Origin of the sequence: Labrenzia sp. OB1 (assembly GCF_001624695.1) — a bacterium.
Taxonomy (GTDB): Bacteria; Pseudomonadota; Alphaproteobacteria; order Rhizobiales; family Stappiaceae; genus Roseibium.
Genome location: NZ_JSEP01000029.1, coordinates 1 through 46,019, shown reverse-complemented (window position 1 = coordinate 46,019; position 46,019 = coordinate 1). Strand labels below are relative to the sequence as shown.

Genomic DNA, 46,019 nt, shown 5'->3' with positions numbered 1-46,019 from the left:
GGGAAACCTACCGGTCGGCATGATCTAAAAGTTCGCTTTCCGTGGAACCAACGGTTCCGCGGAGTAGAATGCAAGAGCAATCCAAGTGATGATGATCAAGCTAGCCGCTGCTGGAACACCCCGTGGTATTGCCAGGGCACCATAGCCCGATAAGTTGATAGGGATCCGGCGCGCGGACTTCATCAGGGCCAGCGGACAAGCGTGCCGCGAAAACAGGCCGGACAAATGACCGCTCGCAACAAGATCTGAATCACAAAAAGAAAACTCTTGCAAAACAGGGGCTGTCCACAAATGGCAATACCGGTTGACGTCGTGCAGATCGTCTTCGGCAAAACGCAGGCCGTGTTTTTCAGCGATCTCACGCCAGGCGCTCTGCATTTCCTGCTGCAAATTGGCACAAAGCTCCGGCGTCAGGTTATTCAGTGAGTGGACATTTTTGCTCACGTCAAGTCTCTCAGGTTCTGCTTCGCTTTATAGACGGTGCCGCGAGAGATACCCAACTCGCGGGCTATGTCTGTCGGAGACACGCCGCTTGCCAGTTTCTCCCGAATTTCGGCCATGTTAATCTTGGGAGGCCGCCCTCGGTACACACCACGCTGCTTCGCAGCTGCAATCCCTTCGGCCTGACGCTCGCGGCGCAAGTTGGTTTCGGATTAATGCAACAACGCCTGTATGGACCTCCGGTGGGCGTCAAGCTTTTGGTTGACTCAAACGGCACAGACACAAGTAGTAAAAGTCCCATAAAATACTGCCGAACGAACTAATGAGGTAAATTCTATGGTGACACTTGAACGTATGAATTATCAAAAAGACATTTCTATATTTTTAGACGCAGCAAAATCTCAATACGTAGATGACTTGATGATTTCTCTTCATATCAAGAAGGTAGACGCGGATATGAAGACAGATAATGATTTATCTGAATTGCGGAAGTTGGCACCAGATACCTCCGGGCACCATTTTTTTTTTCAAAACACACTATCACCGACACACATATAGGTGCCTTATGGTTTACGGTTGAAGCAGAAACACGTTCTGCTTGGTTGCAATACATACTGATATACCCTCAGTTTAGAGGCTGCGGCTTTGGGACTGCTACGCTACACCGATTGGAGGTAGTAGCGTCTGATTTAGGCTGCGACCAAATTAATCTCAACGTCTATGCTCATAATCCCATCGCCCAGTCTCTATATCGCAAACTTGGCTATCAATGTTCCGCCCATCTCATGAGGCGTCCATTGAGATGTTCCCCGGAAATCGAACACTAACGCAAGCCCCCTCAGTCAGGGTAGTTGCCGCTTGGTCTTGAAAATGTTTGATGGACTGAGTTGGGCGGAGAACGGTAACGAACGTGGCTTATTCACCCGAGCGGAAGGCATCTGTTATGTCGAAGATGCTTCCGCCACACAACGTGGCTTTGCGGCAGCTGTCGCGTGAAGAGGGGATCTCTGAGGGCACGCTTTCCCGCTGGCGATCAGAGGCCCGGGCTCAGGGCAAGCTTCTTCCTGATGGTCAGTCAGGGCCGGATGGCTGGACGTCATGCGACAAGTTCGCAGCGGTTGTCGAAACGGCAGCGCTGAATGAAGCTGAGGTATCAGCGTACTGTCGCGAGCGCGGGCTTTACCCCGAGCAGATCCCCCGTTGGCGCGAAGCCTGTGAGCGGGCGAATGACTGGGACCGAACGACGAGCCGCCAGATTGCCAAGGCGGTGTTTTTCAAGGTAGTTGCCGCTTGGAATTTTGTCATGCTGCTCGATTTTCGGTCGGTTCCCCAGGGCTGCGTCCGCCAGCATTATGTGGAAGCGGGTCGTCGGCCCCCTGGCCTTGGTGCTTATCGTCGGAGCGGTCAGGGTTCAGCCAAACTGAGTCGACGGTGTCCCAGTTGCGTGGCGCGCCGGACCACCGGCACCGGTTTGGGTTTTGAGCCTTGGCGTCTTGATACACCTGGCGTCGTGCAGCGAGGATCTGGGCATCCTGCCCACGGTGCCGTTGGTCGGGCGTGACAAACCGGATCGCACTGTGGCGATGCTCGGTGCGACGTTCACCCGAGTTTGATGCCAACACAGAGTTAGTTTTTATGTGATTGCATTTTCATGCAGCCTTGTCCATTTCGCTGCCTTGCATCCAATGACAAACAACTTGGCAATACCGTCCCTAGTTCATGCGGGGCGCTTGTAGCCCTAAGATGCGCATAAAGAATTTTGAGGTGAGCCAGTATGATCCCTGACTATCAGTCGCTTATGCGTCCGGTGTTAGAGTGCGCCCGAAACGAACCACGAAAAATTTCTGACGTGGTCGAAGAGATTTCGGACCGCCTCGCATTGAACGAAGAAGAGCGCCAGCAAATGCTGCCGAGCGGAAAGCAAACGACGATTGCAAACCGTGTTCATTGGGCGCGCTCGTATATGAAACAGGCGGGCTTGGTGCGAAACATCCGGCGCGGCTGGTACGAATTAACGGAACGAGGAAAGTCAATATTAGACGATCCGAATATTTCACTGGACTCCAAATATCTGGAACAATTTGACGAGTTTCAGGAGTTCAAATCGCGCGGAAAAGAAAACGGCGAAGAAACAGCCACACAGGTGGAAACCGAAACACCCGACAATACACCCGACGAAAATTTGCAAGCAGCACACAAGAAATTGGAAGCCGCCCTTGCCGCCAACCTGCTCGACTATGTGCGGTTGGCAACGCCAATGTTTTTCGAGAACCTGATTGTGGACCTGCTTATCGCGATGGGATACGGCGGTACGTCGGAGGACGCAGGACGCGCGCTCGGGCAATCGGGCGACAACGGCGTAGACGGTGTCATTGACCAAGATCCACTTGGCGTTGACCAAATCTATCTTCAAGCGAAGCGTTACGGTCCCACGAACAGCGTTGGGCCTGGAGACATTCGCGACTTCTACGGCCTTTGAGCATCAAGAAGGCAACGAAGGGCATCTTCGTGACCACGTCGCACTTCACGAGTGCAGCGGAACAGACAGCCAAGGATTTAGGGTCGCGGATCGTACTTATCGACGGCCCGCAGCTCGCTAAGCTAATGATCAAGTACAATATCGGGTGCCGCGACAAGGACGTGCTGCACATCAAACAAATTGACGAGGGTTACTTCGACGAGGCGGCGGACTGACAGATTAATGATAGCGAAGAGCCACTAACCTGACTCCGCGGTGAGGCGGACCTGTAATCAGGTACTGCTTTCAACGCACCTGATCCTATCTGCCAATCGCGTCATGAGGTCCATGCGCTCATGAAAAATTGCCACGACCAAGGCGGGTGCACGTTCACGCGGCAGGCAAAAAACGTAGTGATGCTCGCATCGTGCCATCCGCAGCGCGGGATACAATCCACTCATGTCCCTGAAATAGCCTTCGCCGGCGGCAAGGCTGGCAATACCCTTCTCCAGATCGGCGATATAGTGGCGAACCTGTGCAGCGCCCCACTGCTTGCGGGTGTAGCGGATGACGTCGCGCAGGTCGGCTTCCGCCTCCGTTGTGAGGATGTAGGTCGTCAATTACGGTGTCCGGCGAGCTCTTCATCCAGAATTTCACCGATGGTTTTGGTGGACACGTTGCCCCCAAGACCATCGTTGATGCGACTTCCCAGCAGAGTTTTCAGCTCTTGCCATGCCTGATCAGCATCGCTGGGGAACAGGCGTTCAAGGGCGTATTGCTTGATCGTCTTGCCTTCCAGGGCAGCCAGCGCCTTCAGGCTTTTGTGCTGCTGGTCCGTTATGTCGATTGTCAGACGGCTCATGGGCATCTCCAGAGAATTACACAAACCCACATTAGCACATTTACAGAAATGAAGCTATCGTTGTTCCTGTCCGTCAAAGGACCGTTAGCCGGTCATACCGGACAATGTCCGGCAACCTGCTTGAACGACGGATTTTCGGACAATAAGATTGGCGGACGGAATGACGGACAAGGACAGTGGAAATGGCTCTGATCGGTTACGCGCGGATATCAACGGCGGGACAGGATACAGCCTTGCAGACCGACGCGCTGCTAAAAGCGGGTTGCACGCGCGTATTCGAGGACATTGCCTCCGGGGCCAAGGCCGATCGGCCAGGTTTGGACGACGCACTCTCTTATCTGCGCGAGGGCGACGTGCTGGCAGTCTGGCGGCTGGATCGGCTTGGCCGCTCGATGAAACACCTGATCGAGACGGTAAGCGCACTGGAATCGCGCGGCGTCGGATTCCAGTCACTCACCGAAAACATCGATACCACAACGCCGGGCGGACGACTCATCTTCCATGTTTTTGGTGCACTGGGCCAGTTCGAGCGCGACCTGATCCGCGAGCGCACCAGGGCCGGGTTGACTGCCGCCGCAGCTCGCGGACGAAAAGGTGGACGCAAACCGGTCGTCACCGCTGACAAGCTACAGCGTGCAAAGGAATACCTCGCCAACGGCCTGAACGTCCGCGAAGCTGCCACTCGGCTCAAGGTCAGCAAGACAGCGCTGTATGCCGCACTGCAAGACGGGAGCCGACAGGAATGAAACCGTAAGGCCCGTAGCGCATCCATCACTGCTGCGGTGCACCCTTCGAAGCGGCTATTGCCTGCAGTTGCATAATCTTTGGGGCAGTGGGTTCACAGGTATTGCCAAGTTGTTTGACCCCGGCGTTTCGGTTATCGAGACGACATGAGATTGCCGAGCACTTTCCCCCGTCTGAAGGGGTTTCGTTTTCCGCGTGGAGGGTAATCATCCCATTTTTGGCGGGTTTTAAAACTGGACTTCAGGCCGCTGTTTTCAGTTTCATTGCGGGTGTGATGCCGCCGATGGCCATGTTGGGCCGCTCGTTGTTGTATGTCCATAGCCAGCGCGTGGCGTGGTCCTGTGCCTCCTCGATCGTTTCGAATATGTATTGTCCGAGCCATTCATGGCGGACGGTTCGGTTGTAGCGCTCGACATAGGCGTTCTGTTGCGGTTTGCCGGGCTGGATGTATTCCAAGCCGATCCCACGTCTTGAAGCCCATATTTGCAGGGCGGCACTGACGTTTTCCGGACCATTGTCCACCCGGATGTTCAAAGGCTGCCCGCGCCATTCGATGATCCGCTCCAGAGTGCGGATAACCCGAAGGGCCGGAATGGAAATGGCCACTTCAATGCCCAGGCCCTCACGGTTGAAGTCGTCCAGAACGTTCAAGGTCCTGAAGCTGCGTCCGTCGGCCAACTGATCCGACATGAAATCCATAGACCAGGTCATATTGGGGCCATCGGGAACTGCCAGAGGCTCCGGCTTTTCCCGAGCCAGGCGCTTTTTCGGCTTGATGCGCAGGTTCAGTTCAAGCGCCCGGTAAATCCGCCGGACGCGCTTGTGGTTCCATGCGAAGCCTTTGACATTGCGCAGATAAAGGAAACACAGGCCGAAGCCCCAGGTTCGGTGCGTCGTGGTCAGCCGGACAAGCCAGTCCGCGATCTCGGCATTCTCGTCGCCCAGTTTGCGTTCATAGCGATAGCAGCTTTCGCTGATCTGGAACGTGCGACAGGCAAGCGCAATACTCACGCCACGCAGGCGGACTGTTTCCTTGGCCATCTCCTTGCGCTGAGACGGCCTCAAGGCTTTTTTCCAAGCGCATCCTTCAGCAGTTCGTTCTGCATCGCCATTTCGGCATACATCTTTTTCAGGCGCCGGTTCTCATCAGCCATGGCCTTCATTTCCGCCATCAACGACGCATCCATGCCGCCGTATTTCGAGCGCCAATTGTAGTACGTCGCGTTGCTGATCCCGTGTTCCCGGCAAAGATCGGCAACCGGCACACCGCTCTCACCCTGCTTCAAAATCGCCAGGATCTGGCTTTCCGTAAATCTTGATTTCTTCATGTCGTTCTCCAAGCGCATCAAAGGCCGGAGAAGTCCAATTTTCAACCCAGTGGTTTTCGGGGATGATTACCNCTGCATCGCCATTTCGGCATACATCTTTTTCAGGCGCCGGTTCTCATCAGCCATGGCCTTCATTTCCGCCATCAACGACGCATCCATGCCGCCGTATTTCGAGCGCCAATTGTAGTACGTCGCGTTGCTGATCCCGTGTTCCCGGCAAAGATCGGCAACCGGCACACCGCTCTCACCCTGCTTCAAAATCGCCAGGATCTGGCTTTCCGTAAATCTTGATTTCTTCATGTCGTTCTCCAAGCGCATCAAAGGCCGGAGAAGTCCAATTTTCAACCCAGTGGTTTTCGGGGATGATTACCGGGGCAAGACCTGCGAGACTGGCGATCTGTTTGCGTCCAAGCGTTCCGATTTCCGGGCATTCTATCAGGATCGAGGCGGCCGTGGTTGCTCCAATTCCCGGAATGGACTTCAGAATGTCGATCGCGCGTCCCCGATCCTGGTCGAGTCGCGTTGCGATCTCGCCTTCAATGGCTTTCAGCTGCTTTTCGATCTGAGCGAGACGGGCCTTGGTTTGGCGGCGCGTGATCGCGAGGGTTTGGGTCTGAAGCCGGTTCTTGAGACGGGTGCGGTCCTTGACGAGCGCCGTGCGCTCAATCTGCAACTCCTTGAGTTCATGATGCTCCTTGCGGGCGACCGGATCCGGTTCCATGGCGAGCGCCGCGCCCATTGCCGCCAGCATGGCCGCATCCACCTTGTCAGTCTTGGCCCGCTGTCCGCATGCTTGAGCAAAGCGGCGCGCCTGCAACGGGTTGACTTTGACGAGCGGAAGACGGTCTGCACACGCCTGCTCGAACGCACCATGATAGACACCCGTCGCTTCATAAACGACAAGCTCGGGCAGGCTATTACCAATCCAGGCTTTGAGAGCGGCAAATCCTTGCCGATTATTGGGAAAGCGGGTGGTTTTGCCCGTCCGCGGCCAGGCCACGTCCAAATGGGCTTTTGAGATATCGATCCCAATGCTATCCTTCGTCATCTTCGCTGTCCTATGCTTGTCGTGCAGAGCCTCAAAGCTGCTGCGTATCCGTTCAGGCCCAAGGCGAAAACGGCACCGGATCACACTCTAGCGCGGTCCTAAATGACCAAGCCCTTCACGATCCCGCTGCCGCCAGTGCTGGCCATGTGGTGTGGCCTGCACTGGCTCATTCTGAGCTCATGAGCCGCGAAAATCATAAGACAAGCATTTCCCACTTACTCCGGTTCATATCCGGCCGCAGCGAAGTAGTTTCTCGCCTCTGCGGGCGTGTATGCATCTATCGCAGACGCGGTTGCCGCCCATAGATGCTCGACGGTTCTGGCGGCGGCTTTTTTCAGGAGGGCCTTGATCTTCGAGAAAGCCATCTCGATCGGATTGAAGTCGGGGCTGTACGGCGGCAGGAAGAACAACCGCGCGCCTGTGACTTCGATAGCGTGGCGGATCGCGACGGGTTTGTGGGCAGGCAGGTTGTCCATGACAACGATGTCCCCCGGCGTCAACGTCGGAGCCAGGACCTGCTCGACATAAGCCAGGAATGCAGTGCCATTCATAGCGCCTCCCAGCGTCATGGGCGCTGTGATCCCCGACAACCGCAAAGCGCCAACGAATGTCGTCGTCTTCCAGTGTCCATGCGGAACCGGTGCGCGACAACGTTCACCGCGCGGCGAACGCCCGCGAATTCGAGCCATCTTGGTGGAGACGCCGGTCTCGTCGATGAACACCAGACGCTCTGGGTCGAGATCGGGCTGGGCCTCGAACCAACTCTCCCGCCGGAGTTTCACATCGGCGCGTTCCTGTTCGCTGGCGTGCGCAGTCTTTTTTTGAACGTGATGGCGTTGCGGGCCAGGAAGCGATCAACAGAACTGGTTGATGTTCTCAGACCGAATATCTCGTGCAGATGGTCCACGATTTCCGCGAGAGTGATATCGGGCCTCGCCTCCACCAGCTCAAGAATCTCATCGCGAAATGCCTCGAGCGGACTGCGCGGCGAACGAGGTCCCATCTTCTCGGGTTCGATGCGGCCGGTTCGTCGATACCGTTCCACCCAGCGGATTGCCGTTGCTTCCCCAACTCCAAACCGCTCTGCCGCCGCCCGACGGGACATTCCACTTTCAACGGCACCAATCAAACGCTTGGTATAAGCTATCCGTCGTGCGCCAGGCGAAGCTTCTCGGCTTCAGCCGTAGCAGTGTCTACTATTCGCCGCGTCCAGTATCCGATGGCGATCTGGCTCTGATGCGCCGGATCGACGAACTGCATCTCGACTATCCCTTTGCCGGAAGTCGAATGTTGCAAGGGCTCTTGAATGGAGAAGGGCTGGAGACTGGGCGGCTGCACGTCGCCACGCTGATGAAGAAGATGGGCATCGAAGCGATCTATCGCCGCCCGAACACCTCGAAACCAGCGCCAGGGCACAAAATCTATCCCTACCTCCTGCGCAAGCTTTCGCTCACCCGGCCCAACCAGGTGTGGGCAATGGACATAACCTACGTTCCGATGGCTCGCGGTTTTGTCTATCTCTGTGCCGTTGTGGACTGGTTCAGCCGGAGGGTTCGTAACCACCCGATTGCCACCGCCTGCCTGACTTGAACCGATTATTGTAAGAGACGTGCATAACGACGTCGTTTGCGACGTGTCTTATGCGGGGTTGTCGATGCGTGGTGAAATTCTTGGAGTTGAGCGGCGAAGGCGGTGGCGAGATGAGGACAAGCTCGGGATCGTGATGTCGGTCGGGGTTGATGGCGCGACGGTGACCCAGGTTGCGCAGCGCCACGATGTGAGCCGACAGCAGATCTATACTTGGCGGCGTGAGCTGAAGAAGAAAGGATTGTGGTCGCCGGACGACGGCGCNGTAACCACCCGATTGCCACCGCCTGCCTGACTTGAACCGATTATTGTAAGAGACGTGCATAACGACGTCGTTTGCGACGTGTCTTATGCGGGGTTGTCGATGCGTGGTGAAATTCTTGGAGTTGAGCGGCGAAGGCGGTGGCGAGATGAGGACAAGCTCGGGATCGTGATGTCGGTCGGGGTTGATGGCGCGACGGTGACCCAGGTTGCGCAGCGCCACGATGTGAGCCGACAGCAGATCTATACTTGGCGGCGTGAGCTGAAGAAGAAAGGATTGTGGTCGCCGGACGACGGCGCGCTGTTCTTTCCGGTGGAGCTTTCATCCGCGCAGGGAATTTCGGACGTTCGTCCGGCTATCCGTGAGGAGTCGGTCAATTCGGATCCGGTTCCGGTTGAATTGCGCCTGAGCAACGGGCGTTGCCTGCGTTTCGACGGCCGCCTGGATGGGGCCACGCTGACGCAGCTGATCCGGGCGGTGGAAGCGGCATGATCGGCCCGGGGACTGGCGTTCGGGTCTATCTCGCCTGCGGCGCCACTGATATGCGCAAGGGCATCGGAGGTCTGGCGGCGCTTGCGCAAGATGTGCTTCGTCAGAAGCCAACGAGTGGAGTAGTGTTTGCATTCCGTGGCCGACGGGGTGATCGGCTGAAACTTTTATACTGGGACGGCCAGGGCTTCTGTCTTTATTACAAGGTCTTGGAGCGGGGCCGCTTCCCCTGGCCTTCGGTTGCCGACGGCACGGCTCGTCTGACTTCGGCGCAGCTGGCGATGCTATGGGAAGGCATCGATTGGCGCAGGCCGGATTGGGGTTCACCGCCGGCTCGGGTAGGTTGAATTATCTAACTGATTTTCTTTGTTTTTTTGGCATATTCATTGGATCTGTGGTAAGTCAGGTTCATGTCTGCCGATGCCGCAAATCTTCCTGATGATCCAGCCATCCTGAAGGCGAAAATCGCCGCTTTGCAGGCGGAAAACGCGAAGATGTCGGCAACGCTTCGGGTCCATGACCAGTTGGTTCAAGCCCTGCGGCTTCGGATTGCCAAACTCCAGAAACAGGCCTTCGGCAAGTCCTCGGAAAAGATCGAGCGTGAGATCGAACAGCTGGAACTGGCGCTGGAAGATCTGCTGGTTGCGGTCACAGAGAGCGCCGGCACACCGGTCGACGAAGGTCAGAAAGAGGACGAGCCCGCAGCTGCTGTCAACGGCGCGCGCGTGCACAAGCGGCGGCGGCATCCGGGTGTGTCGGCTGCGACCCCGCGCGAGCGCCGGGAACTGGACCCCGGCACATGCTGCCCCGATTGCGGCGGCGATCTGCGTGTCGTGGGCGAGGACGTCAGCGAAATCCTTGACATGATCGCGGCGCAGCTGAAGGTCATCCAGATCGCCCGGCTCAAGAAATCCTGCCGCCGATGCGAGAAGATGGTGCAATCTCCTGCACCGAGCCGGCCGATCCCGGGCTCAATGGCAGGCGCGGGCCTGTTGGCTTACGTCCTGGTCTCCAAGTTTGATGACCACCTTCCGCTGTATCGCCTCAACGAGATCTTTGGCCGAATGGGCGCCGACATCCCCGACAGCACGTTGGTGGATTGGTGCGGCCGCGCCATGCGGGTGCTTCAGCCTTTGATCGACCGGATCGAGGCCGAGGTCATGGGCAGTGATCTGCTGCATGCCGATGACACTCCGATCCGGGTTCTGGATCGATCCTTGCGGGACAAAGGATCTGGTGGGGGCCTTGGCAAGGGCGTGAAGAAGGGCCGGATCTGGACGTACGTTCGCGACCAGCGTCCATGGTCCGGTGCCGCGCCACCCGGAGCGATCTATTACTTCGCCCCGGACTGGAAGGAGGGGCACGTCCAGCACCATCTCAGGCACGCAAGCGGCATCTTGCAGGCCGATGGTTACAAGGGCTTTGCGAAGCTCTATGAGCCCGGGCTCGACGGAGCCTGCCGGTTCCGCGAGGCTGCATGCTGGGCCCATCTGCGCCGGGACTTCCACGATGTCTGGAGCTCAACCAAATCCGAGATCGCCCGCGAGGCGCTCGACCGGATCGGCGCGCTCTATGACATCGAGCGCGAGATCTCGGGCCAGCCTGCCGACGTCCGCCGCGCGGCGCGCCAGGCGCGGGCCAGGCCGAAGGTCGATGACTTCAAGGTCTGGGCCGAGCGGCAACTGACACGCTTGCCCGGCAAGAGCGAACTTGCCAAGGCGTTCCGCTATGGCCTCAGCCGCTGGCCGTCCTTCTGCCTGTTCCTTGAAGATGGCCGCGTGGCGATGGACAACAATGCCGCTGAACGCGCCCTGCGTCCGATTGGAATCGGCCGGAAGAATTGGTTATTCGCCGGCGCAGACACCGGTGCCGAGACACTCGCGCGCGCCATGACGGTCATCGAAACCGTCAAGATGAACGGGCTCGATCCGCAGGCCTATCTGACCGATGTTCTCGACCGCATCCACGATCACAAGATCAATCGTCTCGACGAGTTGCTTCCCTGGAACTGGAAACCCATGCAGGTCTCCTGCGCACAGGCTGCCTGATGGCCGCCGTCACTCATGTCACCACACTCGCCTGTGTCGCGCAGTTGCAAGGTGAAGACCTCGAGCTCCTGGAGGCCATCGTCGAAAACGATGACAACCTGACCTATGGCAGCATCGTCAGCGTCCAAACAGGTCAGGACGACTATATTACAGCGCTCACCGACGACGGCATCCACGAATTGAAAGACATGCTCGCCGAAGCCAGAAGCTCAACCGAAAACTGGAACGGCTTCCTCGATGACTTCGTCTCAGATCCCCACGTCATTGCCCGCGTCAAGGCCCAATCGCCGCGGTAACAATCGGCCGGTTACGCTCATGTCACCACACTCGCCTGTGTCGCGCAGTTGCAAGGTGAAGACCTCGAGCTCCTGGAGGCCATCGTCGAAAACGATGACAACCTGACCTATGGCAGCATCGTCAGCGTCCAAACAGGTCAGGACGACTATATTACAGCGCTCACCGACGACGGCATCCACGAATTGAAAGACATGCTCGCCGAAGCCAGAAGCTCAACCGAAAACTGGAACGGCTTCCTCGATGACTTCGTCTCAGATCCCCACGTCATTGCCCGCGTCAAGGCCCAATCGCCGCGGTAACAATCGGCCGGTTACCAATAGGGTCTTGTTTGTTGCGGTTGGTATGAGGCCGTCGGCGCGGGAGCTGCGGGTCCGTTGCGAGTTTATCGGAATTGACGGAAGGCTTGCCGCGCTCGCGCTGATGTCTGGATACCAGATCGGCGCGCAGCGGTACTGCGCTTGTCGGGTATGACGCGCTGGCGCGCGGTCTTTCATCTTTCTCCGTCATACCAGACAAGTGCAGCTTGCTGCATGCAGATCTGGTATCCAGACATATTTCGCGCGTCAGCGCGGCCCTATTCCGGACCAGCGCGCAGCTCTGCTGCGCTTGTCCGGAATGACTGCCGGGGGAAATTCTGTCTTTCCTGAGCCAAGGGTAGGAAGTGGGACTTTACCGGAGCAAAAGCCCTTTTGCCACGCGTCCCGGCAAAAGGTATCCATCACGGCGACAAGGGCTAGGACAGCGGCCGTATCCGCCGGATCTTGGAAGCGCGTGGTTCTCTTCCGAACATCCCGCCTCGCAAGATACTGAAACGAAAATGTTTCCCGCCATACCTATACAAGGCTTAAACCGTCATCAAGCGGATGTTTGTCAGGCTCAAGGAATTTCGGAGGATCGCAACGAGTTATGACCGCAATGCCAGAGACTTTTTGTCGTCTCTCTATCTCGTCGCAACCCTTTGGCTACTGGTTATGAGTCTGAAGCCTAGTGTATGTTCTTGTTAATCTGTGCTTGTCCAAATTTAAGATTTTCGGCAAACTTTACTATTTCCTGTGTGTCTTCAAAATTGACAATTGGAATTTGAAGTTGCCGAAGCTCTTTAGTCACATATCTATAAGTTTTTTTCAGTTCTCGTGAAGCTATTTCAACAGGTCCTTCGACCGGCACTAATATGTTTGATTCTTTAAGAGTACTTGTGTCTAAAAGCGCACGAATCCTCGCATTCCAACGTTGCCCATGATCAAACATTCTCGCTGGGCTATCCTGATCAAAGGCAAGAGGTTTGATGATGTACAACTCCCCTAAATTTTTATATACAAGTGGCAAGTCAATAGGAAAAAGAGGAGTGTTTACTCTTTGCTTCGTGAATTCCGGCATTTGGTTTTGCAGCAGAATGGTCCGAATGTTTTTCTCCATCCACTGTTCACGGTATTCTTTCGTAACAAAATCCCGCCCTACGTATTTCTCATAAAGTATTTCGCATAGATGTTGTAAGCTGTTTTTTACTCTAACACTTCTCACTTCGCTGAAGTTAAAAATAGTCTCTCTTGGTCTTGTGAAATGCGTCAACGCAGAGTGGAAGCCAATTTCGTCAAGATCATAGAGGGTGCTGTGAAGACGGTTTAGCTCCTTTTCGAAGCTTGATAGTGTTTCTTTCAAAACATTTGCCTCAAGTTCGCGAAAGAAGTTCTTCACGCGAGCGAAATTCTTCGGCGCAATCTTGAATGAGAACTCTCTGCTGGAAGGAGCCCAAGCAACAACGCCCACATTAGCAAATTCGCCTGTTTCTGGGAAAGGGCGAAAACGGAGTATGGCGTACTGTCCTACACTGCCCATGTTATTTGCTCCCAGAATTGATCATCATCATAGCGTCTTAGACTTTTTTCAACAAAACGTAAAAATGCGGACTCACTCTGCAGCCATTCATTCGGGAGTTGATCTATTTTTTGATCTAGATGAGCAAACGCGCTTTTCATCTGTGGTTCGAAAATGCTTCTCAGCAATACATCTTGAGGGTCGCTGTACCAAGATTTCCGGCAAATGTGCAGTTTTTTTTGTGATTCTATATCGAATTTATTATCAAATGCTAAGTTGTGATCAATTACCATTAAATCTTTCGTTGTTGTTTTGAAGAATAGGTTCGGATTTCCTCCAAATTCGGTGCCTGTTCTATCTTCGTTCATAATCCATGAGTCAAAGAGAAATATTTTTCTTAGTATTTCTATGTCAAAATAATCGAGATCGGATATTTTAACTTCAGTTATGCTGTTGATTGATTTTGAGGCAAAGGCAAATCCATCTCCTAGGTCAGAGGCTGCTTGCCTATCGTATTTGGTCAGGTTGCTATCGATCTCGACAAAGCAAAAATCTGGAATAGGTAGACCAAACTCTCTTCCTATTCCGGCACATATAGCTTCTGAAATACAGCCTTTTATTGTCGCCTTGCGGCCTTTGACATAATACTGTTCGCCGTCAGATAATGTGCACAAATAAGGCTGTGTCATACCTGCATCTGATTTTTTGATTATTTCATCAAGTGTCAGATAAGGTATGTGGTTCATTAAAGTGCTGATCCTGGAATGTTCCTTGTAGACTAACACTACGCAACAACAGTTGCATTGTCCAACTCATCGAACTTTCACTGCCCCGGCCGCCCGCTCTTCTTAGGCCGTCCTCTTTGCCGCTTTTCCTCTGTCGGGTCCTCATAGGAGCCCGCGCCGATCTTGCCGCGCACCACTGGTTTGACCGGGTCTTCGCCGCGTCCGAGTGGGACTTCGGTGCGGCCGACGGTCATTTCGTCCAGAGAATTCTTGCGCACTTTTGCGGACGGAGTCGGGAGCGGTGCGGCGGTGTTGTTTTTTGCGGCGCGGGCCCGGTCGGCGGCGGTCTGTTTTTTCTTGCCGCTGGCGCCTTCCTTGGTGCCGCCGGCGCCGAATTTTCGCTCGCCCCGGAACCCGCCGGACTTGTCGTCGACGGTGGACTGGCGGGCCATGGCGTCGTCGGCGACGGCCAGTTCTGTCTGCTGCAGGCGTTTGATCTCGTCGCGCAGGCGGGCGGCGGTCTCGAAGTCGAGGTCGGCGGCGGCGTCGCGCATCTTCTTTTCCAGGTCCTCGATATGGGACTTGAGATTGTGGCCGACGAGATTGCCGTCCTCGGCAAAGCCGGCATCGACGGTGACATGGTCCTGCTCGTAGACGCTGTCGAGAATGTCGGCGATGTTGCTCTTGACGCTTTCCGGGGTGATGCCGTGCTCTTCGTTATAGGCGAGCTGCTTCTCGCGGCGGCGGTTGGTTTCGGCAATCGCCCGGTCCATGGAGCCGGTCATGCGGTCGGCATAGAGGATCACCTTGCCGTCAACGTTACGCGCGGCGCGGCCGATGGTCTGGATCAGCGAGGTTTCGGAACGCAGGAAGCCTTCCTTGTCGGCGTCGAGAATGGCGACAAGGGCGCATTCGGGAATGTCGAGGCCCTCGCGCAGCAGGTTGATGCCGACGAGGACGTCGAAAGCGCCGAGGCGCAGGTCGCGCAGGATCTCGATGCGTTCCAGCGTGTCGATGTCGGAATGCATGTAGCGCACGCGCACGCCGTTCTCGTGCAGATATTCGGTCAGATCCTCGGCCATGCGCTTGGTGAGCGTGGTCACCAGGGTTCGGTAGCCCTTTTGCGCGACTTCGCGCACTTCGCCGAGCAGATCGTCCACCTGGCTGGTGGCGGGGCGGATCTCGACCGGCGGATCGATCAGGCCGGTGGGACGGATCACCTGTTCGGCGAAAACGCCGCCGGACTGGTCCATTTCCCAGGAACCGGGGGTGGCGGAGACCGCGACGGACTGCGGCCGCATGGCGTTCCATTCCTCGAAGCGCAGTGGCCGGTTGTCCATGCAGGAGGGCAGGCGGAAGCCGTATTCGGCCAGCGTCGCCTTGCGGCGGAAGTCGCCCCGGTACATGGCGCCGATCTGCGGAATGGTCACATGGCTCTCGTCGGCGAAGACGAGGGCGTTGTCGGGCAGATATTCGAACAGGGTGGGGGGCGGCTCGCCGGGCTTGCGGCCGGTGAGGTAGCGCGAATAGTTCTCGATGCCGGCGCAGGAGCCGGTGGCTTCCAGCATCTCCAGATCGAACATGGTGCGCTGTTCCAGCCGCTGCGCTTCCAGCAGGCGGCCGTGGTGGTGCAGTTCCTCCAGCCGCTGCTTCAGCTCGGTCTTGATCGACTTGGTGGCCTGGTTCAGCGTCGGCTTGGGCGTGACATAGTGTGAGTTGGCGTAGATCTTGACGCTTTTCAGCTCGCCGGATTTCTGGCCGGTCAGTGGGTCGAACTCGGTTATCGACTCGATCTCGTCACCGAACATGGAAATGCGCCAGGCACGGTCCTCATAGTGGGCCGGGAACAGTTCGATGGTGTCGCCGCGCACCCGGAAGGCGCCGCGCTGGAAGGCGGCGTCGTTGCGCTTGTACTGCAGGGCGACCAGATCGGCGATCAACTGGCGCTGGTCCATCCGCTCGCCGACCTCGATGGCGAAGGTCATCGCCGTGTAGGTTTCGACCGAGCCGATACCGTAGATGCAGGACACGGAGGCGACGATGATGACGTCGTCACGCTCCAGCAGCGAACGGGTGGCGGAGTGGCGCATCCGGTCGATCTGCTCGTTGATCGAGCTTTCCTTCTCGATATAGGTGTCCGTGCGCGGCACGTAGGCTTCCGGCTGATAATAGTCGTAGTAGGAGACGAAATACTCGACCGCGTTGTCCGGGAAGAATGACTTGAACTCGCCATAGAGCTGGGCGGCCAGTGTCTTGTTGGGGGCGAGGATCAAGGCCGGTCGCTGGGTGCGGGAGATCACCTGCGCCATGGTGTAGGTCTTGCCCGAGCCGGTGACGCCGAGCAGCACCTGGGTCTGCTCGCCGCCGCTGATACCTTCCACAAGCTCGGCGATGGCCGTCGGCTGGTCGCCGCGCGGCTCATAGTCCGATTTCAGCACGATCGGTACGCCGCCTTCGGATTTCTCCGGCCGATCCGGACGGTGCGGCACCCACAATTCGCCGTTCTTGTGCAGCGGATTGCCGCTTTCGATCAGCGCCGACAGGGCCTCCACGGTCGCGGTCGCGCCCTGGTTGCCGGTTAGCTCGCCGATTTTGCTTTCCTTGGTCTTCTTCTTGTTGTCCTTGCGATGCTCCTTGAGCTTCTTTTCAAGGCTTTCGGCCTCTTCCAGCGACATGTCGAGACCGGCCACCGGGTTCAGCCCGCCGGCCGCCCGCTCGCGGGCGCTGTCCGCCTTTCCGATGGAGGTGCCGCGCGCCGACCGGGTGGGTTTGAGTTGCTTGGCACTAGCGGTTTTTTTGGCGCTCACGGCCGCGACGGGCTTCGCTGGGACAACCTGACCTGCCCCCCGGGTCTTGCCTTCGGCATGCCCGAGGACAGGCTCCGCGCCGTCGCGCTTTCCTCCGCTCCGCTCCGGAGTTCCTTTTCCCCCAGCAACTTTTTTCGGCGTGGGCTTTTCGGCTTCCTCGGAAATCTCTGCCGCCCAATCGGAAATCGAGCCGGAGAGGGGTATTCCGGAAAGCGACTTCTGCGGTGCTTCGCCGAAGCCTTCTGGTTCGCTGGTGTCGTCGGATGCGGATCGGTCGGGGCGTTTGCTCATGCCCTGCAATATGGTCCGGTTGCGCCCGCGAGAAAAGGGGCCGGTTGCGGCTTTGTTCCGGAAAAACCCACTTCCTGCCGGTCTCCTGACAGGAGGGTGTCAGGAGGGGCGCCTCGGCTAAATGGCGGTTTAGCCCAAGAGTTTTTTGGCAATTCCAATGCGGATTTTAGTTTCTCCAGGTTTGTCTCGCGGCCGCTCCACCTTATAGACAAACTCTCTGACAGCGTCTTCAATTGTATTTGCGTTCTTGAAGTCTGCATATTTTTTCGCTTCAGAGATGATCAGGTCGATGTTGTTTTGTGGGTTCTTAAGCCATCCAACTGTCTTGCCTGTGCCCAGGCCGCCATCCCGGTTGCACTGGAATAGTCCCACGCTGTCTTCCCCTGACGTATTATGGGCGTTTGGATTGAGTTTTGACTCGCGAATTGCGTTCGCAAGCGCTGCTATCTGCTGAAGGTTTCCGAAACCCGCTGCAGCAAAGCTTTCGACAATCATCTTTACAATGTCTTCTCGTCCAGACGGGATTTGTTCTGTGTTGATGGTTATCGCACCTGCTTCGAGATCAGGGTTAAGTGATGAAAAATGTTGCCATCTGATTGCGCGGATACGCGAAGCCCGATAACGCGAGACTTTCACGCTATTCGATTGATTGCCGCCGAGGAGAAAAACAAAATCTCCGTTTCGGGAGTGAAAAAAGCCGACATGTCCGCTCGTTCCGGTTCCATCTGATGGCGACAGAACAACCACTGCACCCTGCGGAATGGTTTTGTGTTTTGAGCTTAAAGGAATGTCTCCCCAGTTTGCCCAGTTGGCGGCTCGCGCCGAGCCTGAAACTATTGACTGCTTAATCGCAGGGTCTGCAACGACGTCTGACGCGGAGACCAGACAATGGGCGACAAATGCACCGCACCAGTGTTCGAGTGTGGTTATTCCCGAATCCGTCGCCTTGAACATACCGATGATTTCTTGAGCGCTGTTGCTCTCATTGATGCCCCTACTTTCCAGGTCACTTGCAATTTTGAACCAGGGCGCTCCTCCAGACTGATTATTGGGAACGACTTCTGGCATATGTTCTGCGATTAGGTTCGCCGCGCGCTTCAGTACTCTGTCGAGCGCCTTCTCGGTAACGGCGAAGAACTGGTGCACCCTGGCAACTTCATCAAACACTTTCAGATATTTTTTTCGACGTTCAATCAGCGCATCGACTAGACTGGCGTCTGTGGAATAGTGCTTGAGTAAGACATCTCGCATAGAGATATCGCCGCTGTTGCTCTCAAAGGAGGTCACGCAGGCATATGCCGCCTCTGGGCCAATCAGGTGTGCCTGAAAAACATTCAGAAAATCAGCAACGTATTTGTCGCCTGCATCCGTTGCAACGGCGGCCTTGTGCGCTGCGTCCAGTTTTTTTAAATTGTTATGAGTGAAATCGGCTGCTGCTTGCACCTGATGGAAGGCGTTCTCAATCCTATGGGGTGAAGTTGGGCTTCCTTGCAATCCAAGGTCTCGAAAACGGGCCCAGTCTTCCGTTGAAAATTGATAGGGACCGACCCTCTGGTTCACACCGTTGCCGGTGGATTTGTTGGCCATATTGGACTCAAGAATGGCCAATCCGATCAAGTAATCGGCGACAATCGGAAAATCCTTTAAGACGTCTTTGCTTGTCGACATCTCTATCTGCACACAGTGCCGAACAAAAGTTTGTTGGTCTATTTCAGCAAAAGGGTTGGTGTGGTCAGTCTCTTGTAGTTTTTCGTTCAACGCCCAGCCGGTAGCAAGGATAACGCCTGGAGAAATTGACAAATCAACATGTTTCCAATCATCGTCGTCATCCGGATTGCCTGTGGGTGCCAATAGTTGCCCCGCCACAACAATTGGCCATTCAACTAACGAGCTCGTATCTTTTTTTGAATACAAAACCAGTTCAGATTTTGAGATGTACATGAAAATACCTCTTGTAGGGCTGCCTGGTACTCCGTCAATTTAATCTTCTAATCATAATTTTAAAATCTGTATCAGAAGATGCCTGGAAATTGCATCGGTGGGAGCTCCAGGCAAGGCTTGCACCTTTTTGTCAGTGTGCAACTTGGCGAAGACTTCCCTGGACTCCAAGCTGGTTACGCTTTTGAAGTCAGTCGTACTCTTTTCAGGATAAACTCGTTTTAAGGCGTTAAAGAGTGCGGTTCTTTGGGTGTCGTTGTTGTCCAGTAAATACTCAAAATAGCCATAATATTTTTTGTGGTCGCATTCTTTTTCCGGCCAGCCGCGAATGGTGGAAATTTCGGTTTCATCGAGTTTCCCATCAAATTTGCTTGTGTCTCCCTGATGAATAAGGTCCTCAGTCAACAAGATCGCCACTTTGGTTTTGTTTCTAACCTTGCCATCCGGATCCGTGCAAATTCGCTTCTGAATGTCGATTACATCAGTTTTGAAGTAACCATCAGGATTTTTGAAAATCTTCGAGGCCTCTTCATAAGTTGAGTCCACCCGATCCGGAGGAGTAAATGTATCCCCGGACTCGAACGACCTGACCACAGGCGACCAATCGATAGAATTGTTATTGTCCGCGGCAATGCCTTTTGAGCCGAGCGTAGAGAAGTTATTGATGCTCGTTTCGATCGAAAACGGAAGACAAATTCTTAAGTATGTGCGAAGCACATATTCGGCTGCTGGTTTGTTGTCGACGATGACCTTGTCCGTTTTCAGCCTGCCGCGAAAGCGGCGCTGCTCGTTGAGGACTACAGAATTTATTGTCGATGATTCAATCTCAAGAAGAAGTCGACTGTGATAGTTTTCGACGCTTTGTCTCACCAGTCCAAATCCAGCGGCAACGATTGTTAATGGAGCGCCTGAGACGCCGGTTGCGCCCAGAATGGCTGTTGTCGCTGTGTCGATGGAAGCAATTTGACTTAGGAGAGGAGCCTTGGAGCGCTTTTTATTGTCCAACCATTGGAGGTAGGAATCACACCTGCGATCAATATCATTGAGGCCTTGGTAGGTTAAAGTCATCCAATTGTGTGCGTCACCAGGATTGGGCAAACAAGAATTATAACTACCACTGTAGGTTATCAGACCGGCTTGTTTGCATAGGTATTTGAAGTAGTCATTGCTTCTGATTTGAGTGGCCGCAATGTCGTTTGCCTCGAGCTTTGCTCCAGGTCCGTTCGCCAGAAAATTTTGGCCAGCTGGAGCGCAACCAGCAACAAAAAGCCCCAGAAAAACGCACAAAAAAAACTGGTGTCCGCGCATGCGCGGACTCCTGCGGGTCAACATATGACCACTCCGTCAATATTCAGATTTCCCCAAGGTCGCCCGGTTGCGAGCGCCGCCTGTTCAACTATGCGGACAGGAGGTGGTATATGTCAATTATTTGTTAACCATTTCCCTAGGGTAGCTTCTGTATATGTCAGTTGCTGACGCGGTTCATATACAATTTTTAGTGCCTCTGGTGCATAGCAAAAAATATTTAAATCATTGAATATATTTATTTTATAGTATTTCCTTTCTGTTTTGGAAATTATTTTTAGTGGGTGAAATAATCCAAATTTCGATATTTGGGTTCCAGCTCTGATGTATGGCGTAATCTCACTTTTCGTAAATAAATACGAAGAGTGTGGGGCTTGTCCTGAGAGCAGAAAACCGTCGATGGATAAATGCTTCTTTGGACGCGGACAGGCGTTCGAGCGGCAATCCAACCGTGCATTCCCTCACCTCAACGCTGCGCCCGTCTCAGGATCGAAGAGATGGATCTTGTCCGGCGCGATGGTGAGGTTTACCGGGTCTCCCTGCGAGATGCGTTCGCGCTCGGACAGGACGACGACGATTTCAGGGTCTCCGCCGCAATAGAGATAGGTGACCGAGCCGGTCGACTCCACGGAGGTGGCCGTGGTTTCTATGCCGGGCGCGCCGCCGGTTTCAATCGACAGGTGCTCCGGGCGCAGGCCGACGTCCACCTGGCGGCGGGGCTCCATGGTGCGGGCAAGCGGAAGGGAGGGAGCGCCAGGCAGGTCGAGGGTGACGGCGCGGCCGGTGTCGCCGACGATGCCGCCGACGAAGTTCATGGCTGGCGAGCCGATGAAGCCGGCGACGAATTTCGTTGCCGGGGTGTCGTAAAGCGACAGCGGCGCGCCCTGCTGTTCGACAACGCCGCTTTTCAGGACAACAACGTGATCGGCCATGGTCATGGCCTCGATCTGGTCATGGGTCACATAGACCGAGGTCGCGCCGATCCGGTCGTGCAGGGCGCGGATTTCCTTGCGCATGTGCACGCGGAGGGCAGCGTCGAGATTGGACAGGGGCTCGTCGAACAGGAAAACCTTGGGATTGCGGATGATCGCCCTGCCCATGGCGACGCGCTGGCGCTGGCCGCCGGACAGGGCGTTCGGCTTGCGGTCGAGATAATCGCCAAGGCCGAGAATGGCCGCGACATCGGCCACGGCGGCGTCGATCTCGGCCCTGGACGCTTTGCGCAGCCGCATCGAGTAGCTCATGTTGTCGCGCACGCTCATGTGCGGATAAAGGGCGTAGGACTGGAACACCATGGCGACGTCCCGATGGCGGGGCGGGGTGTCGTTCACCGCCTTGCCGGTGATGCGGATTTCGCCGCCGGAAATGCTTTCCAGGCCGGCCAGCGAGCGCAGCAGGGTGGACTTGCCGCATCCGGACGGCCCGACCAGGGCGACGAAACTGCCCTTCGGGATAGTGACGTTGATGTCCTTGAGGGCATGAAAGCCGCCGTAATGCTTGTTGACGGACAGAAGTTCGATTTGTGGCTGAATGGTCATTTCAGGGCTCCGGAAGTCAGACCCGACACGATGCGTTGCTGCAGCAGCACGAAGGCCGCCAGGATGGGCGTCACGTAGATGGTGGCGTAGGCCATGATCTTGTTCCATTCGACGGTGTTGGGGCCCATGAAACCGTTGAGGCCGACGGAGGCGGGCTGCAGGGTCACGTCCTGGATCATCGACTTGGAATAGACGAACTCGCCGAAGGCCTGCATGAAGATGAGGATGGCGGAGACGAGAATGCCGTTGCGGGCGAGGGGCAGGGCGATCAGTGCGAAGGCGCCGATGCGCGAGTTGCCGTCCACAAGCGCGGCTTCCTCCAGTTCCGCGGGGATCGACATGAAGGTCGCCCGCACCAGGATCACGAAGAACGGCATGGCCTTGGCCGTGAAGGCGAGCATCACGGCGAAGCGCGGGAAGTCCAGCAGGCCGAGCGCGGAAAAGCCGACGAAGATCGGGGTGATCATCAGCGAGGCCGGCAGGACCTGAAGCATCAGCACGAGAAAAAGCGCTATGTCTATCCAGACGTTGCGGTAGCGCGCCAGAACATAGGCGCAGCCGGTGCCCAGCAGCGCTACGAGGGCCATGGACCCGGTAGCGATCACCAGCGAGTTCCAGATGAACCGGCCCATGTCGCGGGTTGCCCAGACTTCGGCGAAAATGCCGAAATCGAGCCCGCGCGGAATGAAGGTGGGCGGATAGGCGAAGATTTCCGATCCGGATTTCAGCGCGGTCGCATACATCCAGTAAAGCGGAAAGAGATAGATCGCGCCGAGAAGAATGGCCGCGAACAGCAGCAGGCGGGTATGGCGTGTCGCGCTCATATGCGCACCTCGTGGCGGGTGGAGCGCACGTAGAGAACGGCGGCGATCATGACGGTGATGATCATCAGGGTTGAAACGGTCGCTCCCTTGGCGAAATCATATTGCCGGAAGGAAAGCTCCCAGGCCCAGTATTGCGCGACGTTGGAAGAGTTGGCCGGTCCGCCGCTGGTGATGGCGGCAAAGAGATCGAACTGCTGCAACGTGAAGATCAGCCCGAGAGAAATGACCGCGCCGATTGTCGAGCGCATCATCGGCAGGGTGATGGTGGAGAACCGCTGCAGGATATTGGCGCCGTCCAGTTCGGAGGCTTCATAGAGGTCCTTCGGGATGCCGGCCAGGCCGACGGACAGAAGGATCATGTTGAAGGACGTGCCCAGCCAGATATTGGCGAGCACCACGGCCCAGAGCGAATAGTCCACGTCCGAACGCCAGAAAATGTTTTCCGAAATGAGCCCGCTGCTGGTGAGCAGGTAGTTCAGCACACCGAAATCGCCGGAGAGGATCCAGTTCCAGATCGCGCCGACGACCAGCCCGGGCATGACCCAGGAGACGAGGAACAGGCCGCGCAGGAAGGACGAACCGCGAAAGCCGGTGTCGAAGAAAAGAGCAAGGGCGAGCCCGAGGGTGAACTGTCCGGCGATGGAACAGACTACGAAAAGCATCGTGTTCCACATGATCGGCCAGAACTCGGGTGCCGCGAACAGCTCACGGTAATTGTCCAGCCCGATAAAGGGCCTTATGAGCCTGCCGAGTGAAAAGATATCGACTTCCTGAAAGCTCATCAGGACGTTGTAGAGCAGCGGCAGGCCGGAAAAGGCCAGCAGGAAAAGCAAAGGCAGGCTGACCAGAAGGATGTCGAAGCCCTTGCCGTCGGTGACACTGGAGAGCAGGCGTTTCATCTTCGGATATCCGTTGAGCAGCCGGCGGGAACGCACAGGGCTCTCCCGCCGGTCGTGGCGATGATTAGTTGAGAACCGCGTCGATCCTTTTCTGTGCGTCGTCCAGAGCGGTCTGGGCGGTCTTCTGGCCTGTCAGCGTCAACTGGATGGCATCCTGGATCGCCTTGGAGATCTTCGGCCATTCCGGATGCGGCCCGCGTGCCTTGGCGTATTTCAACTGTTCCAGGAACACCTGGAGCGCGGCATCCTTCGGCGCGACACCTGTCGGCGGAAGCTCGATGTCGCCCCGGGCCGGAAGCTGGCCAAAATCAGGGAACAGGCGCTCATCCTGGCTGGCGAAATATTCCAGCGCCTGGAAGGCTTCGTCCGGATGTTCCGTATTGGCGAAGATGGCCCAGTTGAAGTCCCCCATGGCCGAGGCGCGCTGGGCGCCTTCCTCGGGGACCGGCAGAAGGGCGACACGCCAGTTGAAATCGGCCTCCTCGACCATCCGGTTCAGTTCCCAGGGGCCGGATATGACCATGGCGGCGTTGCCGGAGTTGAATGTACCGGTGGAATCCCACTGGCCGCGGGTCAGCGTGTCCGGGGAAGCAAGCCCTTCGTCCAGCAGGGATTTCCATATCTCCAGCGCCCTGACAGCGCCATCGCCATTGATCTTGTCGTAGCCGCCGCCGGTCATCTGCACCCAGGGCAGAAACTGGAAGGTGCCTTCCTCGTTGGCCTTGGCGGAAAAGGCGATGCCGTAGATGTTATCTTCCGGCTTGTTCAGCTTGCGCGCGGTCTCCACCAGCTCGTCCCAGGTTTCCGGCGGATCCTCGGGGTCAAGTCCGGCGGCCTCGAACATGTCGGTGTTGTAGTAGAGCGCAATGGTGTTGGTTGCTTTCGGCACGCCGAAATAATTGCCGTCCCAGGTGACGGAATTCAGCGGGCCTGGGAAGTAGTTTTCCGCGTCGATTGCTTCGGAGGCGGCGATACGGTCGGTCAGGTCGAGAAAGGCGCCGCGGGCGGCAAAGAGAGCATGCTCCGGATTGTCGACGGCGATGATGTCCGGTGCCTGACCGGTGGCGAAGGCGCGCATGGCTTCGGTCACCACGTCGTCGAACTGGACGATGCGGTAATCGACCTTGATGCCGTTGTCGAGATCGTTGAATTCCTTGGCAAGATTGTAGGCCGGTTGGGTTTCCTTATCGAGCGACCACACGGAGATGGTCACGTCCTCTGCGAATGCAGACGAGGCAAGAAGCGCAAGTGCCGTGACGCTCCCTCCCAGAATATGCAAGCGTTTCATTTTCTCCTCCACGTTGTTCGTCGTTCATTTTTCCAGTGACGGATCTCCGCCGCCATAGTCCACCCGGTCGTTGACGAACGATCCTCCCCGGCAGATTTTAAGATGGTTGAGGGCATGGACCTGGCCGGTCATCTCCAGCTCGTCCCGGTAAACCGGGTCATGCCATCCCTCGATGTCGATGGCGCCCTTGTAGCCGGCCAGCCGCAATTCGCTGATGACATCGGTCCAGTTGCTGTCACCGAAACCGGGCGTTCTCATGAAGACGAACGGATGCTTGCCGAAAATGCCGTGTTCGCGGATCACGTCATGGCGCACGGTTGCGTCCTTGCCGTGGACGTGAAAGATCCTGTCCGCCCATTTGCGGATCTGCGGCAGCGGATCGATCAGATACACCAGCTGATGGCAAGGCTCCCATTCCAGTCCCAGATTGTCGTCCGGCAATTCGTTGAACATCATGTCCCAGGCGTCCGGGTTGTGGGCGATGTTCCAGTCGCCTGTCTGCCAGTTGCCATCCATGGCGCAGTTCTCGAAGGCGATCCTGACACCCTTGTCGGCGGCCCGCTTGGCAAGTTCACCCCAGACCTCCTTGTAGCGCCGCAGGCTTTCGGGCAGCGGACGATCCCTGATGCGGCCGGTGAAGCCGGCCACGCAGGTGGCGCCGAAATGATGGGCGTTGTCGATGCAGTCCTTCCAGCCCTGAAGAGTCTCCAGATCGATGTCCGTCGTCTCCAGCGGATTGCCGAACATGCCGAGGGTGGACATGGTGATATCCCGGTCGCCGATCGCCTCGCGGCAGCGCTTGCCGAGGTCGGCAAGGTCCTTGCCTCCGGTGGTTTGCCAGAAGAACGGCTCGAAACTTTCGAAGCCGTGATCGGCGATCTGCCGTATCCGGTCCGCCGCATCGCCCTTGTTGGCGGAAACCATCGTGCCGATGCGGATGTCCTTCGCTGGGTCGGTCATGAAAACGTCAGTCCTTTGTCAATGAAATGCGCCGGCCGGAACGGGCGCTGTCGATCGCGCCGAAGACCATGGCAAGTGAATGGATGTTGTCGGTGCAGACGGTTTCGGGAGCGGTGCCGGTCTCGACGGCCTGGAGAAAATCGGCGATGACCGAGGCATGTTCCTGAACACGCCTGTCGTCCTTCAGTTCCGGCACCTCGACCGTCCGGGTCTCGCGCAGAAAGGCCGGTTCGCCTGTGGCAAGGGTTGCGCAGAGCGCGTCCTCTCCGTCCCAGGTCAGCATGCCCTTGGTGCCGACAAGGCGCCAGGAGGCGTCCCAGGAGGTTGGCGTTCCCTCGGCGCACCAACTGCCGGAATAGGTGAAGGTCACACCGCCGCTCATCTCGAAGATCGCCGCAGCTGAAGCCCCGTGCGCATACCAGGAGCCTTGGGGGTTGGTCTCGTGGCACAGCACGGCGAGGGGCTCTTCGCCCGCCATGCAGCGCGCGGCGTCGAAATGATGGATCGCCATGTCCAGGAGGAGCGCGTGCTCCATTTCCTCACGGAAGCCGCCGAAATGCGGTCCCATGAAGAACTCCGCATGGAGGGACGTGAGCGGCCCCAAAGTGCCACTCTTCACGAAGGCTTCGATACGGCGCACGCCGCGCTTGTAGCGCCGGTTCTGGGTGACCGCGAAGAGACGCCCGCTGTTGGCCGCAAGGCTGCACAGGCCGCGGGCGGCATGCATGTCCGGGGCCATCGGTTTTTCGGACAGGACATGCAGCCCGGCCTTGAGCGCTGTGGTGACGACGGCAGGGCGGACGTCCGGCGGTGTCACGTCGAAGACGCAATCCGGACTGGTCGCGGCAATCGCGGTTTCGAGATCGCCGAAGACCGGGATGTCCACCAGGTTCTGCGCACGAGCAAATTGCGCCGCGACGTTTGCGTCCCGGTCGACAAGGCCGCAGAGGGTCAGTTTGCCGGTCTGGAGCTTGTCTGAAAGCAGGGGATTCGTCGTGACCGCCCGCGTCCAGCCGGCTGCCATCGCACCGCACCCCACGAGCAGTGCACGCATATTTTTCCTCCCGGATCGGCCGGCTGAAACCGGCTTCGTAAACGTTTACGGAGGAGGCTAGGTGAAATTGCCGATGACTGTCAACATATTTTCGTAAACGTTTACGGGAAGGCCTTTGCGTTGGCGGAGAAGTGTGATTAACGTCACGCCGGTATGACAAGCATCAAAGACTTGGCACAGCATCTGGGCGTATCGATCGGGACGGTCTCGCGGGCGCTCAACGACAAGTTCGACGTCAAGCCGGCGACTCGGGAACGGGTTCTCAAGGCGGCGGCGGAGCTCGGCTACGTCCCCAACCAGGCGGGGCGTTCGCTGCGGCAGGGTAACACGGGGCTCGTCGGCTTCGTGCTGGAAACCAGTTCCGAGGGCATGATGCAGGGCGACCTGTTCTTCATTCGTGTCTTCGACGGCATGCAATCGGTTCTCAGCGAATACGGTCTGCATCTGATGGTGATGATGTCGCCGTCCTCGGAAAAGTCGGACGAATACCTTCAGAAGATCGTCGGGCGGCGTCTGGCCGATGCCCTGGTACTGTCCTCCACGCGCAGGATCGATCCCAGGGTCGATCTTCTGGCAGATCAGAACATTCCGTTCGTCATGCTGGGCCGCTCGCAGACCGACAGGGGGCAGCCCTGGCTGGACCTTGATTTCGAGGGCATGGTGACGGACGCGATCGAGCGTCTTCACGCCCGGGGACACCGGCGGATTGTCCTGGCGGTTCCAAGGCAGGAGCTGAATCTGCGCTACGTGATGCTGGACACCTACCGGACGCAGCTTGCGCGGCATGGACTGGCCTTCGATGAAGACCTCGTCATCGAGACCGCACCCGGCGACAATGGCGGCGTTGCGCTGGCACATCACATCATGGAGATGGAAGACCGGCCGAGCGCGGTGATCTTTTCCGACCCCATCCACCCGTTCGGCCTCTATCGGGGTCTGACTGAAATGGGACTGGTTCCAGGCAAGGATCTGGCGATCCTCGGCATCGCCACGCGTCTGGCAACCGTGCTCAGCCCCAACCTGACCCATTACCGCGTGCGCCTGTTCGATCTTGGCCGCCGCGTGGCACAGGCCCTCATCCACAGACTGCCGCATCTCAACACGGAGAATCCCCCGCCCGTCATCCGCGAACGGGTGCCGTTCACGCTGGTGGAAGGGGAGAGTGATCTTCCGTTGGAGTGAGGGTAAAGTCCGTAGCGTCCAGAAATGGCTTGAAGTGCAGTGTTCGGTGCGGACCAACCAAGGTGGCCTGTCATTCTACAGAACGTCAAAGGTGTTGCGTGTACCTATTATCTCAGTGTTTGAAAATGTTGCTACGGTGCCATTCAAGGTATCGCGGGTGAGGCTTTTTCATCGCGTCTTCTGGCACTTTAGCCTTCATGTCACTGTTCAGAAGGTGGGCGACATCATAGTTGAGATGTCTGGACGGCAAAATGTCGTAAGTGTCCGAGAGGCTGAGGAGGCCCCTGTCAAACATCCAGTGGACCGTACCGGAGAGCGCCAATCCGTTTTGTACGGAATCGTTGCCGCCTTTCTCTACTGGGACTATGTGTGCCGCCTCGACTTCAGGGCGGCCTTGGCCGTTGATCAGGCGAAGACCGGTGAACGCGCATGTGCGGTCATAGAGTTTGCGGATGTGCAGGCGAAATTTTGCGTCCCGGAAAGGACGATTCACAATGATGGCCTTCCTGTCACGGTCGGCAAACATCTCAGGCATCGGGGCCTGATTGAGGTCTGACAGCCCTTCTGGAGTCTGTATTCCATCCTGTACGTCCACACGTGCCGGCCATGGGTCTGCTTCCGACAAACCAGCGTTAAACAACGCTTCGAATTCCGTCGGTTCAATGATGCGAACTGCCTGCTGGGTGCGACCCCCATTAGGTTTCCCATCGGAGCGAAACAGCTTGTGCTCGTAACCGCCATTTTCCGTGTAGCCGATTGGGCGGTCGAAATCGAGATAGTCTTCCAGAGAGACGTAGTATCGACCATCGTGATCCGGGTCAGGGCGGATATCGACCGCTCGGGCAAGTGCGGTATAAAATCGGCCTTTTCTGGCTGGAAGCGGACCATAATAGACAATCCAGTCGCCCAGAGTCTGCTCGACCCTTGAAAGATACGTTTTGGGGAAGTGGTATCGGTCCGCCGGATCGTCGTCGTAAATGCTGTCCGGTTTGTGGTAGAAAACCGCGTTTGCCATCAAATCGTATAGTTCGTTGAAGTGACTGAGTGATTCAATTTATCCGATCATGAAATTCCCGCAAACGCAAATCATTGATGCTGCGGCCTTCACTCTCCCCTCGGAAATCTCTGCCCCTCCTCGACCTCATTCAGATCCATATGATTGCGCATGTAGCGCTCTGAGGCTTTTTGCAGGGGCTGGTAGTCCCAGGGGAAATAGGCGCCGTTGCGCAGGGCCTCATAGACGATCCAGCGGCGGGCCTGCGACTGGCGGACTTCGGCGTCATAGGCGGCCATGTCCCATTGCCGGCCGGCCATTTCCGCAAAGCTTACGGCGGTTTGGGCGTGGGCGGGGTCGGCGGCCAGGTTTGTGAGCTCGTTCGGGTCGTCGGCCAGGTTGAAGAGCTGCGGCGGGTCGAGCTCGCAGTGGATGTATTTCCAGTCGCCCGCGCGGATGCCGACCAACGGTGCATAGGAGGCCTCAGCCGCATATTCCATCAGAACGGGTTCGGTGCGCGGTGTTCCCTGTGCCAGTGGCACCAGGCTTATACCGTCTGTCCAGGGCATGATGTCGTCCATGTCGATGCCGCCGAGATCGCAGACCGTCGGCAGCACGTCGAGGGTGCTGACAGGGGCTGCGATGCGCTGCGGGGCAAGGTCCCGGTCGGCGATCATCAGCGGCACGCGGGATGCGCCCTCGAAGAAAGTCATCTTGAACCACAGGCCGCGTTCGCCGAGCATATCGCCGTGATCGGAGACGAACAGGATCGTCGTGTCGTCGGCCAGATGCATGGCCTCGAGCGCATGCAGGATCTCGCCGATCTTGTCGTCCAGATAGGAGATATTGGCGAAATAGGCGCGACGGGATTTGCGGATGTCGTCCTCTGTGATGTTGAAACCGCGCCAGTCGTTGGCATCGAAGATCCGCTTCGAATGGGGATCGTGCTCCTCATATTCCATGGCCGGAATTTCCGGCAGCAGGTGCTCGCAGTGCTCGTAAAGGTCCCAGTATTTCCGGCGCGCTACGTAGGGATCGTGCGGATGGGTGAAGCTGACCGTAAGGCAGAAGGGGCGGTCGTATTTGCCACGGCCGTAATCGTGGATCTTGCGCACGGCCTGAAAGGCGACATCGTCGTCATATTCCATCTGGTTGGAAATCTCGGCGACGCCCGCGCCGGTTACTGAACCCATGTTGTGGTACCACCAGTCGATGCGTTCGCCCGGCTTGCGGTAGTCGGGTGTCCAGCCGAAATCGGCGGGGTAGATMTCGGTGGTCAGGCGTTCCTCGAGACCGTGCATCTGGTCGGGGCCGACAAAATGCATCTTGCCGGACAGACAGGTGGTGTAACCGGCCCGGCGCAGGTGATGGGCATAGGTGGGGATGTCTGAGGCAAATTCGGCGGCGTTGTCGTAAACGCCCGTCCGGCGCGGCAACTGGCCGGACATGAAGCTGGCCCGGCCCGGTGCACAGAGCGGCGAAGCTGTGTAGGCATTTTCGAACCGGACTGAGCGCGCGGCCAGTTTTTTCAGGTTCGGCGCGTGCAGAAACTTCGCCGGACCGTCGGGAAACAGGGTTCCATTCAACTGGTCGACCATCAGGATCAGGATGTTCTTGCGGTCCATGGCGCGGCGTTCTCTCTCGGGTTCGGAAATCGGTAGGCTTGGCAAAGTGTCATGATGCGGTTTTTTTGATTGGTCGATCAATCAAATTCGACACGGAGCACAGCGTTGCTGCCTGGGTCCGGAGACACCGATCAGGAGAGCAAGGATCGGGAACAGGGAAAATACCGCTTGACCTGGAGTGCACTCCAACCCGTAAGTCAGGGAAATCGTCCTGTTCGGAGACACACATGCGTATCGGCGATCTTGCTGAAAAGTCGGGGCTTTCGACCGACACACTGCGATACTACGAGAAAATCGGGCTCATTCCGCGTCCCCTCAGGGACGGCGGCGGGCGGCGGGTCTATGATGGGACCATCTTGCGCTGGATCGAATTTCTGGATCGCCTGAAGGCGACCGGAATGGGCATCCGGGACCGGCTGCGCTACGCGGAGCTGCGGTCCCTGGGCAGCGCGTCGCTGTCCGAACGCCGGAGGATGCTTGAAGACCATCGCCGCAAAGTTGCCGCCGATATCACGCGGCTTACCGAGACGCTGGGTGTCCTGGACGACAAGGTTGATCTCTACAGAAGGATGGAGGCGGGCGAAACCGTCGATCCGGCCTTCGAAAGCTGCGCCCGGACCGGATACGGTGCGCCGCCAATTCAGGACAGTACACCCCATGACAGCAGCTCTGGAGCGCGGCCGCGCGCTGATAGCAGACCTTAACCCCGACCTCGAAACCATTCTCGCCGGGCGTTACGACGACCTGCTCCCGGATTTCGCGGAGAGCCTTATCGAATGGGCCTATGGCCGCCACTATGCCCGGCCGGGCCTGGATCTGAAGACCCGTCAGCTGTGCACTATCGCCGCGCTGACCGTGCTGGGTGGCCAGACTGGACCGCAACTGAAGATCAACATCGAACACACGTTGGCGGCGGGGGCTGCGCGTGAGGAAATCGTCGAGGCGATCTGGCAGATGGCGGTCTATGGCGGACTGCCAGCGGCCATCAACGGGTTGAATGCGGCGCAAGAGGTTTTCAACGAACTGGATGCGCCTGCCTGAGGGAAATCTTCAATCGTCAGGAACCTTGTTGAGTGACGTGAGGGGCTGAGCTCTTCTTAATAAATGAGAAATGAATAACCGGGGTGATGCTGGGTGGGACGAAAAGCCAGCCTCTCCAGCGTCATTCCGGGCAAGTGCAGCGTAAGCTGCGCGCCGACCCGGAATCCAGCGCATCATTCGCGCCGCAGGCGCGGCCTTGTTCCAAAGCGATGAATGTAGAACACCTGTGCTCGCTCACGCTCGCGCTGATGCGCTGGATTCCGGATCGGCGTTCGACTTACGTCTCACTTGTCCGGAATGACAGCCGTGAGGGTGATGCTCAGCTTCTTCATTCACTCAACAGGGTTGATGAAGGGAGGGCGCCGTCATCGTCTCCCTGATCACAGTCTCAGTCGCCTGCTTTGGGCAGGTCGGAGTGGCCGAGGTCCTTTTCCGGCCAGAGCAGGTCGCGCAGGCGCTGTTTCAGGACCTTGGCTTCCGGAAAACCGCCGTCCTGCTTGCGGTCCCAGACACGGGTGCCCTCGCAGGTGATGGTGAAGGTGCCACCGGTGCCGGGAACAAGGGTGACAGCGCCGGTTTCCTCGGAGAAGGTGGACAGGATTTCCTGGGCCATCCAGGCGGAGCGCAGCAGCCAATTGCATTGGCGGCAATAGGTGATGATGATATGGGGAGCCGGAACGTCCGTCATGGCGTTCTCCTTTTCAGAACAGGTGATCTTCAGCGCTTGTGCCACACTCTTCAACCAATACGCCAGACGCCTTGAGCGCGGATGTTCTCAAGGTTTTCGAGCGCCATCCGGACCTTTTGGAGATTTGCGGGGCGCCCGGCAGAGCCGTGCCGCAGGCGGGGCTGACCAATCAGGTCTACAGGCTGGAAGCTGGGCGTGGTGTTTTCTTTCTGCGCCTTCCAAGGCCCGGGAATGCTGGACTTGTCGACAGACAGGCGGAGGCCGTCAACCTCGATCTTGCTGCGACGACCGGGCTCGCCTTGCCGCCTCTTTTCGTCCATCCCGATGACGGAATTCTCCTGACTGCGGCAGTTGATACCCTGGAGCCCGCACCGCTGGATCTCTCTGCCCGGCTTGGCGACGCGCTCGGCAGGCTGCACGGTTCGGGAGCGGCATTCGCGGGCCTGCTCGATCCGGATGACGTTTACCGGGCGCAGCGGGAGTTCCTCGCTTCAGTAGGGGAGTTCCAGTCGGAGATTGCACCCCTCGATCAGGCCATGCAGGACCTTGCGGACCTGTCACTGAATTCCGGTACTGTTCAGCCCGTGCCGGTGCATGGCGATGTCACGCCGGGAAACTGTCTCTGGACGCCGGAGCGGCTGTGGTTGATCGATTGGGAATACTCCGCGATGGCGGACCCCGCCTGGGATCTGGCCTATGCCATCCTGGAACACCGGTTTTCCAGCGCTGAGGAAGAAGCCTTTTTGGAGGCCTGCAAAGGGAGGCATCGATCGTCCGGATTTCCCGTCAGGGAGCGGATCGAGGCCATGAAGGTCAGATGCGATGCAGTGTCGGCGCTCTGGGCGCTGGAACAGGTGGCACGGGGACGGGACACGGAAACATTCCTGCCGTACGCCCGCGGCAGAAGGGATCGGGCGCTGTCCCGGATGCGTAAACTGGTTTAATTCTCCGTGCCGGGACTCAACTCCGGATCTGAGAGGCATTGCGCATATCGGCCGTTCATCCGGTCGCGCAGGGACTGGTTTTCCGGGTCTTCGTTGATTGCCGTCCAGATGCCGTCCGCCTTGAGAAAGGCGAGGGTGCAGCCGCAGGCCTGCTCACAGATATCCGGGGCGCCGAGGCTCTCCTGACAGGCGGTGGCGCAGTTGCGGACAAAGGCGTTCCCGGCCCGGTCGATGTCGCCTGCCACGAGCGTTGCCGTCCAGACGAGTCCGTAGAGAACCGGCTGGTGCAGAAGGTAGATGGGCAAGGAGTGGCGTCCGATGAACCGGATGAAACGGCCAGCGGGATCCGTCGCCCGGATGGCCGACAGCTTTTCCCAGACTTGAGCTCTGCGGAACAGTTTCGAAAGAGCGACGCCGGAAAGGGTTGCACCGGCCCAGGGGGCCAGCGGCACATAATCGACACTGCCGAAATCCGGCGTCCCCAGTCCTGTCCAAAGCCAGAGTTGTCCGTTGAAGACGTAGGAGCTCGCCCATAGGGGCAGAGACAGGACGAAGGCTGCTGCCGCGGCCGCCGTCCACAGCGGCCAACGCGTGAAGGGAAGGGCGATTACGCTGGAGATGGCGATACAATGGAGAATGCCGAAGCGGACGAAACTGTCGCCGAAGGTGAACCATGTCACCAGGGAAACGGCCGCAGCGGCGGCAATCACGATGACCAGGCGGCGCAGGAAAGCCTGACGGCGGATGCCCGTGTGATGGGCCAGATCCAGACTGATGCCGGCGACAAAAAGAAAGCTGCCGGCGATCAGCGCGGCAAATATGCGCCAGCCGTCACCCTGCGCTACCGGCCAGGTGACGAAACCGAACCAGGAAAGATCCCAGGACAGGTGATAGACCGCCATGGCGACAACGGCGAGACCGCGGGCAAGGTCGAGCACGGCCAGACGCGTTGAAGGCATTTTCCGGGTTTCCGCGAGGTTCCGCACCAGCGCCCGCCCGGACGGGGCAGGCAGGGGACGTTTCATTCCCTGAAAGAGGTAAAGCTAACTGCTGAAAGTCACAACCAGTGTCGTGATCAGCGCCGTCGCGGCGAGCATTGCGCCAACGTATGGCCATGGTGAGGGCCGGTTGGCCGTATACACATCGTGGTTCGCCGGTTCCTGCAGCATAGCTTTCAATCCCCTAGTCCCCAAACTATCGGGTGAGAGTGGTGCAAACAGTGCCTTGCGGAAAGACGGGAAATCGGTTTCTGACCCGTTTTCCCAAGAAATCCGCCGTCTTGTGGACCATCCGGCAAAACCTGCCGTTTCGGCTTGACGTGACCTGGACTTTTGAAACCCCGGCTAAAGATCGAGGGCGTCGAGGCCGGCTTCCATATGGTCGGCCAGAAGCGGCATGCCGAGCAGGTATTTCGCGGTGGGGCCGGCAGCGCGGTCGCGGGCTTCCTGAACGGCCTGTTCAAAATCTTCGGCGTCGAAGTCGCCACGGCCGATCCAGGTGATGGCGACGAGTTCCGCGGCTTCATCGACGTTGAGGTCCTCGATCAGCTCGCGCAATTCCTCGTCGGAGAGATCGTCGTTTTCCTCCTCGGCCAGACCGTCGTGACCGTGGCTCTGTTTCAGAGCGTCGGCATCAAACTCCACGTCGCCCTCATGGCCGTCTTCGAATGTGTCCTCGAGCGAGGAGGATACCGCACGGGCCTTTTGCGCGAAGAGGCGGATCGTATCCGCGGATAAAGTCAGGTTGATGTCCATGTCTGCCTCCGACGAACCTTGCCTTCCTTTATCGAACCACTTTGCCCCCTTGGCAATGGTGATGATGTCAATCTGTCCGGAAGTGCCGCGAATTCGAGGCCATGTCCGGGGACTGGCGGGGAGTTTGAAACGAACACACTTCAACCTTCCGCGATGTTTATCCCCGGTATCCTCACTTTATAAACGCGCATTGGGTTAATTGCCCGAGCCTTTCGAGCCGTCAGGCGACAACGGTCTTGCGGATGGCCGGATGTGTTGCTTTACTTGGGTGGCGAACAAATTTCCGTTCTTGCCGGTAACCGCGACACGGGGCGGTCTCTGGATAGAAGCTGGACTCAGGACCCATACGGATCCCTGAATCGAGTTGAAGGGCAAGGCGGAAAACAGTTTACCGGGGCGGACCGGGCACTTGGGGCTCGGCCTTCATACGAGAAACGTATGAGGCCGGGCCTCGGTTTTTAAAGGCTTCGGTCCCGACGGTTGCGGCCGCAATACGCGCTGCTCTCAATGGTGCTGTGACATGCCCGCCGAGGGGGGCGTTTTCTGCCCTGTGGGAAGTGAAGAACTCACCGGCGATATATATGCGGTGTCTGATGTCCTTGCGGGGTCGCCATGGCGGCGGCGGCCATCAGGCCTCCGGCAAGCACCATGCCGAGAAAGATGGCCCGCAGGAGCGGGCGCGCTTCATTCAGATCGTTTTTCGCGGCAGCCGGCTTGCGGCTTTTCGCTGTTTCTGGGGGTGCCATCGTCACGTGATCCGGTATTCGTTATCGGTGGCCGGTTTCGGCCAGCGGTCGCTCATACAGTTGTTTTGGCCCGGCGCCCGGGCCAGTTCGCCGAAAAGGCGTCGGCCCATCCGGCATGTCAGTGCGGTCATTGCCAGAAAAGCGGCAAGCGGCGGAGCAAGCATCGGTTCCAGCGCATAAGACAGCAGCAGCAAGGGACCGGCCGCCAGGATGTAAAACAAAGCCGGTGGGAAGCTTGCGCCGGATTTTTTGCGCGATCTGATATTGGTTTCCGGTGATTGCATGGGAGCCTCCTTCATCCTCGGAGCCGGCACTCTCCACAAAAATTGCGCCGGCACCCGGTCGCCATTCTGGCTGCAGATGTGAGTTTTCGTGTCAATTTTGAGGCAAATTTTAAAGATCGCAGGCCTGGGCGAAGGGGACAGGACAGGCCGAAAAGAGGCGGCAGTCCACCCGTAAACTCCGGCTCTGCCTGCAGATCCGGTGCGGCGCGCACCGCGAGCCTGCTACTGGTGATACCGGAAAGTGTGCCGCTGACAGATGGAATTGTTCGTACAACTGATTTTCGGGTGGGCGGCAAAGATGCACAGACCGAGATAGACGCGGCGTTGATTGACGACATCTCGCTAAGGGATAGAGCCCAATTAATCATATGTAAAAATGACGATGAAAAATCTATATAACTACGGGGAGACACTACGCTAAACTTGAGAAAATGATCGAAAAACTTCGATTTTAAGCTGTCATTTCAGTGTTTGTTTGCTTTTCAGACAGATACTCCGATTGAGGGTGAATCTATACAAACAGGTCGGGCCAGGGATGACATTCAACGTAGCGCGACGGACTGCGGCGGAAAAGCCTCAGGAACCTGTCAACTCGCCAGAGACGCCTCCTGAGAACGAGGAAGAAAGTCCGGCGCTTTCCCTTGCTGGTCTGCAGTTCTTCATTGCGGATATAAGCCGGAAAACGATCCTCTGGCATGAGATCGGGTCGCAAAGCTTCAACAGTGAAGTCAAGGATCTTCAGGAGGCGCCCTCCAATGAGGCTCTGCGTCATCTGTCCGCCGAAGACCGGAAAACCATCCTGCGGCTGGTGCAGGGTGCGATCCGCGAAGGTCAGGCCGGACCGTTCGACGTCGGTGGCGGGCCGGACCATCGTATTCCGGGTATTCCGATCGTCGCCCATAGATATGAACTTCCCGATGGACGGATCATCGCGATCTGTTTTCCCTCGATTGGTGAAAACGACGGCAATCCGGGGCGTATGGTGCTCGGATTGGCGCCCATCCTTCAGCATTTTGTCGCCTCCTCGAACCGCGTGGTTCTGCTGGTCGACAACTTTGGCTACGTGCGCTTCGCCAGCGAAGGCTTCGTCAAATGTTTCCAGATAGAAGATGCCCGGATGATCCTGGGGCGCAACATCGCCCATATTCAGAACCGGGTCGGGAAAACCATCGTGTCGCTGGCGCTGGCTGCTCTCACCCGGCGCGCGAGCGCCACGGGCCGGGGCAAATTCCTGCTGGCGAGCAATGACAGTCTCGAACTCAATTACGATGCGATGTATTTCCGCATTGGGGGAACCGTCGGCGGCGTGTTGTTCTCGGCCGGCCATGTCAGCGGCGATGTCGATTTTGCGAAGGTGTTCGAGATCTGCAGCGCACCGATCCTGGTGATCAACGGCAAGTCGCGCCTGATCGTTGCCGCCAACAATGCGGCGCTGAAGACCTTTCACCTTACCCACGAAACTCTCGGCGAACGACCCATCACTGAAATGCTGCTGCATGCCAACAGCTATTCCGCGCTGCTGGAAGCGGCGAAGCAGGGCTCCGATGTGCCTGTCTCCGTCCCGGTGAACCTGTTGAACGGTCAGACCAAGAAGAAACGGTTCAAATGCAGCCTGCTGGAGGCGGACAAGAAAGAGCCGAAACTGATTCTTGAGACCCGGAGCTAGGTGCGGAATCGAAATCGTTCCGCGTTCAGCTGAACGCAGGGTGAGCCCGCAGGCCTGAAATCAATATTCCCAGAGACCTCCAATCGAATGCGGCAGGAGGTCTTTTGACTGTTTGTGGGCCCGCGCGCGCATCTGGTACCCGGATTTGGCACTTGTCTTCCGAAGCGCACGGATCTAGGGTCCGCGCGCTGTTATTCCCGCTTTCCTGGAGGATATTATGGGCTTTCTCGCTGACGCATTGGCGCGTGTTCAACCTTCCGCGACCATCGCTGTCACCAACAAGGCGCGCGAGCTTAAGGCCGCTGGCCGCGATGTGATCGGACTTGGCGCCGGTGAGCCGGATTTCGATACACCGGAAAACATCAAGGCGGCGGCCATAAAGGCCATCAACGAAGGCAAGACCAAATACACCGCCGTTGATGGTATTCCCGAGCTGAAGGCGGCGATTGCCGCGAAGTTCAAGCGGGAAAACGGCCTCAGCTACGAAATCAATCAGATCACCGTCGGAACCGGCGGCAAGCAGGTGCTTTACAACGCGCTGGTCGCGACGCTGAACCCGGGCGATGAAGTCATCATCCCAACCCCCTACTGGGTCAGCTATCCGGACATGGTGCTGATGGCGGGCGGCGAGCCGGTCATCGTGGAAGCCGACAAGGCCACGTTCAAGATCACGCCGAAAGCCCTTGACGCGGCAATCACCGCGCGCACCAAGTGGCTGATCTTCAACTCTCCTTCCAACCCGTCCGGGGCTGCCTATACCGAGGCGGAACTGAAGGCTCTCACCGATGTACTGGTGAAACACCCTCACGTTTGGGTGATGACCGACGACATGTATGAGCACCTGGTCTATGACGATTTCAAGTTCACGACACCGGCGCAGATCGAACCGGCACTCTATGAGCGCACGCTGACAGTCAACGGTGTGTCGAAGGCCTATGCAATGACCGGCTGGCGGATCGGTTATGCGGGCGGGCCGGCCGAACTGATCAAGGCGATGGCCAAGGTCCAGTCGCAGTCCACCTCCAACCCGTGTTCCATTGCCCAGTGGGCGGCTGTCGAGGCACTGAACGGCAGCCAGGATTTCATTCCGGCGAACAATAAAGTCTTCAAGGAGCGTCGCGACCTGGTGGTTTCCATGCTGAACCAGACGAACGGCCTTTCCTGCCCGGTGCCGGAAGGGGCATTCTATGTGTTCCCGTCCTGCGCCGGAACCATCGGCAAGACCGCACCGTCCGGCAAGGTGATCGAGAGCGATGCCGACTTCGTCACAGAGCTTCTGGAAACGGAAGGGGTGGCCGTCGTGCAGGGATCGGCCTTTGGTCTCGGCCCGAACTTCCGTATCTCCTATGCGACCGCGACAGAGGCTCTCGAAGAGGCTTGCACCCGCATCCAGCGCTTCTGCGGCAATCTGAAATAAGACTTCCGGTTGGACATGACGTCCAATCGCACATGCTGTGGGGATGCCCGGACCTGATCCGGGCATTCTTGCCGCTTCACGTCTTCAATTTCAGTTGTGAATAGAGGTGCCGCAACGGCGTGGTGCATCAGGTCGCGCCCGGTGACTACCGGAGAGGGAGCGCGGTTGCGTCCTGGTGTGCGAGCCGATGACGGCCTGATGGTCGGTCGAAAATCCGAGGAGTGCACCGGGCGCGTTTTTCACGCGATTCCCTTGTTGCGCCAAGCGTCTGGCGAACGCGGCGGGTTGCATTTTCACTTTCCAGCGTTTCAACCGGTATGCATGTTGATGTATCGTTCCGACAAAGTGGAAGGAGAAAATCATGCAGATTTCCAAGCAAAAACAATGGGTTGCCGATATTGTGGAAAGCTTGCCATCAATTGCGTTCATTTTGCTGTGGCGTCAGGGCGGTGACCTGGAGATGGCGGGCTGGGCCGGGTCTGCGTTGGCACTGGGCGCGTTCATGGTGTTCGGAATTTTGAAACTCCGGATGCATCCTGTTCTTCTGGGGGTCAATCTGCACATCCTTCTGGCGACACCTCTGGTCGTTGGCGTGTATAGGTTCGGGGATGAAACCATTGCCGATTTCTTGAGCGTAAATGCATATGGCAGTGTGCTTCTGACGGTGCTTTTTGCAGGTGTTGTCCAGACCGTGTTTTCAAAAAGCGGTTTTGTCGGAATTGCGGACATGCCGGCCCATCTGCAGCGGCGCTATTCTTTCCTGATGCTTTTCATATCCGCACTTGGAGCAGCCTGGGCTTTGTCAGATCCCGGTACCGGTTTCGTACCTGTTCTGGCGACGTTGACTTTGCTGATCGGTGGGCGAAGGTTTTTGCTTGCGCGGTGGTCGGACAGGAATGGTCTGCAAGGGGAGGCTATTGTCGCCGGATTTTCCACCAGAGAGCCATATGCGGCGGATGTTTCAGCCTGAGTGTCTCCGTTCCGTCGATCTGCCCCTATTTTGACGCTATGGACGCGCATATGACGAAACTGTCCGCCAACACTTAAGCGGTGCGGGCATTTTACGTTCTCAATTAGGAGACTTCCTGAATGCGTTTTCCCTTATTTGCCCTTGCGGCGACAGCACTTTTCTTTGCCGGACCGGTTCAGGCCGACGAAAACAGCCCGACAGTTGAGATCGGCACGCTGAAATGCCTCGTGGAGGGTGAGCACAGCTTTATCGTCGGTTCCAGCGCGACGCTCGGTTGCAGTTTCAGTCCGGCTGATGGCGGAGCGGTTGAAAATTACAGCGGCAAGGTTCGGGACTACGGCCTGGATATCGGCAAAACCAGTGCTGCGACCCTGGTGTGGGGCGTTCTGGCCCCGTCTGCCAACCGCAAGCCGGGGCTTCTGGCAGGCACCTATGCTGGAGTGACCGCCGGTGCGAGCCTGGGCGCGGGGATCAAGGCGAATGCTCTTGTCGGCGGACTTGATCGCTCGATTGCGCTGAACCCGTTCAGCCTGGAAAGCCAGACCGGCACCAATCTGACGCTCGGTGTGAGCAAGATGACGCTTGAGCGCATCAACTGATCCTGAAAATCGAATGCCGCCTCCCGGATAAGAAATGCCGGGGGGCGGCCGTCAACACCCGTCTGTTTAACGGGTTGCCCAGTTCCGGCCGACTATTGCCCTTCCCGGCAGGTGGCATTCGAGCCCGCACAAGGCGCGGAGTTCACGTTCGGACGCATGTTCTGGCGGTTGATGTCTTGCGTCCGGTTCAACCGGTTCGAGTTGTCGATCCGCTGGCCGGTCGAAAAACCGGATTCCTGACGGTCGAGGGTCCCGTTGAGTTGCTGTTCGGCGGAAGGCAGGCGGGGAGAACCGGACTGCGGCAACACGCGAAGCTGGTTGTTCTGTGCGGAAGCGGACGCTGTGCAAAGGAATACGAGTCCGGCTCCCATGGCGGCCTTTGTCCAGAATGATCGCGAGGGGGACATCACCCTGTTGTGCGTTTTCTGCATTTGAAAGTCCTTTTCACGCGGCTGCCGCTAAGTTGTTACGCAGTCTGGATGATACCGGATGATCCGTGCCGGGAACAGGATGCAGATCAAACGATTTGCTGCGCTGCCGCGTAAGTTTCCCTTGCGTTGCCGTCATGATCGGCGCGACCATGAGCCACCGCCCCTGATCGATGCTCCGATGAATTCGGCGCCGGGTGCCCGGGGATATTGACGATCTGGCCCTTTATCAAGACATGGTCAGGTGGTCGGTTCTCTTCAGATCCCGGCGCATCGGGTATCGGCGTTCGGTCCCATCCGGGCGAGACGCGGCAGGCCCGCGTCCCTAGAGCGAGATGAGCTAAAGATGAATTGTATCATGGTTGAGTGCGGTCCGTTCGACAGGGGGTGGAATGCCGTCCGCCCCGGCCGCGGACAATCGCGCCAGACCCGAACGGTTCCTCTTTAAGTCATCTCGTTCTTGCCGTCGGCCTTGCCGCGTTGTTGAGGGATTATCCTCGAACACGGGAGGCAAATGATGGCAATCAAGAACAACGGAAAGGGACATCAAGCGGACGGCGCACCGCGCTGTATCGCATTGGTGGGTCCATTCGGCAGCGGCAAGACCAGCCTGTTGGAGGCTTTGCTGGCGCGAACGGACAAGGTGGCCCGTCAGGGCACCGTCGCGGACGGCAACACGGTGGGCGACGCCGCACCGGAAGCGCGTGCGCACTGCATGAGCGTGGAACTCAATATCGCGGATGCGACCTATCTGGATGACCGGTTCATATTCGTCGATTGTCCGGGTTCCGTGGAGTTCCTGAGCGAAATGGACGGGGCGCTCAGCGGTGCCGATCTGGCCATTGTTGTCGCCGAGGACGACGAGCGCAAGGTTCCGGCCTTGCAGCTTATCCTGAAAGCCCTTGAAGCCCGCGCCATCCCGCGGGTTTTGTTTTTGAACAAGATCGACAAGAGCACCCGGCGCGTGCGGGATGTCCTGAGCGTGTTGCAGCCGGCCTCCGCGGTGCCGCTGGTGCTGAGACAAATTCCGATCTGGGAAGACAATCAGGCGACCGGTTTCATCGACCTCGCCTTGGAGCGGGCGCATGTCTATCACGAGAAGGAGCCGAGCACGCGGATCGACATGTGCGACGCAGACCGAACCCGCGAACACGAGGCCCGCTTTACGATGCTGGAGCATCTGGCCGATCACGACGACGATCTCATGGAGGCGCTGCTGGAAGACATCGCGCCTGACCGGGACCAGGTTTTCGCCGATCTCGTTAACGAAATGCGGGACGGATTGATCTGTCCGGTCTTCTTCGGGGCCGCCGAGCATGGCAACGGCGTCAGCCGTCTTCTGAAAGCGCTGCGTCATGAAGTTCCGGGCGTCGACTTGCTGGCGGGGCGCGTTCTGGGCCAGCGCAATCGCAATGCGTTGCAGGTGATCAAGACCCTGCACACCCAGCACGGCGGCAAACTGTCCATCGCACGGGTTCTCGACGGACAGGTCTCCGACGGCGACAGCCTGTTTCTGAACGGCGAGCGGGAGGTCAAGGTGTCCGGCCTGTTTTCGATCTTCGGCCAGCAGGCGACGAAGATCGCAACCGCCGGCAAGGGAGCGCTGGTGGCGCTTGGCCGGATGGAAGATGTCGGAACGGGAGATCTGCTGTGTTTCGATGCGGAGGCGCTTTCCAGTCTCTATCTCGCCGAGGCACGACCACCTGTGCTGGCCACGGCCATTTCGGCCGCCCAGCGCAAGGATGAAGTCCGGCTTTCATCGGCTCTGGTCAAACTCGCGGAGGAAGATCCGTCCCTGACGATAAGCCAGAACCAGACCACGGCGGAGACGCTTCTGGCCGGCCAGGGCGAAATGCATCTGCGTGTCGCCCAGGAACGGCTTGCCGGAAAATACGGGCTGGACATTTCTGTCTATGCGCCGCGTGTGCCCTATGCTGAAACCATCCGGTCCGGAACCAAAATACGCCGCAGGCACAAGAAACAGTCCGGCGGGCACGGCCAGTTCGGCGATGTCGCGCTGGAAATCGGGCCGCTACCGCGTGGCGAGGGCGTTCAGTTCACCGACACGATTTCCGGCGGGGTGGTTCCCAAACAGTACATTCCTTCCGTCAAGGACGGCGTGCTGGAGGCGCTCGGGCGTGGACCGCTGGGCTTTCCCGTGGTCGATGTCTCCATATGCCTGACGGACGGCTCCTATCATTCGGTCGACAGCTCGGACCAGGCGTTCAAGATGGCGGGTATTCTTGCGATCCGGGAAGGGCTGCCGGAGTGCAAACCGGTACTTCTGGAGCCGATCCAGAAAGTGGTGATCGCCTGTCCAAGCGATGCAACGGCCAGGGTGAACGCCATCGTTTCGGCACGCCGCGGGCAGTTGCTCGGGTTCGATGCACGGCCGGACTGGCCCGGATGGGATGAGGTTCAGGCGCTGATGCCCGAGGCCGAGATCGGCGACCTGATCGTCGAATTGCGGTCAGCGACGGCGGGTGTCGCCAGCTACACGGCCGAATTCGATCATTTGGCCGAACTTTCCGGGAAGGCCGCGGAGCTGGCTCTGCAGCGATCCGGCAAGCAGCAGGCCGCTTGAATAACCGACCGCGAAACCAGCAGCCCGAGGAGGGGGCATATGTGCCCCGCCTGTCCTCCTGGCGCGGGTCGCCGATGTGCGCCCTGCGTCACCGGTAAATATTCTCACGGTTCCGGTCACCAGGGCGTTATTTGCCATTGAAAGGTGTTTCGGCTTTTCTCGGTGACAAACGGGAGACTTGAAATGAACATTTTGAAACGGCGCAGCTGGGATCTTCCCGAGCGGGACGCCACGCCTGAGCATATCTTCATGAACCGCCGCCAGATCCTCGCCGGGCTCGCCGGTGGCGGCGCACTGCTTGCCAGTGGCCTCGGCATGCGCCCGGCGTTTGCCGAAGAAGACCCGAGTGCGGGGCTTTATCCGGTCAAACGCAACGCAGCCTATGTGCTGGACCGTGACGTTACCCCGGAAGAGTTCTCGGCGAAATACAACAACTTTTATGAGTTCGGAACGCACAAGCAGACCTGGCCGGCGGCGCAGAAGCTCAAGATCCGGCCCTGGACCGTCACACTGGACGGCATGATCGACAACCCTCAGACCCTCGACATCGACGACCTTCTCGCCAAAATGCCGCTGGAAGAACGGCTCTACCGGCACCGCTGTGTTGAAGCCTGGTCGATGGCGGTTCCCTGGTCCGGTTTCCCGCTGGCGGAGCTGGTGAAGCTGGCAGGTCCCCAGAGCGGCGCAAAATACCTGCGTTTCGAAACCTTCTTCGATCCCTCCGTGGCCAGCGGCCAGAACCAGTCCTGGTATCCTTGGCCCTATGTGGAAGGGTTGACACTGGAAGAGGCCACCAACGAGCTGGCTTTCATGGCAACCGGTATTTACGGCAAACCGCTTGCCAAGCAGTTCGGCGCACCGGTGCGCCTGGTGACGCCGTGGAAATACGGGTTCAAATGCATCAAGTCCGTTGTCAAAATTTCTTTCACGGACGAGCGTCCGGTTAGCTTCTGGGAAGAAATCCAGCCGAAGGAATACGGCTTCTGGGCCAATGTGAACCCGGCTGTGCCGCATCGGCGCTGGCCGCAATCGTCCGAATCGGTGCTGGGTACCGATGAACGTCGCAACACCTTGCTCTACAACGGTTACGAGGAGCAGGTCGCCGGGATGTACAAGGGGATGACCGGCGAGCTTCTGTTCATGTAGCGCCGGAATTGCATGCCGGTAAAAAAAAGGGCAAAAAAAAGCCGGGTCCCAAAAGACCCGGCAGTCAGAATTGATTCACTGTAAACAGTAGAATCACCTTCCAGAGGGGAACAGCTGGTCTGGACATCACAGGGAGGAGGACGTGAAGCCCGTCTGACCAACAGTGATGCTTATATGCGGTGCACAAGCTGCATAAACAAGAGGCAGTAGCGCAAGTCTGCCATGCATTTATCGCATATCTCAATCGTCAGTTTTTCATCCCTAAAAGTTATTTCTTTTCAATTGCTTGTGCGTGATAATTTTTCTGACCTTCTTTCTCTACTTTTCCGGCCGGCATAGAAATGCGGGGAATTTCCCGGAATTGTGGATTTTGCATCGCGGGTGAGCATATCGCGAACTGCCTAAAAAAATGGCGTGTTTGATGCTGCGCTTCGTTGCTGTAAAAGCATGATATCTGGAGAAAGAGACTGAAATTAAACGGTTAATTTTCGCAGTCGGCTAATAAAGCCAGCCTATCTTTACGCACCTATCCACCAAACAAAGGCGAATGGGCACATAGCTAAAATTAACCAATAGCTTAGGATGTTTTCATGTTTCCGATTTGATATCCAACCGAATGATTGGATATCAAATCGGAATTCGGCATAATACCAAGCGACGAATTTGACGACTCTTTTGGATTCCCAAAGTTTCGCGAATATGATTCCTGATGGGGAACATGAGGAGTTTGCCATGTCCGCCCCTATCCGTCTTCGAGATGACTTTGATGCTCCAACCCTTCGTCATCTAGCCCGTGGCTCGGTGAATGCCGATCAAACACGGCGCCTTTTGGCGCTTGCAGTGATCTATGACGGCGGCTTGCGCAGCGATGCGGGTGCGGTCGGCGGCGTGACGGTCCAGGTGATCCGCGACTGGGTCTTGCGTTTCAATGCAAAAGGCCCCG

At 57.7% G+C, this 46,019-nt stretch carries 44 protein-coding genes and 5 pseudogenes; 21 read left to right on the top strand and 28 right to left on the bottom strand.

Going from position 1 to position 46,019, the window contains the following annotated elements; all coding sequences use genetic code 11:
* Positions 1-24: 24 nt before the first annotated feature.
* From OA90_RS28735 to OA90_RS29645, 3 genes and pseudogenes are all read right to left on the bottom strand, one after another.
* Positions 25-444, bottom strand: a complete 420-nt coding sequence (locus OA90_RS28735; protein WP_156510636.1) for a hypothetical protein — start codon at positions 442-444, stop codon at positions 25-27.
* Positions 441-650 (bottom strand): annotated as a pseudogene (locus OA90_RS25055) (helix-turn-helix domain-containing protein); the annotation flags it as partial. The gene OA90_RS28735 and the pseudogene OA90_RS25055, both read right to left, overlap by 4 nt.
* 1,179 nt (positions 651-1,829) lie before the next feature.
* Positions 1,830-2,030, bottom strand: a pseudogene (locus tag OA90_RS29645) (IS3 family transposase); the annotation flags it as partial.
* Between the two features lie 185 nt (positions 2,031-2,215).
* Between OA90_RS29645 and OA90_RS25050 the strand changes: the two are divergent.
* Complete coding sequence (locus OA90_RS25050; RefSeq protein WP_199823836.1) at positions 2,216-2,920, top strand: winged helix-turn-helix domain-containing protein; 705 nt, start codon at positions 2,216-2,218, stop codon at positions 2,918-2,920.
* A complete protein-coding gene (locus OA90_RS29830; RefSeq protein ID WP_199823835.1) occupies positions 2,917-3,135 on the top strand; it encodes a restriction endonuclease in 219 nt (72 codons plus the stop codon). The genes OA90_RS25050 and OA90_RS29830 overlap by 4 nt, the downstream gene beginning before the upstream one ends.
* A gap of 57 nt (positions 3,136-3,192) precedes the next feature.
* Here the strand turns inward: OA90_RS29830 and OA90_RS25045 are convergent, their stop codons facing one another.
* Together OA90_RS25045 and OA90_RS25040 are read right to left on the bottom strand one after the other, a co-directional pair.
* On the bottom strand, positions 3,193-3,519 hold the full coding sequence (locus OA90_RS25045) for a type II toxin-antitoxin system RelE/ParE family toxin (RefSeq protein ID WP_068419394.1): 327 nt from the start codon (positions 3,517-3,519) through the stop codon (positions 3,193-3,195).
* Entirely contained in the window at positions 3,516-3,761 is a 246-nt protein-coding gene (locus OA90_RS25040; protein WP_068419393.1) for an antitoxin, read from the bottom strand. Before OA90_RS25040 ends, OA90_RS25045 begins: the two co-directional genes overlap by 4 nt.
* A gap of 182 nt (positions 3,762-3,943) precedes the next feature.
* On the opposite strand from OA90_RS25040, the gene OA90_RS25035 reads away from it, so the two are divergent.
* Complete coding sequence (locus tag OA90_RS25035; RefSeq protein ID WP_068419391.1) at positions 3,944-4,507, top strand: recombinase family protein; 564 nt, start codon at positions 3,944-3,946, stop codon at positions 4,505-4,507.
* Positions 4,508-4,745: 238 nt separating this feature from the next.
* Here OA90_RS25035 and OA90_RS25030 read toward each other — a convergent pair.
* The 4 genes from OA90_RS25030 to OA90_RS28210 all read right to left on the bottom strand — a co-directional run bounded on the left by OA90_RS25030 (position 4,746) and on the right by OA90_RS28210 (position 7,986).
* Positions 4,746-5,833 (bottom strand): IS3 family transposase gene (locus OA90_RS25030; protein WP_244274709.1). Its coding sequence is split into 2 segments (ribosomal slippage): positions 4,746-5,572 and positions 5,572-5,833, totalling 1,089 coding nucleotides; the frame shifts between segments, so codons are not numbered across the junction.
* Positions 5,834-5,905: 72 nt separating this feature from the next.
* A partial coding sequence (locus OA90_RS25020) for a transposase (protein ID WP_068420205.1) occupies positions 5,906-6,133 on the bottom strand: 228 nt, incomplete at its 3' end.
* Positions 6,078-6,881, bottom strand: coding sequence for an IS110 family transposase (locus OA90_RS25015; protein WP_068419385.1), 804 nt, complete (start codon positions 6,879-6,881; stop codon positions 6,078-6,080). The genes OA90_RS25015 and OA90_RS25020, both read right to left, overlap by 56 nt.
* 215 nt (positions 6,882-7,096) lie before the next feature.
* Positions 7,097-7,986, bottom strand: a protein-coding gene (locus OA90_RS28210) for an IS630 family transposase (protein WP_156510635.1) whose coding sequence is annotated in 2 segments (ribosomal slippage) — positions 7,097-7,704 and positions 7,704-7,986 — 891 coding nt in all. Because the reading frame shifts where the segments join, the coding sequence is not laid out codon by codon here.
* 32 nt (positions 7,987-8,018) lie between these two features.
* Between OA90_RS28210 and OA90_RS25000 the strand changes: the two are divergent.
* The 7 genes and pseudogenes from OA90_RS25000 to OA90_RS24975 form a co-directional block, all read left to right on the top strand.
* Positions 8,019-8,453 (top strand): annotated as a pseudogene (locus tag OA90_RS25000) (IS3 family transposase); the annotation flags it as partial.
* Between the two features lie 82 nt (positions 8,454-8,535).
* Positions 8,536-8,732: pseudogene (locus OA90_RS29825) on the top strand (transposase); the annotation flags it as partial.
* Between the two features lie 100 nt (positions 8,733-8,832).
* Positions 8,833-9,222 carry a transposase gene (locus OA90_RS24995; protein ID WP_068419379.1) on the top strand — a complete coding sequence of 130 codons (390 nt, stop codon included), beginning with the start codon at positions 8,833-8,835 and terminating at the stop codon, positions 9,220-9,222.
* Complete coding sequence (gene tnpB / locus OA90_RS24990; RefSeq protein WP_068419377.1) at positions 9,219-9,566, top strand: IS66 family insertion sequence element accessory protein TnpB; 348 nt, start codon at positions 9,219-9,221, stop codon at positions 9,564-9,566. Before OA90_RS24995 ends, tnpB begins: the two co-directional genes overlap by 4 nt.
* Before the next feature lie 63 nt (positions 9,567-9,629).
* Positions 9,630-11,267 (top strand): IS66 family transposase, encoded by a 1,638-nt coding sequence (locus tag OA90_RS24985; RefSeq protein ID WP_068419375.1) that lies wholly within the window; start codon positions 9,630-9,632, stop codon positions 11,265-11,267.
* The gene (locus OA90_RS24980) at positions 11,267-11,563 is read left to right on the top strand and encodes a hypothetical protein (RefSeq protein ID WP_068419374.1); all 297 of its coding nucleotides are present in this window, start codon (positions 11,267-11,269) and stop codon (positions 11,561-11,563) included. The genes OA90_RS24985 and OA90_RS24980 overlap by 1 nt, the downstream gene beginning before the upstream one ends.
* 48 nt (positions 11,564-11,611) lie before the next feature.
* Positions 11,612-11,863 carry a hypothetical protein gene (locus OA90_RS24975; RefSeq protein ID WP_068416937.1) on the top strand — a complete coding sequence of 84 codons (252 nt, stop codon included), beginning with the start codon at positions 11,612-11,614 and terminating at the stop codon, positions 11,861-11,863.
* A 685-nt stretch (positions 11,864-12,548) separates the two neighbouring features.
* On the opposite strand, the gene OA90_RS24970 is transcribed toward OA90_RS24975, so the two are convergent.
* From OA90_RS24970 to OA90_RS24920, 11 genes are all read right to left on the bottom strand, one after another.
* On the bottom strand, positions 12,549-13,400 hold the full coding sequence (locus OA90_RS24970) for a DUF3037 domain-containing protein (protein ID WP_068419372.1): 852 nt from the start codon (positions 13,398-13,400) through the stop codon (positions 12,549-12,551).
* Complete coding sequence (locus OA90_RS24965) at positions 13,388-14,125, bottom strand: HipA family kinase (RefSeq protein WP_068419370.1); 738 nt, start codon at positions 14,123-14,125, stop codon at positions 13,388-13,390. Before OA90_RS24965 ends, OA90_RS24970 begins: the two co-directional genes overlap by 13 nt.
* Positions 14,126-14,202: 77 nt before the next feature.
* Entirely contained in the window at positions 14,203-17,202 is a 3,000-nt protein-coding gene (uvrB, locus tag OA90_RS24960; protein WP_068419368.1) for an excinuclease ABC subunit UvrB, read from the bottom strand.
* 129 nt (positions 17,203-17,331) lie between these two features.
* On the bottom strand, positions 17,332-19,143 hold the full coding sequence (locus OA90_RS24955) for a phage tail tip lysozyme (protein ID WP_068419365.1): 1,812 nt from the start codon (positions 19,141-19,143) through the stop codon (positions 17,332-17,334).
* Positions 19,144-19,194: 51 nt separating this feature from the next.
* On the bottom strand, positions 19,195-20,448 hold the full coding sequence (locus tag OA90_RS24950) for a hypothetical protein (RefSeq protein WP_156510634.1): 1,254 nt from the start codon (positions 20,446-20,448) through the stop codon (positions 19,195-19,197).
* Between the two features lie 458 nt (positions 20,449-20,906).
* Positions 20,907-21,983 carry a sn-glycerol-3-phosphate ABC transporter ATP-binding protein UgpC gene (gene ugpC, locus OA90_RS24945; protein WP_068419361.1) on the bottom strand — a complete coding sequence of 359 codons (1,077 nt, stop codon included), beginning with the start codon at positions 21,981-21,983 and terminating at the stop codon, positions 20,907-20,909.
* Complete coding sequence (locus tag OA90_RS24940) at positions 21,980-22,807, bottom strand: carbohydrate ABC transporter permease (RefSeq protein ID WP_068419360.1); 828 nt, start codon at positions 22,805-22,807, stop codon at positions 21,980-21,982. The genes ugpC and OA90_RS24940 overlap by 4 nt, the downstream gene beginning before the upstream one ends.
* Positions 22,804-23,706 carry a sugar ABC transporter permease gene (locus OA90_RS24935; RefSeq protein ID WP_068419399.1) on the bottom strand — a complete coding sequence of 301 codons (903 nt, stop codon included), beginning with the start codon at positions 23,704-23,706 and terminating at the stop codon, positions 22,804-22,806. The genes OA90_RS24940 and OA90_RS24935 overlap by 4 nt, the downstream gene beginning before the upstream one ends.
* A 64-nt stretch (positions 23,707-23,770) precedes the next feature.
* Positions 23,771-24,994, bottom strand: a complete 1,224-nt coding sequence (locus OA90_RS24930; RefSeq protein WP_068419358.1) for a sugar ABC transporter substrate-binding protein — start codon at positions 24,992-24,994, stop codon at positions 23,771-23,773.
* Positions 24,995-25,018: 24 nt separating this feature from the next.
* Entirely contained in the window at positions 25,019-25,954 is a 936-nt protein-coding gene (locus tag OA90_RS24925; RefSeq protein ID WP_068419356.1) for a sugar phosphate isomerase/epimerase, read from the bottom strand.
* 7 nt (positions 25,955-25,961) lie between these two features.
* Positions 25,962-27,008: a Gfo/Idh/MocA family oxidoreductase gene (locus tag OA90_RS24920; RefSeq protein WP_068419354.1), complete on the bottom strand. Its 1,047-nt coding sequence runs from the start codon at positions 27,006-27,008 to the stop codon at positions 25,962-25,964.
* A gap of 171 nt (positions 27,009-27,179) precedes the next feature.
* Between OA90_RS24920 and OA90_RS24915 the strand changes: the two genes are divergently transcribed.
* Entirely contained in the window at positions 27,180-28,190 is a 1,011-nt protein-coding gene (locus tag OA90_RS24915; RefSeq protein WP_199823833.1) for a LacI family DNA-binding transcriptional regulator, read from the top strand.
* Positions 28,191-28,302: 112 nt separating this feature from the next.
* Here the strand turns inward: OA90_RS24915 and OA90_RS24910 are convergent, their stop codons facing one another.
* Positions 28,303-29,205, bottom strand: a complete 903-nt coding sequence (locus OA90_RS24910) for an HNH endonuclease (protein ID WP_068419350.1) — start codon at positions 29,203-29,205, stop codon at positions 28,303-28,305.
* 89 nt (positions 29,206-29,294) lie between these two features.
* Positions 29,295-30,809, bottom strand: coding sequence for a choline-sulfatase (gene betC, locus OA90_RS24905; protein WP_068419348.1), 1,515 nt, complete (start codon positions 30,807-30,809; stop codon positions 29,295-29,297).
* 227 nt (positions 30,810-31,036) lie between these two features.
* On the opposite strand from betC, the gene OA90_RS24900 reads away from it, so the two are divergent.
* Positions 31,037-31,513, top strand: a complete 477-nt coding sequence (locus OA90_RS24900; RefSeq protein WP_068419346.1) for a MerR family transcriptional regulator — start codon at positions 31,037-31,039, stop codon at positions 31,511-31,513.
* A complete protein-coding gene (locus OA90_RS24895; RefSeq protein WP_068419344.1) occupies positions 31,467-31,850 on the top strand; it encodes a carboxymuconolactone decarboxylase family protein in 384 nt (127 codons plus the stop codon). The genes OA90_RS24900 and OA90_RS24895 overlap by 47 nt, the downstream gene beginning before the upstream one ends.
* Before the next feature lie 388 nt (positions 31,851-32,238).
* Here OA90_RS24895 and OA90_RS24890 read toward each other — a convergent pair whose 3' ends face one another.
* Positions 32,239-32,538: a SelT/SelW/SelH family protein gene (locus OA90_RS24890; protein WP_068419397.1), complete on the bottom strand. Its 300-nt coding sequence runs from the start codon at positions 32,536-32,538 to the stop codon at positions 32,239-32,241.
* Between the two features lie 38 nt (positions 32,539-32,576).
* Between OA90_RS24890 and OA90_RS24885 the strand changes: the two genes are divergently transcribed.
* Positions 32,577-33,482, top strand: a complete 906-nt coding sequence (locus tag OA90_RS24885; RefSeq protein WP_082837265.1) for a choline/ethanolamine kinase family protein — start codon at positions 32,577-32,579, stop codon at positions 33,480-33,482.
* On the opposite strand, the gene OA90_RS24880 is transcribed toward OA90_RS24885, so the two are convergent.
* The 4 genes from OA90_RS24880 to OA90_RS24865 all read right to left on the bottom strand — a co-directional run bounded on the left by OA90_RS24880 (position 33,479) and on the right by OA90_RS24865 (position 36,266).
* The gene (locus OA90_RS24880) at positions 33,479-34,441 is read right to left on the bottom strand and encodes a heparan-alpha-glucosaminide N-acetyltransferase (protein WP_068419395.1); all 963 of its coding nucleotides are present in this window, start codon (positions 34,439-34,441) and stop codon (positions 33,479-33,481) included. The two genes, OA90_RS24885 and OA90_RS24880, sit on opposite strands and share 4 nt — an antisense overlap.
* Positions 34,442-34,825: 384 nt before the next feature.
* Entirely contained in the window at positions 34,826-35,236 is a 411-nt protein-coding gene (locus tag OA90_RS24875) for a DUF3775 domain-containing protein (RefSeq protein ID WP_068419340.1), read from the bottom strand.
* Positions 35,237-35,802: 566 nt separating this feature from the next.
* Positions 35,803-35,982, bottom strand: a complete 180-nt coding sequence (locus tag OA90_RS24870) for a hypothetical protein (RefSeq protein ID WP_068419338.1) — start codon at positions 35,980-35,982, stop codon at positions 35,803-35,805.
* 2 nt (positions 35,983-35,984) lie between these two features.
* Positions 35,985-36,266, bottom strand: coding sequence for a hypothetical protein (locus tag OA90_RS24865; RefSeq protein ID WP_156510633.1), 282 nt, complete (start codon positions 36,264-36,266; stop codon positions 35,985-35,987).
* A gap of 535 nt (positions 36,267-36,801) precedes the next feature.
* On the opposite strand from OA90_RS24865, the gene OA90_RS24860 reads away from it, so the two are divergent.
* The 4 genes from OA90_RS24860 (at position 36,802) to OA90_RS24845 (ending at position 40,918) form a co-directional block, all read left to right on the top strand.
* Positions 36,802-37,932 carry a hypothetical protein gene (locus tag OA90_RS24860; RefSeq protein WP_068419334.1) on the top strand — a complete coding sequence of 377 codons (1,131 nt, stop codon included), beginning with the start codon at positions 36,802-36,804 and terminating at the stop codon, positions 37,930-37,932.
* 217 nt (positions 37,933-38,149) lie between these two features.
* Positions 38,150-39,349 carry a pyridoxal phosphate-dependent aminotransferase gene (locus OA90_RS24855; protein ID WP_068419332.1) on the top strand — a complete coding sequence of 400 codons (1,200 nt, stop codon included), beginning with the start codon at positions 38,150-38,152 and terminating at the stop codon, positions 39,347-39,349.
* A gap of 361 nt (positions 39,350-39,710) precedes the next feature.
* On the top strand, positions 39,711-40,319 hold the full coding sequence (locus OA90_RS24850) for a hypothetical protein (RefSeq protein ID WP_068419330.1): 609 nt from the start codon (positions 39,711-39,713) through the stop codon (positions 40,317-40,319).
* 119 nt (positions 40,320-40,438) lie between these two features.
* Positions 40,439-40,918: a DUF992 domain-containing protein gene (locus OA90_RS24845; RefSeq protein ID WP_068419327.1), complete on the top strand. Its 480-nt coding sequence runs from the start codon at positions 40,439-40,441 to the stop codon at positions 40,916-40,918.
* A gap of 92 nt (positions 40,919-41,010) precedes the next feature.
* On the opposite strand, the gene OA90_RS24840 is transcribed toward OA90_RS24845, so the two are convergent.
* Positions 41,011-41,349, bottom strand: a complete 339-nt coding sequence (locus OA90_RS24840) for a hypothetical protein (RefSeq protein ID WP_068419324.1) — start codon at positions 41,347-41,349, stop codon at positions 41,011-41,013.
* 514 nt (positions 41,350-41,863) lie between these two features.
* Between OA90_RS24840 and OA90_RS24835 the strand changes: the two genes are divergently transcribed.
* From OA90_RS24835 to OA90_RS28725, 3 genes and pseudogenes are all read left to right on the top strand, one after another.
* The gene (locus tag OA90_RS24835) at positions 41,864-43,930 is read left to right on the top strand and encodes an elongation factor G (RefSeq protein WP_068419321.1); all 2,067 of its coding nucleotides are present in this window, start codon (positions 41,864-41,866) and stop codon (positions 43,928-43,930) included.
* 183 nt (positions 43,931-44,113) lie between these two features.
* Entirely contained in the window at positions 44,114-45,076 is a 963-nt protein-coding gene (gene msrP, locus OA90_RS24830; RefSeq protein WP_068419318.1) for a protein-methionine-sulfoxide reductase catalytic subunit MsrP, read from the top strand.
* Positions 45,077-45,808: 732 nt separating this feature from the next.
* Positions 45,809-46,019, top strand: a pseudogene (locus OA90_RS28725) (IS630 family transposase); the annotation flags it as partial.

Excerpts from the sequence above, each read along its gene's own strand:
- OA90_RS25050 (WP_199823836.1), top strand. The coding sequence starts at position 2,216 with ATGATCCCTGACTATCAGTCGCTTATGCGTCCGGTGTTAGAGTGCGCC.
- OA90_RS25040 (WP_068419393.1), bottom strand. The coding sequence starts at position 3,761 with ATGAGCCGTCTGACAATCGACATAACGGACCAGCAGCACAAAAGCCTG.
- OA90_RS25035 (WP_068419391.1), top strand. The coding sequence starts at position 3,944 with ATGGCTCTGATCGGTTACGCGCGGATATCAACGGCGGGACAGGATACA.
- OA90_RS25015 (WP_068419385.1), bottom strand. The coding sequence starts at position 6,881 with ATGACGAAGGATAGCATTGGGATCGATATCTCAAAAGCCCATTTGGAC.
- OA90_RS24995 (WP_068419379.1), top strand. The coding sequence starts at position 8,833 with ATGCGTGGTGAAATTCTTGGAGTTGAGCGGCGAAGGCGGTGGCGAGAT.
- tnpB (WP_068419377.1), top strand. The coding sequence starts at position 9,219 with ATGATCGGCCCGGGGACTGGCGTTCGGGTCTATCTCGCCTGCGGCGCC.
- OA90_RS24985 (WP_068419375.1), top strand. The coding sequence starts at position 9,630 with ATGTCTGCCGATGCCGCAAATCTTCCTGATGATCCAGCCATCCTGAAG.
- OA90_RS24980 (WP_068419374.1), top strand. The coding sequence starts at position 11,267 with ATGGCCGCCGTCACTCATGTCACCACACTCGCCTGTGTCGCGCAGTTG.
- OA90_RS24970 (WP_068419372.1), bottom strand. The coding sequence starts at position 13,400 with ATGGGCAGTGTAGGACAGTACGCCATACTCCGTTTTCGCCCTTTCCCA.
- OA90_RS24965 (WP_068419370.1), bottom strand. The coding sequence starts at position 14,125 with ATGAACCACATACCTTATCTGACACTTGATGAAATAATCAAAAAATCA.
- uvrB (WP_068419368.1), bottom strand. The coding sequence starts at position 17,202 with ATGAGCAAACGCCCCGACCGATCCGCATCCGACGACACCAGCGAACCA.
- OA90_RS24955 (WP_068419365.1), bottom strand. The coding sequence starts at position 19,143 with ATGTACATCTCAAAATCTGAACTGGTTTTGTATTCAAAAAAAGATACG.
- OA90_RS24950 (WP_156510634.1), bottom strand. The coding sequence starts at position 20,448 with ATGCGCGGACACCAGTTTTTTTTGTGCGTTTTTCTGGGGCTTTTTGTT.
- ugpC (WP_068419361.1), bottom strand. The coding sequence starts at position 21,983 with ATGACCATTCAGCCACAAATCGAACTTCTGTCCGTCAACAAGCATTAC.
- OA90_RS24940 (WP_068419360.1), bottom strand. The coding sequence starts at position 22,807 with ATGAGCGCGACACGCCATACCCGCCTGCTGCTGTTCGCGGCCATTCTT.
- OA90_RS24935 (WP_068419399.1), bottom strand. The coding sequence starts at position 23,706 with ATGAAACGCCTGCTCTCCAGTGTCACCGACGGCAAGGGCTTCGACATC.
- OA90_RS24930 (WP_068419358.1), bottom strand. The coding sequence starts at position 24,994 with ATGAAACGCTTGCATATTCTGGGAGGGAGCGTCACGGCACTTGCGCTT.
- OA90_RS24925 (WP_068419356.1), bottom strand. The coding sequence starts at position 25,954 with ATGACCGACCCAGCGAAGGACATCCGCATCGGCACGATGGTTTCCGCC.
- OA90_RS24920 (WP_068419354.1), bottom strand. The coding sequence starts at position 27,008 with ATGCGTGCACTGCTCGTGGGGTGCGGTGCGATGGCAGCCGGCTGGACG.
- OA90_RS24910 (WP_068419350.1), bottom strand. The coding sequence starts at position 29,205 with ATGGCAAACGCGGTTTTCTACCACAAACCGGACAGCATTTACGACGAC.
- OA90_RS24900 (WP_068419346.1), top strand. The coding sequence starts at position 31,037 with ATGCGTATCGGCGATCTTGCTGAAAAGTCGGGGCTTTCGACCGACACA.
- OA90_RS24895 (WP_068419344.1), top strand. The coding sequence starts at position 31,467 with ATGACAGCAGCTCTGGAGCGCGGCCGCGCGCTGATAGCAGACCTTAAC.
- OA90_RS24890 (WP_068419397.1), bottom strand. The coding sequence starts at position 32,538 with ATGACGGACGTTCCGGCTCCCCATATCATCATCACCTATTGCCGCCAA.
- OA90_RS24880 (WP_068419395.1), bottom strand. The coding sequence starts at position 34,441 with ATGCCTTCAACGCGTCTGGCCGTGCTCGACCTTGCCCGCGGTCTCGCC.
- OA90_RS24875 (WP_068419340.1), bottom strand. The coding sequence starts at position 35,236 with ATGGACATCAACCTGACTTTATCCGCGGATACGATCCGCCTCTTCGCG.
- OA90_RS24870 (WP_068419338.1), bottom strand. The coding sequence starts at position 35,982 with ATGGCACCCCCAGAAACAGCGAAAAGCCGCAAGCCGGCTGCCGCGAAA.
- OA90_RS24865 (WP_156510633.1), bottom strand. The coding sequence starts at position 36,266 with ATGCAATCACCGGAAACCAATATCAGATCGCGCAAAAAATCCGGCGCA.
- OA90_RS24860 (WP_068419334.1), top strand. The coding sequence starts at position 36,802 with ATGACATTCAACGTAGCGCGACGGACTGCGGCGGAAAAGCCTCAGGAA.
- OA90_RS24855 (WP_068419332.1), top strand. The coding sequence starts at position 38,150 with ATGGGCTTTCTCGCTGACGCATTGGCGCGTGTTCAACCTTCCGCGACC.
- OA90_RS24850 (WP_068419330.1), top strand. The coding sequence starts at position 39,711 with ATGCAGATTTCCAAGCAAAAACAATGGGTTGCCGATATTGTGGAAAGC.
- OA90_RS24845 (WP_068419327.1), top strand. The coding sequence starts at position 40,439 with ATGCGTTTTCCCTTATTTGCCCTTGCGGCGACAGCACTTTTCTTTGCC.
- OA90_RS24840 (WP_068419324.1), bottom strand. The coding sequence starts at position 41,349 with ATGCAGAAAACGCACAACAGGGTGATGTCCCCCTCGCGATCATTCTGG.
- OA90_RS24835 (WP_068419321.1), top strand. The coding sequence starts at position 41,864 with ATGGCAATCAAGAACAACGGAAAGGGACATCAAGCGGACGGCGCACCG.
- msrP (WP_068419318.1), top strand. The coding sequence starts at position 44,114 with ATGAACATTTTGAAACGGCGCAGCTGGGATCTTCCCGAGCGGGACGCC.